Genomic DNA, 57671 nt, shown 5'->3' on the forward strand with positions numbered 1-57671 from the left:
GCAAGGCTGAAAGCGGATTTTCCCGTGCTGCAAAGATTGAGGATACGACGATCGGCTGGCGCTTTATCAATGCACTGATGAAAGCCCAATACGGCGTCGATACCATGCCAGAGACGGCTGAAAATGTGGCGGCGGAATACGGTATCAGTCGCGCTGACCAGGACAAAATGGCCCTCTCAAGCCAGATGAAAGCAATCGCCGCGCAACAAGCAGGCGTTTTCGATAGTGAGATTGCACCGGTGACGATCACGCCAAAAAAAGGCGAACCCATCGTCATTAGCAAGGATGAACATCCGCGTGCTACGTCACTTGAGGCATTGGCAAAACTCAAACCCATCGTCAAGGCTGACGGTACAGTAACAGCGGGGAATGCATCCGGCGTGAACGACGGTGCGTGCGCCTTGCTGTTGGCTAATGAGACCGCAGCGTCACAGTACGGATTAGTGCCTAAAGCGCGTATTGTTGGTATGGCGACCGCAGGCGTGACGCCACGGGTAATGGGTATTGGACCATTTCCTGCCACGTTAAAAGTATTGGAGTTGACCGGTCTGCGCCTGGATCAGTTTGATGTCATCGAACTCAACGAAGCGTTTGCAGCACAAGGGTTGGCCGTGCTCAGACAGTTGGGCTTGCAGGATGACGACCCGCGTGTGAATCCAAACGGTGGCGCTATAGCACTCGGTCATCCATTGGGTGCGTCCGGCGCACGTCTGGTAATGACTGCGGTAAATCAGTTGCAACGTACTGGCGGACGATATGCACTGTGTACGATGTGTATCGGAGTCGGACAAGGGATTGCGATTGTGCTTGAGCGGGTATAATTTTTTCTGGTGTCGTTTTAAACTACTTTTGAAAGTAATTTAAAACAGGCTTTGGAACGCCTAAAAAGGTGCCAGATCGGCGTATGAGACACGTTCAAATCTTGATTGGTATATTAAGGAGGCGGTTTGATTTCTCATGTTTTTGTTGGGGTGAATGACTTTCCCGCTGCGCTGGTTTTTTATTCAGCGGTCACGCGCGAGCTTGGACTGATTTTGAAGTTCAGCGAGCCCGACAAATCATGGGCTGGTTGGGTTGCGCCAGATGCGCCTCGTCCCATTTTTGTCATCGGCAAACCCTATGATGGCAATACCGCGACCGCTGGAAACGGGCAGATGATCGCCCTCCTCGCTCCTACGCGTGCGGCTGTGGATCGCACTTACGCCAAGGCGTTATCCCTTGGTGGACGCTGTGATGGACCGCCCGGTTTGCGGCCGCATTATCACCCTGATTATTACGGCGCTTATTTTTCTGATATCGATGGAAATAAGTTGTGTGTTTGCTGTCACGACCCTATTCCGGCATAGCAATCATTAGAACAATTGCAGACACTGTATAAATAAGCGCAACTAAAATTACAACAATAATTCCGATAAATTATCTATTCATTAGATATTCAATTAAACTATAAAAAATGACATTTTTATTCTTATAATTTTTATTAAATATCTATTCATATGTTATTCAATAACAAAAAAAATCAGATAACGGCGCTGCGCCAACTTCTTGCTAAGGAACCGACTGATGCGAAGACGCTTTCTTCCGCACTTGGTATCAGCCAGCCGACGTTTTCACGGTTGTGGCCGACCGCTGGCAACGACATTCTTGCAATCGGCGCTGCACGGGCGACCATGTACGGGCTGGCACGTACCATTCGTGATGTTGGCCCGTCGCTGCCTATTTTTCGTATCAATGCCGATGGACATCCTGAAGACTTCGCGCAACTCACCGTTTTATCAGGTCATTGGTACGCGTACCAATTTACAGGCAACAAAAGCGTCTTTACCTGCGAAGGATTGCCGTATTTCCTACAGGATAGTCGGCCACAAGGTTTTTTGGGGCGCATGGCACCGCGCGAAAACGCTGATTTGCATCTGCCAGAAGACATTCTGGAATGGACGGATGACGACGCACTGTATTATTTAGCCCGACGCGGCGAAGATAATATGGGCGATCTTGTCGTTGGTAATGAATCCTACCGCCGCTTCCTGGGGGACAATTCGGATACGCAAAGCAATCTGCTTGCAGAGGCTGACCGCGACACGCGCTATCCTGAATTAGCAGAACGTGCATTAAAAGGTGAGGCTGTTGGCTCATCTGCGGGAGGCGAGCAACCCAAATTCACTACCGCTATTGTACGCGGCACGGATGATTCACCGTCGGCGGTGATCGTCAAATTTTCTCCCGACATTCGCACGGCCGGTGGTCGACGTTGGGGCGATCTGCTGATTGCCGAACATCTGGCGATCGCGATGTTGCGCGAAAATGGCATACCGGCTGCCGCTTCCAGCATTTTAGTTGCTGGCAATCGCGTGTTTCTGGAGTCTGTCCGCTTTGATCGTATCGGCACGGCTGGACGAACGCCGATGATATCGTTGTCGGGGTTGATCGGTGAAACGGGAGCCGCTGAAAAAACCTGGTCATTTGTCGCGACGATGCTCGCTAATCGGAAAAAGTTATCTCAGGCTGACTTGGTCGTGATCCAGTTACTGGACGTCTACGGCGCGTTAATTGGTAATACTGATCGTCATCCGGGTAATCTCTCTTTGTCCTGGACGGTGGAGGGATTTTTTGCCTTGAGGCCATGTTACGACATGCTGCCGATGATGTATCGGCCAAATGCACAAGGCGAAGTGATAGAACGCACATTCACTTTATCCGGTTTGGATCGCCTCGACTTACGTCAGTTGCCGGTTGCGGCGAACCTTGCTAATCAATTTTGGAATAAGGTGTGCAAAGATCACCGTATCTCAGATGACTTCAAACGCATCGCTGGTCTGCATATGGCGGCTATGGCGATTGCCGCTCCCGAAACAAGGATGTGACTTTGGTGGAGTGTTGAGATGAGTTGCTAAGAATATTGCGCCAAAGATTGATCGAAATGATCAACCAGGTCAGAAGCCACCGTGTTCATCGCGCACCGCACCACATCTCCGATGACAATAATACTGGGACTGCCGAGTTGCGCGGCTGCCAATGCAGCCGGTAACTCGCCCAACGTGGTAATGAGTTGCGATTGCGCGTCCATGGTAGCCGACTGAATCACCGCTACCGGAGTCGATGCGGCCTTGCCACCAGCCATCAGCGCAGCTTGTATTTCATTGCAGCGGGCCACGCCCATGTATATCACCAGCGTCAGGCCGGTTTGGGCCAGTAACGCCCAATCCGGATTGGATTCGGGCGTTTTGCCGTGACCGGTTATGAAGATCGCGCCTTGGCTCCAGTCACGATGGGTGAGTGGTACGCCAATTGAGGACGGCGCTGCCAAACCGCTACTAATGCCATTGATTACATCGACAGCAATCCCAGCCGCCATGAGATGGTCACGCTCCTCTCCGCCGCGGCCAAACATAAAGGGATCGCCACCTTTTAGCCTGACGACGCATTGCCCGGCTTGTGCCTCGGCAATCATCAAGCGCTCGATAAAAGCTTGCGGCGTGGATTTGCACCCACCACGCTTGCCGACATGCACGATCCTGGCATCAGACTTAGCATGCTCGAGTATGGCGGGATTGACCAGATCATCGACCAAAATCACATCGGCGCTGGCAATTGCTTTGACTGCTTTTAAAGTCAGCAAATCAGGATCGCCGGGACCGGCACCGACCAAAAAGACTTTTGCGAGGTTCATCATGGGGCAGTTATATCGAATGGGTAAACTTAACACTAAGCAAGCATTGTTCCAGCAAAATCGATGTAGTGGTTATTTGTATTGATTTTTGATGATGTATCACACTCATCGACGGACTTTAGCCAACTCACGATCATTGCATTGGTCGATTAGTTGATTAGTTGATCAGTTGATTAGTGGCCTTAAGCAAACGGCTTAGGTGCGACTTTAGCTGAGTAGATAGCTGTAATACGCCCCATTCTAGCTTTATGAATGCACTATTTGAGTGAAAATTTGCGCCGTAGTGGGGAGGCACGTTAGTTCATCAATCCCACGCCCCATGCTTGTATTGCGCGAGGAGGTGCGAATGTCACACTTCCCAAGCATCACATTTCATGCCAATAAAACGCTCGCAATAGGTCTATTGCGTTAAATCAACATGTTGGAATTCATATTCACTGAACACAGACATTTTGAATCCGATCACGTTTTTACGGATGGCTGCATAACGTACTGCATGTGCGATGGAAATCCAGGGCGCTTCTTCATGCACAATAAGTTGCGCTTTCTCATAAAGTATTGCGCGCTCGGCCTGATGTGGTGTGCGCTTGGCGCTTTGTATCAGCGTCTCAAAGGCAGGATTACACCAGCGCGCTTTGTTGCCGCCGCCTTTAATACTGTCACAACCCAACAATGTAGCAAAAAAATTATCCGGGTCGCCATTGTCGCCATTCCAGCCGTACATCATGACCTGTTGCTCACCTTGATTGCTGCGCTTAACATATTCCGCCCAATCGTAAGTAGCAAGCTTGGTTTTGATCCCGATTTTTGCCCAATCCGACTGGATTAATTCTGCCATACGTTTGCCATCGGGATTGTACGGACGGGTAACGGGGAGATACCATAATTCTACCTCGGCACCATTCGGATAACCTGCCTTGGTTAATAGCGCTTTGGCCTTAATCGGGTCATAAACAACGTCGACAACCTTATCGTTGTAGGACCAGAGCGTCGGTGGGATCGGATTTTTTGCCGATTGTCCTGCGCCTTGATAGACAATATTAACTATGGCGGTCTTATCAATCGCCATAGTCAAGGCCTGACGGACCAACTTGTTATCGAATGGCTTTTTTTCCACATTAAAGGCGATGTAGCCAACGTTTAAGCCTTCTTTGCTCAGTACCGTGACGTCTGGATTAGCCTTCATCAAAGGGACATCCGCTGGTTTTGGCAAGGTCATGACCTGACACTCGTTAGCTTTTAGTTTAGCGTACCGGACCGATGCATCCGGTGTGATGGCGTAGATCAGGTTATCGAGTTTGGGACGTCCACCCCAATAGCCGTCAAAAGCCTTGTAACGGATCACGGCGTCCTTTTGATATGACACAAACTGAAACGGGCCGGTACCGAGTGGTTCGCGATTAATGATTTCCTGCATGCCGAGTGCCTTCATTTTTTCGGCGTACTCGGCCGACATAATTGCGGCAAAATCCATCCCTAAATTGGCAATGAACGGTGCTTCTGGATGCTTTAGCGTAAACACAACGGTGTAGTCATCTCGCTTCTCCACCTTATCGATGATTTTATCCATCGCCATATCCAGGTAATAGGCAAAGCTCTGCCCTGCCGGGAGTTGGTGGAACGGATGATTGGGATCGCCCATACGGTTGAAGGAAAACACGACGTCATCGGCATTAAAATCACGCGTCGGGGTAAATCGGGCATTACCCTGAAACTTGACACCTCGACGCAATTGAAAAGTGTAAGTCAGACCGTCAGCAGATGTTTTCCAGGATTCTGCCAATGCAGGTTGAATTTTAGTGGTCCCTATTTCAAAGGCCACCAATCGATCGAACACTGGCACTGATGAAGCCTGAAATGAAATAGCCGTTGTATAAAGCTGCGGATCAAACCCTTCAGGGCTGCCTTCCGAGCAGAAAACGAGTGTCTTAGGTGTCTTAGCGGCAGCAATGGCAAACCCGCCATGGAGAGTTAACATTGTCAGCAAACTGGCGGCTACAACGACATTCGATTTCGTTCGCATGCGGCTCTTTCTATTGTTTTCTTGTGACAATAAATATACCGTGGGACCTATTATTTTGACAGGGTAATTTGATGAGATGCATCATCACCGTCGTTATACAGTTGCCATACAGTTGCAAGATCGGTAAACGATACGTAGACCTGTCCGATAATGTGGCATGCAAACGTAAAAAATTAGTGAGTTGGCATTGCGGAGAAGTGATCATCAAGATCATGACGGCGCTTAAACATAAAACGGACGCCAATAGCGTCCGCTGTGTTCGCAATTTCAGACCCCACGTTTTTAGCGCGTGTCAGTGGGTTCGGTAGCCGCGCCGCCAGCATTCACGCCGCCTGATTTTCCCATAATGTCGTCATAGGGCGTTTGTACCAGCTGGAACGGGTATGCACGTGACGGAAAGCTTTCCGCCTCTTCTGTTTTTTCGGACTGTTGCGCAATGTCGGGGTTGTCCTCCAGCGCAGGCCTGATTTTGGCTCTGTCTGCGAGCACTTCCTCAGGCGTATAAGGCCGTGCCGCCGCATCGAAGCCGCTATACCCATCTTGACGCCACCCTTCAACTTGTTTTTCGATATCTAACGCACCCGCATTGCGCAAGGCTGATTGCGCTATCGGCACCAGCGCATCATCGTCTACCGTAATCGCCACCACCGCGTGGCCGCGCCGAACCGCCTCAGAATAATGGCCAATGTCTTCATGATGGCTACCAAATAGGTGAACAAGAAGATCTCGAAGGTTATCTGCGACACCAGCAACAGCGCGGCGCTTCTTATCGGATGCGGGAACATCTGATTCATGCGATCGATACGACATATGCGCTTCGTGCATGCGAACATGTACGTTGGAAGCCTCGAAACCAGATGATATCAGCGCCCGCTGAGCGTCTTGAGCGATTTCATAATTATCGAAAACACCAACCACTGTTTGTGACATATAGCCTCCTCAATTTTTGGGATACCAGCTTATATCTCTGACCCTAGTCCAAGGTTTGATTTTCAGCTAAGACTGCTGGCAGAAAATGTTTTCGTTCGTAGTCTACTCAATCGCTGGCCCAAGTCAGATGCCTCATTCTCATTCTACGCGCTTTGCTTATATTGAATTTTCGTAAGACGAATGAAAGTTTTACGCAGTTCAAAACTCCCTCTTGAACACATTTTCTGTCCCATTTTTCGCGCATCATTTATGTGGATATTTTCAGATAAAATCTAGTCTAGACAAAGTAGTGTTTTTATAATATCTTATTAAGAAGATAACCTTATTTGGGTTTAGTAGCGTTAATCTTTAGTAGATTCAATCAATGGTTGCTATCTGGAGTATTTCGTCGGGCGGATCATAGGGAGATCAGAACGATGAAAGTAAGTTAGCAGTTTCGGTAGTCTTGGTTTTCATAAAAACTAAAAAGGAAAAGCAATGTTTTCCTCCCAAGAACCAATCTTTCTGTGTTTTTTCTCAGCCATTTTGTTACTCGTGGCTTATCAACTCTACCGATTCCGTTTGGAGTTGTCAGGGTTGCGTCCCCCGGCGCGGCGCGTGATGGGTACGTTGCCTATTCTTGCTGTATTGCTGCCAACCAATAGCGTGTTTGAGTTTGCCAAACTAACGTCGAGTGGATCAGCAGTGCTGTATGCACTTGAACTGATCGGGTTCATCATTTTGGCGTTCGTCATTTTCAACCTGATCTGGTTGATTCGGTGCATCACGAAGTCCAACAAAAAATTGATCATTCTCGCCATTGGTGCGCATCCCGACGACATCGAGTTAGGTTGCGGCGCGGCGTTGCTACGCTACAAGGTCGAAGGGCATGAAACACATGGCATTGTATTTTCGGTCGGCGAAGGTGGCGTCTACGGTGCCGCTGCAAAAAATGGTAATCCACGAAGAAAAGAAGCCGAAAAAGGTGGTCGTGTGCTGCAACTTGATAGTTTGACTGTGCTGGAATTTCCTGACACCAAATTAGGCACCCGCCAGGATGACCTTAAACGCGTGATTGAAGAAGTCACTCGCCAACTTCATCCTGATTTGATATTTACCCATAATCGCCATGATCTGCATGCTGATCATCATGCTGTTTATCTGGCATCGCTGGAGGCAGCGCGTCGTGTGCCGACCATGCTTTGCTACGAAAACCCCAATACGCCACCCGATTTCCGGCCTAATTATTTTATCGACGTTTCCCTGTATCTCGAACAAAAAATTAAAGCGTTGAAGTGTCACGCAAGTCAAACCCTATCCCGTCCATATATGGAAGAGGATATCGTACAAAGCTTAGCGAGAGTGCGCGGAAGTCAGGCACGTCTGCGCGCAGCTGAAGCATTCGAAGCCATCAGATTTACGGCTTGACGATATAAATCAGGTCCTTCAGAGGCAAAGATGAGACAAACAAAAAACGTTTTGGTCACCGGCGTCGGCGGCCTTTCCGGTAAAGCTGCGATGCACGTGCTCAAGAACAAGGGATTTCGCGTGATCGCCGTCGATATGGTTCCAGTCGAGCACTGTGCTGATGCTTTCTTCTTAGTCCCGCCAGTCCGCGACCCTCGCTATATCGATGAGTTGGATGCATTATTGGCTGCTCACGATATAGGCTGGCTTTTTCCGACAGTACAGGAGGAACTCGTTCTCATTGCCGAGCGCGCGGCCCTGTATCGGCGTCGCGGAATAGCGGTTTTTGTAGGAAATCCTGAGGCAGTCGCCATTTGCGACGACAAATGGCGCACGGCGCAAACGTTGGGTGCTGCAGGTGTCGCTGTACCGAAGAGTGCTATCGGCAAATCTGGTTCGGCAGAAGTGATGCGATTGGGCTTCCCGTGCGTATCCAAACCCAGGGTTGGTCGGGGAGGTCGTGATGTTGCGGTACATGATGGACCAATCGCACCCTTGGCTGAATCCGGTGACAACAATCTTGTATGGCAAGAATTTATGCCCGGCACTGAATATGATGTGTTGATGATGCTTCCGCCAGAACAACCGCTGGAAGTGACAACCGTCATCTTCGAAAAAACACTCCTGCGGGAAGGACGTACCGGTAACGCACTGGAAGTAACACGCGTCAATGCACCGGATGTGCGCAATCTCGCCCTCTCCGCTGCTAGAACTCTGAAGTTAGTCGGTCCACTTGATATGGATATTCGGCGCGATATCAATGGCGTTGCGCATGTTCTTGAGATCAACGCGCGAATAGGCGCCCATACCCAAAAAGCACCGGAGATTTTCGATGCCATGGTAGATCTTTATGCATTGGGATATCTGGGCGGATGACCGATTTCCTGCTTACTCCGATATTGCTATTTGGCGCCGTTACATTTTATTTCGGTGTCATTTCGCTCGTTTATTTTCCCCTGGCGTTCGCCTATCTTTTTTGGGAGTGGCGGCTTTTCTCAAGGGCAAAAACTGCCCATTACACGCCGCGGGTAAGCGTTCTTGTACCTGCTTTTAACGAGGAGCGCACAATTTATCCCAGTATCCAGTCAATCCTTGATTCCGACTATCCCGATTTTGAAGTGATCGTCATCAATGACGGATCAACTGACGGGACAGCGCACGAACTTCAGCCTTTTATTGCCCATCGGCAGATTAGTTATGTGGAGAAAAAAAACGGTGGAAAGGCGTCTGCCCTGAACGCTGGCATTGCCCGCGCCACCGGTGAGATTATCTTGTTTACTGACGCCGACTCTTTATTTGAAAAAAATACTATTGGTAACGGAGTTGCGTATTTTACCGATCCTACAATTGGTGCATTGAGTGGCAATGACACGCCGCTTAATCCTAAAGGGTGGCTTCAGAAGATGCTGGTGGTGACTTCACATATAGGCACAGGCCTGGTACGCCGTGCTCTTTCAATGGCAAGAATTTTACCCATAATCCCTGGTAATCTTGGTATGGTGCGCAGTGACATTCTTCGCTCCATCGGAGGATTTCGTGAGATATGGGGCGAGGATCTGGAAATTACTTTTCGCCTGCATCGCTGCGGTGTGCGGGTGGTGTATGGCGCACGTACCAAGGTGATCGCAGAGTGCCCTCACTCTTTGCGTGGTCTGTGGAAACAAAGAGTACGGTGGGTCAGAAGTTATATCACTATCATTTTTTTGCATCGGGACATGATTGCCCGTCCGACATTCGGTGTATTCGGCGGCTACTTGCTACTGAACTTGTTCAACATGATCATTGTTCCGATTGTGCAAATGCTGAGTTTATTGCTGCTTCCCGTCGCTATGCATGCCGGTATCATCAAACTGCAGAACATGGAATGGGTTGCATACATGGGATTTGGGTCGCTATTGATCGCCGCAGTGACGGCGATCCTATTAGATAAATCTCCGCGGGACTTGCTGTATTTGCCCTACACCATGGTTCTGCTTCCGTTGAGTTACTTTTACACCGCGGTGGTGATTTACGCGATCTGGGCCGAATTACGCGCCCATAACGAAGACTGGAACAAACTTGAGCGCAGAAATCCTCTCGCCATTGCTGCGCCCGAAGATCCCTGGCGACGCCGGTTGGTATTGGGTGGGGCCACGGTGGCCAGCTTGGCGGTTGTAAGCTCGGTGATACAGCTTGATGGTGACGATTTTAGTGAGGTCGCTGAATTGTTCGAGCCAGAAAAACCGATTGGGGGCAGTCTGACGGTATCTATCCACTTTTCGGATTGGAACAACTGGCGCAGGGCTTTGGAATCGTTGCTGGTATCGCCTGGTGCAAAGCACGTTGATCGGGTTGCCGTTTCTGCAGGGCGACCTGACTGGACCTATTACAAATGGGATAGAAATACGGAGTGGTGGAGTCCAGAACAAAAAGAATCGCACGTCGATATGTTAGCCGAGACGATCACCTCGCTTGCTGCAAAGGGCTACGCCACAACGGTGACGCTGGACGTGCTTGCGCCGCGTTATCTACAACTCAATCCGCATTGTGCCGCCGTCGATATCAATGGAAAAGCAAGCCGCGACATAGTCTGCTCCACGTGCCTTGCGAACGAAGAGTATGGAGAATTACTTGATGGTGCATTTCGGGCGCTTGCCACTAAGCCAGAAGTTGAATCGATTTGTATCACCGAATTGTTTTACGACGTTCATTGCTATGACGAACGATGCCGCAAGGCATTCACGAGTGCGTCTGGACAGAGTGACTGGCCACGGCAAGGTAATGGATTAATAGACCGACTGCATCCGGCAATCGGAAAATGGCGCTCAGAACAGGTGAGTAAATCTGTTACCCGACTGTCCAGAATTGCGCGCACTTACGGCAAACAGCTGTTAGTTGATGTCCGTGTGAGTCGTGACGATCTCTCTCGCAACAGTACTGAAAACGGTCAGGATTATCGTTTGCTGTTGCCTTTAGTCGATCAGTTGGTGGTGTGGGATTACTTTGCGCTGGATGGCTTGCCGCCTAAAGTCACAGGGACAGTAGCCAAATATCTTAGTCGTCATTTTGGTGCAAAACGTTATTGGCATTCAATCGGATTATGGAATGACAAGGAGGGCGCTATAGATGCAGATCAGCTTACCCGTTCTATACGTGCAGCCCGACGAGGCGGTAGTACTAATATCTGGATTACGCCAGGAAAGTATCTGACCGATGCGCACTGGGACGCATTGGCAAAACTCAAGCTTGGAAAGGATTACACGAATCAAGTCTGACTCGGAAATCGGGTGACGAATGGTGAGTCAGGCGCTAAGTCGCGTGTGTATTACACATTAACAAACGACATACAACACCGGCGCACGCTGAAGATTTCAGCTACAAAAGCTTCTAAAAAATACGATAAAAATACTTTGACAAGGGATATAGCAATGAAGCTCAAACCGAAGGGGAATACGTTGTCTTGGGGTGCACTATTGGCTTGTCTGTCAATGGTCGCATCAGCTGCCGAAACTGACGTCGTGCCGCAGCAAAAAGAAAAAAACTATGCAGAAAAGGCGGATCAGGAGATTCAGGAATTCCATTGGAATCAAGCCATTCAGACGTATCGCGACGAACTCGCCAAAAACAATAAAAACGCGGACGCATGGCGGGGCATTGGCCGGATACTTCGCTTCGAGGGACATCTGGAAGAATCGCGGCAAGCTTACGAGAAAGCCGCAGCCCTTGAACCGGAGGATCCAAATGCTGCGCTGGGAATCGCTAATACCTACCGATTAAATCATGACTTCGACCAGGCAAAAATAAATTATGCCGCCGCGCAACAACACTGGCCGAAAGATGACGAAGTAAAACAGGCTGCCTACGATTTTGCACGCGACACCAATCCACGCATATTTGGTAGTTACGAAAGGGATCTTGCGTTTCGGACCACCACTTATGGCGCCGGAACACCGTTATTTTCGCGCGAGGATATTCAGTTTGAACACGTCAATGATGAGAGTCTTGGCGTCTATGTACGAAAAGATGAAAAGGCTACTTACAGACACTATTTCGCGTTAAATAATTTTCTGGAATTCAGATATCGGCGATCTAATTATTCTTATTCAATCCCTATAACGGACTTTTCAGCTGTCGACTGGTTCGATGAATACCGCATTCGATATAGTTATCCGATCACCCCTGAGCAAGTCGGTTCGCTGACATTCACGTACCGGCCGACCACGTTAAAAACCACGCAGCAGACATATAACTCAACCAAACTTGAGATGGAACTTCACTCTCAATGGACGCCCCGTTTTGCCACATTAGTTGGTGCAGGGGCGCTGCGCGATCTTAATGACAATCCGATTACGACTAGCGATCTGCGCACGACCAGTTTGGTAAAGGCGGGAGTGGAATATATGCTGACGCAAAAAATGCAAGTCGCGGCTACGTATATAACAAACCCGGATCTGGACAACTCGATCCACAGCAAAAGTTTGATTTTCCTGAACTATCAATGGCGCGGCGATTTATCGACAATTTTCCGCTATCGCTATGATGATTATAAAAGTGGCATCAATCAACGGATCGCCTCTCTTCTATTCCGATACACACCAAACTCCCATATTTTTTCTGAGTTTGGCGTACTGACGGCCAGTCGCGGTGGCCGCAGCGGCGTTTATCCAGAGTTGACGTTAGTTTATAAATTTTAAGAAAAATGTTTTTTTGAAAATTGCGGTAGAAAGTGGCACGTTGAAAAATGCAACAAACAACTTGACCGGCTCAGCGGACGCAACCGCGTCCGCCAGATCAGCGAGAAATGCCACTTTCGCCAGCAACCCAATTGAACACCCTGTCGGCGCGCCCTTGTGTCGATTCAATTAAAACAGCATTCGGTTCATCCGTCCGTTGTACCCACTCTTGCGCGGCCTGCTTATCACGCCCAAATTGCATGTGGCGCGCAATCAGTCGTTGTTGCCGCAAATCGGTCTCTATCGCTAAATACCAGGTTTCGTCTAGTAAGCCGGGAACCTTGCTCCAGTGGCCTCGGTCCAGTAAAAGGTAGTTTCCTTCCGTTATCACCAGTTGTATGTCTGCGGATATGGCAATCGCGCTCGCAATCGGCTCCTCTATCTCACGGCGGAATTCTGGGGCATAGATCACCTCATCCTGGGCTTGATGACGCAGCCTGTTGAGTAGTGCGGCATAACCGGCGCTATCAAAGGTGTCTTCGGCACCTTTACGACTCTGCCGGTTTAAACGGACTAATTCCTTGTTTGCCAGATGGAATCCGTCCATCGGCACCACTATCGCTCGTCCATGCAAACCCGCCACGAGCGCTTGTGCGAATGTCGATTTACCAGAGCCTGGCTGACCAACAATCCCAAGAATAAAGCGTTGACCGTTAGCTAAACGTACCCTTAACTTTTCCAGGCAGGTTTCAATGGTGCATGCGTCAGTTGTGCATGATTCGATCGTCATGGCCTTGATCACATTTGTCGTTGAATTGGTCACTACGGATTACCTTAAGTTCGTTTTTTGTAATGCCGAATTGATCGTCGCTAAAAACCGGCATCCAAGACTTGGCAACGCCGACAGAGATCGGGACCGAGAATGTTTTGTCAGTCGTTAATCCTTAGCTTGTTTGCTCCATACCATCAGCTTTGCGACCAATAATTGCACAACATCTCCGCTTTGATTTATTGTCTGGGATCTAACTTGTATCATGCCGCGGTCAGGACGGGATCTCGATGGCGTAAGAGATATTACTTCACTCTCTACATGCAGCACATCGCCGGGTCGGGTTGCCTTGGGCCAGGTAATTTCTCCGCCCGCACCGATAATGCCACCAGCCAGCGGCATTCCGCTTTCTACCAGTAAGCGCATTGTGATCGCCGCAGTGTGCCAACCGCTTGCCGCCAAGCCGCCAAAGAACGTATCTTGGGCGGCAACCTCGTCCAAATGAAACGGCTGAGGATCGAATTGATGTGCAAAGCGTTTGATTTCCTCCGCAGTCATTTGATGCGAGGCGGATATAAATTGTTGACCGAGAAAAATATCTTCCAGATACAAGTGCATCTCTTTGATGATTTCAGCGGGATCGCTACCATCAACACCAGAATGCGTATTCGTCATTGGTATATCTTTCTTTAGCAAAGTATTGTTCTAGCAACCCATCTACATACTTGTCGTCAAGACGGTTAGCCAATCTGGGCTGATAGATAGCAACCAACTTTCAAGAGCGCGATCCAGACCGCTCAGCATTAATCCACCCACGATCATCATCATGACGCCGAGTAAAGTTTTACCATATTGACCGAAGGTGAGTAATTTTCCGCGGAAGCGTCCAAATCCAGCACGTGACGCCATGCCGAGTACTATCAAAGGCAATCCGGCACCGATCCCGAAAATGATCATTAGCAATGCAATCTGCGGCAGACTCTTACCTTGCGAAGCCAGCGTTGTTGCGGCTCCTAAAGTTGGTCCAACACAGGGAGTCCATATCACGCCAAGCAGTAATCCTATAACAAATTGGCCTGGAATACCGTCCAGTTGCACGCGGGACAATACATCACTGGCCAACCCTCCGATACCAGCCAACGCCGCAGACCAACGTTGCTGCAAGCTCGCTGACACCATCAATAGCCCAAACAAAATAAACAAGATTGCGGCAGCCAGGCGAAATGTATCTTGACCTAAGCCAATTGATGCGCCAATGGCGGCTATGAATACGCCTAATAGGGAAAACGAGAGTGCCAGTCCAGCAGCAAGTGCCAACACGCCAAATCGATGTGCGGTGATTGCTGAAGTAAGCAGGATGGGGACGAGTGGCAAAACGCAGGGTGACAGAATGGACAAAACACCCGCCACAAAACTCAGACCGTAACTAGCAAGTCCAAAATCCATTAAAGTGCTTGCGCAAACGTCGCCTGGATTGCTGCTTTGGTGGTCTGCCCGGTCGCGCGCGTCACTTCTTTGCCACCCTTGAAGACAACAAAGGTCGATTGCTGACTGATATGCATGACTTTTTTGAGCGCTATTTCTTTATCGTAATCCGCCACAAGCAGAGTGATACTTTGCATATCCGGCTGCTTTAACAGACTATCAACGATAGGTTTTTGTACCTTGCAAGTCGGACACCAGTCCGCGTGAAAATAAACAATTGCGGGCTTGCCTTCAGCTTGTAATTTTTCGAATGCAGTTTGACTAAAAGCTATTTCACCGGCATTAGCGGCAAACGATGTTATTAGCATCGCACTCCCTAATAAGGCTGTTGAAAGAAATTTGCGCATGGCACTCTCCAATAAGAATTAGATGGATTGATAGAAAACCTAGATTGCCGCATAGAAAATATCGGCTAAGTTTAGTCTTTAGGTTTAACCTTTAACCACTAACAACGCCTAACGCGGGTATTAAACAATCAGTGCGCCGTTCTAAATATCGCTGCATAAACTATCTTATAAATGTGCACTCAAGGTGCGTTCTCAGACACTTTCATCTTGATGTTCAGCGCCCTCATTTGGCAAAAAATGCCCTAATTTAGCCGACTTGGTATCCAGATAACGGGTATTAAACGGATTTCTGTTCAAAATCAACGGTATGCGCTCAACTACCGGCACGCCCATCTTTTTAAGTGCGTCCATCTTGCGCGGATTATTAGTCATCAGACGCAATGTCTTGATTCCCAAATGCTGCAGCATTGGCTCGCACATACCGTAGTGGCGCAAATCATCGGCAAAACCCAATTGCTGATTCGCTTCGACGGTATCGGCACCAGAATCCTGAATGCGGTAAGCACGAATTTTATTAACTAATCCGATTCCACGTCCTTCCTGACGCAAATACAATATGGCGCCGCGCCCTTCTGCCGCAATTTGCTGGAGCGATCCTTCTAATTGGGCGCCACAATCACAACGTTGGCTAAAGAGCGCATCGCCAGTCAGGCATTCCGAGTGGATACGGGCTAAAACCGGCAAACCGTCTGTTACATCGCCTAAGACGAGTGCCAGATGTTCTTTACCAGAAGGATGATCGATAAAAGCGTGGAGCTGAAATGTAGCCCAAGGAGTCGGCAGTTCGCAAGAGGTGACGTATTCCAGTGATTCGTGGATTTGGGCTGCTGCGGCGTTACAAGGTGTAATGTGGGTGCTCATAGATCGATGCGTTACTTCAATATAAAAAGCACGCCATTAGGTGCATGACGTGCCTTGCCAACAGATTAAATAACTCAGGCTGGAATTAATTCAGTCATCGTACACCGAGAATAGGAAAGCGCGCTGACCATTGCCTTTTCGCCTAACGTCATCTCTTCGGTAGCAATGAGGTCAATACTGCTGAAGCCGGTAAATTGCCATACTGAACGCTAATAGGTTTCATAAAAACCATTGGTCATTGCGCCTGCGTAGCTAAAAGCGCTTCCAGATTACCTTGATATAATGACCTTTTCCCCCAAAACAAGCCCAACGATATTATTTTGGGGTATTTAAAACGCGGACTGCTGGACCTCATGCCGTCGATTCGCGCTTTAAAGTCTCATAATAATTGTACATCGGGCCGCCGCTCAAGATGACATTCACTTCAGGCATTACTTTTATCACGCATCTGATGAAGTAAAGAGTTAATACGGCAAATCGAATACCAATATTTCAGCCGCCTCTGCATCGCTTAAAGAGATTAACGATTCATCTGAAATTTTCAGTGCATCACCTGTGAATAACGCGATCCCGTTCACCGTAACCGCACCGCGTATCACGTGTATATACCCAGTACGTCCTGCCGCTAAAGCATGTGAAATTGCATCTTTTGGACCCAAAAGGCCGGCGTAAATGCAAGCGTCCTGATGTATCAATACCGTCCCGTCGCGCCCGTCAGATGACGCTATAAGGCGTAGCTGACCTTGTTTGGACGCTGGAGTGAAATGCTTCTCCTCATACCCAGGTGGAATGCCTTTGACGTCTGGCTCTATCCAAATTTGCAAAAAATGTAGTGCTTCAGAAGGTGAGCTATTAAATTCGCTATGCCTTACGCCTGTTCCTGCGCTCATCCGTTGTACATCGCCATAGTGCAATACAGAGCCCGTCCCCATACTGTCTTTGTGCTCCAATGCACCATCGAGCACATAGGAAATAATTTCCATATCACGATGACCATGCGTCCCGAAGCCCTGCCCTGGCGCAACTCTGTCTTCGTTGATCACCAATAGCGGGCCGAAACCGGTGTGCTGCGCATCTTGATAGTGACCAAATGAAAATGTATGTCTGGATTGCAGCCATCCGTGGTCGGCTACACCGCGATCACCGCTTTTACGCACTTGTAACATGATGCTCTCCGTTTCTGAATTGACGATTATTTCGATAATGTCGATAGCTTCGCAATGATGGTCACCACTTACCTAAGTAACGCCTATTGATGCATCGATAGGTCTAATTATGATCGACAACAAATCAAAAGAAAAACGGAAAGTTTTCATATCTATTATCGAAAAAATCGAACATATAAATAAAAACGCCTATTTTGTGCTTGCATTTTTCGATTTGGATGCGATAAACGTCACTTAAGTGCTTTTTAGATATTAAAATACATCAAAAAAGCCATCATATCTGGCCCTAAACCGGTGCGCCTGTTAGACTTCCCTCCCCCTTTCTGTCGACTAACGCCACCGTGACTACTTCCTCTTTCTCCAATCTCCCCTTGTCACCAGCGCTTTTGCGTAACCTCGACAGTCTCGGTTATCACGAAATGACGACCATTCAGGCACAAAGCCTGCCTGTGATTCTGGAGCGACGCGATTTGATAGCGCAGGCTAAAACGGGTAGCGGCAAAACCGCCGCGTTTGGTATCGGGATTCTGCATAAACTCAATCCAACCTATTTCGCCATTCAGGCACTGGTTCTATGTCCAACCCGTGAACTCGCCGATCAGGTAGCAAAAGAATTGCGAAGATTGGCACGCCTGGAAGATAACGTCAAAATATTGACCCTCTGCGGCGGCTCGCCGATGGGACCACAAATTGGGTCGTTGGAACACGGCGCGCACATCATTGTCGGCACACCTGGACGGATACGCGACCATATCGGGCGCGGCACCATCAATTTGTCGACAGTGCAAACCCTGGTTCTGGATGAAGCTGATCGCATGGTTGATATGGGCTTTTACGAAGAAATTTCAGGAATCGTCAGTGCTTGTCCGAAGCGCCGTCAGACGCTGCTGTTCTCGGCCACGTATCCCGATGATATACGCAAAGCGAGTGCTGAATTTCTACGCCAACCGGTTGAGGTAAAAGTCGAGGCCCAACATGATTCGGGCCAGATTGAACAGCGCTTTTATGAGGTCTCTTACGATGGCCGTAACGCAGCGGTCGCACAGTTGCTGAATCATTACAAACCAGTGTCAACAATTGCCTTTTGCAACACCAAAATTCATTGCCGCGAATTAGCCGCGGAATTGCGCGATCAGGGTTTTAGTGCGCTGGCGTTATACGGTGAGCTTGAACAGCGCGAACGCGATGAGATTTTGGTGCAGTTTGCTAATCAAAGTTGTTCGGTATTGGTTGCTACCGATGTCGCCGCACGTGGCTTGGATATTCAGACTTTGGGAGCGGTAATCAACGTTGATGTGTCGAAGGATACTGAAGTGCATATTCATCGCATCGGCCGCACTGGTCGCGGTCATGACAAAGGCCTTGCGCTGAGTCTGTGTGCGCCAAATGAAAAAAAATGGGTCAAGCTAATTGAAGACTATCAAAAAGGACCGGTCACCTGGTTTGATCTGGCTACGCTAGAGCCTGCCGAAGGCGGACCACTACAAGCGCCAATGGTGACGCTATGCATCATGGGCGGCAAAAAAGACAAGCTACGTCCGGGTGATCTCTTGGGCGCACTGACCGGCGATGTTGGCCTGACCAAAGATCAAGTAGGAAAAATCAGCGTATTTGAATTCATGACGTATGTCGCACTCGAGCGTCGCATGGCAAAACACGCTTTTTCTAGCTTGAGTAATGGCAATATTAAAGGTCGCAGTTTTAAGATGCGCTTTATTTCCGAGTTGTAAAAGGAAATAGGACAAAAACAAAAAACGCCACACATTCGCTCGCTACAGATAGTTCAATGTAAGTGTGGATGGTGGCGCACGATGGTGGAATGCCACCGTTTCGCAGTTTATGAAGCGGCAATACTCGCCAGAGCTTAGTTCTTACACTCAAGACTCAAGACTCATCAATACTGAATACTCAACACTCAAGCGCGTCCTGATAATTGTCGGGCCAGAAAATCTGGCACCTTTGCAGCGGTTAACTTATTCACCGATACCAGCAAATCCGGATCTATCGATGACACACGATAGGTTTGCGACAAGCTTTTAGCAACATGAAGTAGTAAATTTGCGGATACTTCAGCATCGGCTTCTGCTCTATGCGCTGTGCCGTGAAATGGAATCCGCAGCGCAGACGCAAGCGATCCAAGTTTGTAGCTCGTCATCCCCGGAAACACGCGGCGCGACAATTTTAACGAGCAAATCAATGCGTTATAACGTGGCTGCAAATCCAGCGCAGCGCTCTCCGCCAAGAGAAACTTTGCGTCAAAACTAGCATTGTGTGCCGCCAACGCATCGCAACCAATAAACTTTAAGAGTTCCGGGATCACCTTAGAGACCGGCGGTGCGCTATTGACCATTGTTTGAGAGATACCTGTCAGTTGCGAAATAAACGACGGAATCACTACACCGCAATTAACCAGCGACACGAAGCGCTCGACTATTTTGCCCTCCACTATTCGTAACGCTGCGACTTCGGTGATACGGTCGCCCATTGCAGGACTCAACCCGGTGGTCTCGAAATCGAGCATGACGATCGGTTTTTGAAATACGGACATGAATCCTCAGAAAGCAAATTTTTTGATGAGCGAATATTACAGCATGGGGTCGCGCGCAAGCGAAAGTTTGCGTCGAGAACCCTGACGAATCAATACGAGCAGTTTTATAACAGAACAAAAAAGCGGCAAAACCCATACTTTTCAACATGAAAGCGAAAGCAAGATTACAATCCATCAACATCTATGCCAGGGACTGGCTGGGTCATGACCACCTCCATCATTAGGCAAACATCTCAAGTTGGAAAACAAAATGACAACATTAAATATAAATGGCAAGCAACATACTGTTGACTTACCAGAAGACACGCCGATCTTATGGACACTGCGCGACAATGTCGGTTTAACGGGGACAAAATTTGGTTGCGGAATGGCGCTATGTGGTGCGTGCACCGTCCATCTTGATGGTGCACCGATACGCTCATGCGTGACACCAATCAGTGCAGCGGTAGGAAAAAAAATTACCACTATCGAAATGATCGCCAACGATGGTTTGGGCAAAGCGATTCAACAAGCCTGGGTTGCACTCGGCGTACCGCAATGCGGTTATTGTCAGGCCGGACAAATAATGTCAGCTAGCGCTTTGCTGAAAACCATACCGAAACCGACAGACGAAGAAATCGACAACGCAATGAGTGGCAATATTTGCCGCTGCGGTACCTACACCCGTATCAAAGCTGCCATCAAGCAAGTCGCCGCCAATAATGGAGTCGCAAAATGAGCGCAACCTTTGATAATGAAGAAACGCATTTTGAGTCAACATCAGCCATTGAAATTAGCGCTGCGCAGACTGGTGCACACACCATCTCGCGTCGATCGTGGCTGAAAGGCGCCGGTGCGTTCACTGGTCTTGCGCTGACCGTGGGTGTTCACGGCCTTGTCAGCGCTGCTGATGTACCGGTCCCAGAAAAAAAATATGGTGGCGCGGCAATGTCGGGCGCCACAGTCGACAATCCACTCGTTTTTGTTTCAATCGGAACCAATGGCATCGTAACGATCGTTGCCCATCGCTCGGAAATGGGCCAAGGCATCCGTAGTAGTCTGCCGCTCGTCGTTGCTGAAGAGCTTGAGGCTGACTGGAGTCGCGTCCGTGTGGTCCAGGCAAATGCTGACGAAAGTCGTTTCGGTAATCAAAACACCGATGGTTCCCGTAGCATGCGCCACTTTTTCACGCCAATGCGTCAGGTGGGCGCCACTGCGCGTCTGATGCTGGAAACCGCAGCAGCGAATCGTTGGGAAGTGCCAGTCTCAGAAGTCAGCGCCAAAAATCATGAGATTCATCATGCGAAATCCGGTCGCAAACTCAGTTATGGTTCATTGGCTGCCGATGCAGCTAAGTTGCCTTTACCAGCACCCGCGCTCATTCGCCTGAAAGATTCGGCGCAGTTTCGGTACATCGGCAAAGACAAATTCTCTAGCGTCGACTTTCAAAATATCGTTACGGGGAATACCCAATACGGTATCGATACCCGGATAGATGGAATGGTGTATGCGGTTATCGCGCGTCCTCCAGTATTTGGTGGCAAAGTCGCCAGCTTTGACTCGGCTGATGCGATGAAGGTACCGGGCGTCATCCGAATCGTCGAATTGCAAGGCAGTCCGCCACCGGCCTTATTTAATCCCCTAGGCGGCATTGCCGTCATCGCCAGTAATACGTGGGCAGCGATCAAGGGCCGCGAGGCATTGAAGATCAAATGGGATGACGGCCCAAATGCTGCTTATGACTCAACCACCTTCAAGGTAACGCTGCAAGAAGCCGCACGCAAACCAGCCAAAGTCATGCGTAATGACGGCGACACCATGGCTGTGCTGGAAAAGTCTGGAAAACAGATAGTAGCCGAATATTATATTCCGCATCTGGCCCATGCAAGCATGGAACCGCCAGCGGCAACTGCACGCATTGTTGACGGCAAATGTGAAATCTGGGCCTGTGTTCAAAATCCGCAGGCAACGCTTAAGACGGTTGCCGGAACCCTTGGTTTGAAACCCGAGGATGTAAAAATCAATGTTACGTTGCTCGGTGGTGGATTCGGTCGTAAATCGAAGCCAGACTTCGCAGCAGAGGCCGCGCTGCTGTCGAAAGCAATGGATGGCAAGCCCGTAAAACTGACGTGGACCCGCGAAGATGATCTGCGTCATGACTATTTGCATACTGTATCGCTGGAACATCTTGAAACTACGCTTGACGATAAAGGCATGCCACTAGCCTGGTTGCATCGTAGCGCTGCGCCGACTATTTCATCTACTTTCGTCCTGGGCGCGATGGGTGAATCGGCTGGCGAACTGGGAATGAGTGCAATCAATATTCCTTTCGTGATTCCAAACATTCGGGTAGAAGCACCGCCAGTACCGGCGCATACCCGTATTGGCTGGTTCCGCTCCGTCTACAACATTCCTCACGCCTTTGCAGTGCAATCGTTCGTTGCTGAACTGGCTGCTGCGGCTAAGCGTGATCATCGCGAATATTTGCTGGAACTGATTGGACCAGCACGCAAAATCGCTCCGAAAGACATGTCCGACACCACCAACTATGGGGAATCGCCGACGCTTTATCCGCTCGACGCCGGTCGCATGCGTAATGTGGTGGAACTCGCTACGCGTGAAGCTGGTTGGGGACGTAAAGTTGCCAAGGGACACGGATTGGGTCTGGCGGTCGCGTATAGCTTTATGAGCTATGTTGCGGCTGTGATCGAGGTTGCTGTCAGCGATGATGGCACGATCAGTATTCCTCGGGTTGACGTGGCTATCGATTGCGGGCCAGCTATCACACCTGATCGTATCCGCTCGCAAGTTGAAGGCGCCTGCATCATGGGCCTGAGTCTGGCGATGAGCGGTGAGATTACCTTCAAAAACGGTGCGGTAGTGCAAGGTAACTTTCATGAGTATGAAGTCATGCGTTCACTCGCTGCGCCGAAGGATATCCACGTGCATATCGTCCAACACGCCTATGACATGGCGTTAGGTGGCGTGGGAGAGCCCGGAACGCCGCCGATTGCACCTGCGTTATGCAATGCGATCTTTGCCGCAACTGGCAAGCGGATCCGCGATTTGCCGATTCGGGAGCAATTGAAAAAGGCTTAAAAACTGTCTTTGTCGTTTTAGCAGGCTTGCTTGCTGCCTTGATCTTGAATGAAAAAATCCCGATAGTGATATCGGGATTTTTTTGTATGATGGCTATGCTATATCTGCAGTGTGGTTTATAGCTAATCGTAATGCTTCACATTACTGGGCAATCAACGCTAAGCATACCACTTAGCCCAACCCCGGGTTATTTCTCTTTTTTTGGACGTCCGGCTTTCACCAACGGCAAGCTGGCAATCGCGGCTTTCAACTTAGCATTGTCCAGGTTTTTGATCAGCGCAACGCCGATTCTCAACAGTTCGCTTTTCTTTACTGCCAAGCCAGCCTTGAGGCAGGCCTTCTTGACGTCGCTCAGAACTTGATATTCATCTTCCGGCATGGTGAAGCTATCGCGGACCAGTTTGGCTTTCTTTGCTTTTACTTTTGGTTCAGTGACTGGTTTAACCGGGCTCATTGGCGTTGCAACAGTCTTCGGTACTTGCAGAACTGGTGCGCTTATGGCGGTCTTTTTAGCTGGCGCTGCAACTGTTTTTGCTGGTGCTACTTTTTTTGGTGCTACTTTTTTTGGTGTCACGGTTTTTTTTGCTGTGATGGGTGCTTTTGGGGCCTTTAGCGTTTTCGCAGGGGCTTTCGCTACCAATTTCACGGGTGCAGTTTTTTTTACGACGGCTTTAACTACCGGTTTTTTTGTCACTGCAATAGCTGGCTTGGTGGGTGCTCGGGTAACCATAAATACTCCAAAAATTAAATAGTATAAATAATATATGCAATTTAATTGAAATTAGCAAGCCTATGTTTCCAAAAGACATCATTATTATTGCTATCTGACTGTAACAGCAGAGAAATTGAGGCTAAATCGCACCGAAAGTTGAAATCAAACAGCGAGGCAACTCCGAGAAGCTTTACAGTCTCGGAGATTGGTCTGGTTTATCAATTGAAATAGGGGTAGTAAAGAAGATAATGATCGCAGTCATTAATAACCAATATTCAGACATTAAATCGATGAATATCGGTATTTACCGCAGGGTAATTAGGCGGCCTTCCCGACTGTTAAGGAATGGCAGCTCAAATCCGCTTGATAGCAAATTCAACGCCAATTTCACGCCACCATTCCCGTTCTTTTTCCATCCAATAAGTTGCAGTCGGATGGTCTGCGACCCATTCGCGCTTAATGTCGAGTTCAATTTTGCTTTTCATCTTAACGCGTAGTTCGTCGAGGTCAACCTCAATCCGTGAGTGCAGAAACATGACCGCCAGTCGCAATGCAAGAACTGCTTTGGAGAAATCAGCGTCAAGCAAACTCTCACTAATTTTCCGTAAGTTGCCCTTCTGTCCCAGAATCAAATGACTCATCGTCTTTTGTTCCCTTGTGGTAAACCCTGACAAATCAGCGTTGGCAATCAGATAGGAAGCATGTTTGTGATAACCACTTTGCGATACAACCAGGCCGACTTCGTGCAACAAACCACTCCAATGCAGATACTTTTCAAGCACGTCATTGCTGGGCTTAAGTAAGCTAAACAACGTGCTGGCAGTCTCCGCAACGCGATTGGCGCGCAATTGATCTACGTGGAAGCGCTGCGCAAAATCACGCACGGATTGCTCGCGCCGATCCAGACGCGTGCCGCGTAATTGCAGATCCCACATGACACCCATGCGTAACCCGGCTTCAATCGGGGTCAATACTTCAATTCCCAGTTCTTGCATCAAACCGCTCAATACAGCCACGCCGCCAACAATGACAGTCGCCCTGTCCGGCTTCATACCAACCATATCAATCCGGCTGACATGCCCCATTTCAATAAACCGCTCTTTCAGCGCTTCCAGACTTTTGTAAGATAAGCGTCGATCACCGAGGTTATTTTTTTCGATCGTTTCTGCGATTGCGCGAATCGTGCCCGATGAACCGTAAGCGTTTGTCCAGTTTTGTGGACGATAAGGCGGTGCGGCATCTTCAAAATGACTGCGCGCAGAGAGAATTGCTGCGGCATAAGCCGCACTGGTGATGCTTCCGCTGGGGAAAAACGCCAAACTTTGATTCACTGTCCCGATGCCAAACGATTCGACCCGTTCAATTTGCTGGCCACGACCCAAAATCAATTCGGTAGAACCACCGCCAATATCCAATACCAGCCGTTTTTCATTCGGCAAACGCAGCATGCTGGCGACGCCCATATAAATCAGACGACCTTCTTCCTCACCAGAAATAATTTCGATGGGATAACCAATGGCTGCCTCTAACGCGGGTAAAAATGCAGCAGCATTTTTTGCTATGCGTAACGTGTTGGTCGCAACCACACGCACCGCCTCGAGTTGATAGTCTTCTAAAATAGTACGGAAGCGCCCGAGAGAATCAAGTGCAGTCTGCATTGCTACTTCGGTCAAATTGCCTTTGCTATCGAGACCTCCAGCCAGACGAATGGGATCTCGCGCACTCTTAATGACGCGAATGGCATCACCATTGTATTTGCCAATATGTAACCGAAAACTATTCGAACCCAGATCGACCGCTGCAAACATGACATCCTCACAATCTATACAACACTGCACTACATTTAACGATTACAAACTTGAAACTTGACTGGTTTTCAGGGATATAAGATGAAAGAGAAAGCCCTGATCAAAGGCTTTCGACTGCTAGAACAATAAATCCGGATTGTTACCAGTGCATGACATACATACAAACTACTGGAATGGCTATTGTGTGGAAACCAACCGTTGAGCCTTAATTGCAGGGCCGACCAATCGCTTCCACGCTTTGATTTGGACATATTACGTCAGGTGCTTTCGCCATGACTTTAACATCATCCAACACATTTACTCGATGGGTGAATCGTGACGGTGCGGTTCAATGGTCAAACAGCTAGTGGGACAGTGTTAAAAAATTCAGTCGCCACACTAAGATCACGAGTGCGCTTGAACGGTGGCAAACTTTGCCAGATCCGCTTGCCGTAACCTTTTGAAATAAGGCGGGGATCGCAAATCATCAATACACCGCGATCAGTTTCATCACGAATCAAGCGGCCTGCACCCTGCTTCAAATTGATAATCGCTGCTGGCAGTTGATGATGCATAAAACCGTTCATTCCCTTTTTTTCCAAAGCCTCGATACGCGCGGCCAGCACCGGATCGTCCGGTGGAGAAAATGGCAATTTGTCGATAATGACCAGCGATAATGCTTCGCCACGCACGTCAACACCCTCCCAAAAGCTTTGGCTACCGATCAATACGGCGTTACCGGCAGCCCGAAAACGATCGAGCAACTCTGTCCGCCCTGCTTCGCCCTGCACTAACAATGGAAACGGCAGATTCCGCTCTTCGAATTCTGCCCGCAACCTTTCAGCCGCCCGATTGACCGCACGGATGGTCGTGCAAAGCAGGAATGTCCTACCGCCAGCTGCCTCAATGACGGGTAAAGCAGCGTCGATCACAGCGTCTGTATATTCCGGCGAGTTTGGCTGTGGCAAATTTTGCGGCACGTATAACAGGCCTTGCTCACCATACTCAAAGGGACTCGGCCAGGATTGCGCCGGTTCACCAGCAAGACCCATTTGTGACGCGTAATGCTGAAAATCGTTTTTTACCGCCAGCGTAGCTGAGGTAAAAATCCAGGTGCGTGGAACACCTTCACGCTGTTTATTAAAAATCGGCGCAATGGAAAGCGGGGTCTGATGCAATTGTAATGACGTAGAAAATGCCTCCACCCACAACACGCGGCCTTCAGCGTCGCCGTGTACCGCATCTTTAATACTGCTGGTCTTGACTTTGGATTTAACCGACTCCGGCTTATTCCAGGCATCAATCCGCATCCCAAGTTCAATCGCCCGAGTGCGGCATTGCTCGATAGTTTCAGCACGTTCCGCCTGTTTTTCCAGCGTCGCGATCATTCCGTCAAACTCTTGGCGCAAAGTCTCCAGAGCAGAAAAAAACACGCTAGAAGGCGCAATCTGGTTGACCGCCAGGCGCACCACATCTTGCGGGAACGCCAGCCGCAAATCACGGGCGGCTTTCTCGACCGGCATCACTACTTTGGCCCAGTCAGCGCCATCGCGGGCATGCGACAGGCCTTCTGCCAACACGTCGCGGCATAGTTCGAGAATATGCGAGGTGGAAACTGTATCGCCAAAAAATAATGTGGCGACTTCAGGTAATTGATGGGCTTCATCGAAAATGATCGTATTGGCGGAGGGCAGTAGCTCAGCTACGCCGGTATCCTTTAAGGCCACGTCAGCAAAGAACAGATGATGATTGACCACCACGATATCTGCTTGCTGCGCCTCTTTACGCGCCTTCATGACAAAACAATCCTGATAGTACTGACACTCTGCGCCAAGACACGTGTCGCGCGTCGACGTAACCAGATTCCAGATGAGCGCAGTTTCGGGGACTTTTGACAATTCGGCCTTGTCACCGGAACTGGTGGTCTTCATAAAGCGTGAAATCTCGCGTAAATGACCGGTGTCCTCGCGAGAAGTCATGCGTCCATTCTGAAGCGTTCGCTCCAAATGAAAATGGCATACATAATTGGCGCGCCCCTTTAGTAGCGCTATCGACACCGGGGCGCTGAGAGCTTTGCGTACTGTGGGAATATCACGTAAAAATAATTGATCCTGCAAGTTCTTCGTGCCAGTCGAGACGATAACTTTACCACCCCATAATAGGGCTGGAACCAGATAGGCGAACGTCTTTCCCGTGCCGGTACCTGCCTCTGCAATAAGTGTTGTCTGCTGCGCGATAGCTTCCGCAATCGCTTTCGCCATTTCGGTCTGGGCCATTCGCGGGCGAAATCCACCGACAATCTGTCCTAACGGGCCACCAGGACCAAATAGTTGATCGATATCGGCGTCGTGTGTGCCAGCAATTTTGGCGCTTTCGGCAATGGTAATGGATGTATCTTCGGTCAAAGTAACTGTCAGTAATAGGCTTGAAGGATAGGTTTTAAGGCCTTAGGAGCTTGGCACCTGAGATAAAACGAAAAGGTATCGCTAAGATAAAGGAGCCTAGCGGTCATCCTCACCTGAGGGAACTGCGACTACGCTATCTCATTCACTTAGGTTTATCTATGCTGGAATATCCGGAATTAATTGCATTTTTAAGAGCGTAATGTGATCTTTTAGTTGCAGTTTGCGTTTCTTCAGGCGTCGCAATTGTAACTCTTCGCGCCTTACCTCGTTAGCCATCACCTCAATCACAGCATCGAGATCACGATGTTCGACTTCAAGCTCGATGATTCGGCGGTGAATATCTTCACGATCTAACATAGTCACGTTCCCGCATTAAAATTCTATAAATGTTAGGAAAATATCTTATCTTTGATACAAGATATTCCTGCGTATAATAATTTTTTAGATAATCCCAGAAAGCTAGCGACTTGTCGCCCTTACTTTTAATTGCATGTATCTGCAAACAAGGACGCATCTTTGGGTCAACAGCTTTTTAAATTACATTTCTAAAACACACATCAACAGCGCAGTTTAATCTACCCGAACGAATGAGCCAATATAAAGTCGATGCAGGGACCGGTCAGCACATAGGTGACCGCACTGAACAACAGGACCGGGTCGCCCTTTTAAGTGCGGGCAAGGCGCCTGGATACATGATGGCAATATTAGCGGATGGAATGGGCGGGCGCACAGGCGGCGATCTTGCCGCTGAACAACTCATTATCACTGCGAAACAGCTCTTCAATGAGTTTTCGCCATTGACCGATACGGTGGAGCAACTACTTCTTAATATCGCTCTCGAAACCCGCGCCATCATCAAACTTTCGGCCGCTACTAGTGATACGGATCCCCACAGTACCATGGTTGCCCTGGTGTTATCACCGGATGGATTGGCAACTTGGGGTCATGTAGGGGATTCACGACTGTATCGCTTTGAGGGGGCAAAATGTATCGAACATACGATTGACCATTCGTACGTAGAAAAAATGACCAGCGAGGGCAAGATATCGCCCGCCGAGGCGCCATCCCATCCGATGTCAAACGTATTAATAAACGCGATCGGCTCAACTACCGAAATTCCATTCGTATCAATAGGCCGTCATACCGGATTAAAAACCGGGGATGCGTTTTTATTGTGCTCAGATGGATTTTGGCCATACTTTACAGAGACGGAAATGGGTCTGGCAATTGACAGAGCCACAGTGCGCGAGGCGGCCGAAATGTTTATTGCCAGAGTGCGTGTGCGTACGGTCAACATAGCTGCCGATAATTGTACTTTGGCGATCATCAAACTGGTTACACCATCAAAATATAGAAAAAACGCAGACCTGCTCGTATAAGACAGTCTGCGTGTTTAACGTACGTTCGGGGTATCTGGAACATTAAAAGATGCAATGGGGCTTCCAGATATATTGGAAGTACCACACAATTTTGAAAGCCACCGGTTCACGCTCTCTCTTTTACGCCCTCTATTGCGTCAAAAAAATCAACCTGGGATAACTTTGATTTGGTTGACTTCCAGTTTAGAGGGACCAAAACGGTTCTTGTCGAATTCTCCAGTGATTTCAACAACGGTATTTTCGTTAATTGTCTGATTCGCAGGAAAGTATTTTGGCGAAATTTTTGTCTTGATTTCACCAGTGGCATCAGCAAAGACATAGTTTTTACTTCCACCGTGGCTAATTAATTTGCCGGTTAAAGTGACGTACTGATCGTCTTTTCCATCGTCCAGTAATTGTTTCACAGTCATCTTTGAAATACTGGACGGGCCAGTATATTGGGTATTAGCGCCAGCTGCACTGGCAGTCGGTCCCGTATAGCTTTGCGAAATCGCAGCTGCGCAGGAAACTGTTAACACGGTGATGGCGATTACTTTGGCGATGCGATTCATGAGATATCCCTTTTGACAACGGTGTGTGTAATAGTTGATTCAGCGCGTTCGGAGACTGCGCTGGACTGTTGCTATTAAACTCCCTCAACATTAACGTTATCTTAAGAAACAAAAATCTTACGTTCGCCACTTAAACTCGGTAATGCTTCTGCACAGGTGATCGCTTCACGCTGGAAAATCCAGGAAAACACCGAGGCCACGTGTATGCAAACCGCGCCCAAACGATAGTTTTGCACCATGTAACTCAGCGATGCGACGTACGATAGAAAGCCCCAGTCCATTGCCAGCCTCGCCACTACCAAGCACACGAAAAAAACGTTCGCCCAATCGACTGTGTTGCTCTTCATTAACACCCGGACCATCGTCGCAAATAGCAATACGCACCACACCGGACGCGGTCCTGATTTTAATCTGTATCGTGCTTTTCGCTGGACAATAACGCAATGCATTATCAAGAAGATTGCGCAAAGCGATATACATTAATTCCGGATTTATATTTAACGACTCAACCTGGTTTTGTAATTCGACGCTTATATCGCGGCGGCCAGCATTAACGGCATGGGCATCAATCAACCCCTGAAGAAACGGGGTTAGCGCAACCGACTGTCGCTTCAAGCCATCTTGATTGATGGGGTCCAGCCGCGCCAGTGCCAATAGGTTCTCGACCAAAGCCGTCGTGCGATCAACATCGTTACGCAGTTTTTGAAAGGGGATAGCCAACTCAGCATGTTGACGTTGTAACAACTGAACGTGCATGCCTATTGCCGCAAGCGGTGTGCGGAGCTCATGCGCTGCATCGGCAGTAAATCGACGCTCTGCTTGCAGCGCCGAATCCAAACGCAACAGCATGCCATTTAACGCGTTGACGACAGGTTTTAATTCAGTGGGCTGTTCCTCTAACAACACTGGTGTCAAATCATCGCGTGATTTTTGGGTCAGTGCATGGGCTGTGAGGTTAATCGGTTTCATTACCCGATTAACGCAATACCAACTCACTGCACCCACCATAGCAAGCAATAACAAAGCCGGAATCGTGAGGCTTTCCGCCAGCTCATCAAGTATATCCAGACGTTTTTTAAACTTCTGCCCGACTTGCACTTCAAAATGCGCATCACTGCTGCGAACCACAAAAATACGCCAGCTTTGGCCATCAATATCGATATTCTTAAAACCTTTGCGCTGGTCGAAATGTGGAATAAAAGGACTATCCGGTGCTTTGGTTGTGCGTTGGATCACCTTGTTATCCACCACGATCTGATACTGAATATCAACCTTACGGGTTTCGCTCGTGCCGCTATCGGTTTCGGCCAATAAGCCTCGCGCATTCAAGTCAGTGGTCGCGGCCATGATCAAATAACTGGACTCTTTCAAGGCGTCATCAAACACGTCGTTAGTTTCGTGCCATGCAATAAACACCATAATGGTGATACTGGCGATCCACATTAAGGTACTAGTACCCAGAATCGTCCATAACAAACGCAGGCGCAGAGAATAGGAGCACTGCTTGGCAGAGTTGGTATCAACGTTGTCGGCTAAAGACTTAGGCATTCTCTTCTTTTAAACGATAGCCAAGATTACGTACGGTAACGATAAAAGACGCCCCTAGTTTTTTGCGAAGATGGTGAATATGCACTTCAATTGCGTTGCTTTCCACTTCCTCGCCCCAACCATATAAGCCTTCCTCAATCTGAGCACGCGTAACAATTTGCCTGCGATGCAGCATCAATGCATGTAGCACGGCAAATTCACGGGCGGTCAGTTCTACCAGTTCGTCATTACATGTCACTCGTTTGCTGGCGATATCTAAGCCGATATTGTCATGTTTGATAATATTATCAGCGCGATGGGCATAACGCCGCATAGCGGCCCGAATCCGAGCTGACATTTCTTCCATATCTACTGGCTTGATCAAGTAATCATCAGCGCCCAGATCAAGTCCTTTGATGCGGTCTGCTAACGTATCTCTTGCAGTAAAAATGAGTACCGGCACGAGGTCTTTGTTAGCGCGCAATTGCATAAGAAGCTGATCACCGGACGCGCCAGGTAAGCCGCGATCTAACAATACGCAATCATAACTGTGGGTTTGGAGGGCAATCGCGGCGGAATCCCCACGTTGCACCCAGTCGACGGCATAGCCGTCAAGCTGAAGCCACGATTGAACGGTCGCACCCAGCGAGGGGTCGTCTTCTGCAAGGAGGATACGCATGAGATTGATCTTAACTCGGTTAAATTAAGGCAGTCTTAACACCGCAATAGTTACTCGGCATTTGGTAGTTTGGGTGCCTTAAACATTTTTAAGACCGTCATGCTTAGGAAAGTTGAACGTCGACCAGCTTATCGATGCACGCAAAAGACGCTACCCGACGTGGCGCTACGTTCTGATGCGGCAGATTACGTAGTTAACAACAACACAGTCCAATACACAACCATTTCTGAAAAATGACGAGAAATGGTTTTCCCCCTTGCGTTGGAAATTTTACCTGCGCTCAACCACTTTACATTGAACCAGTTCCGAAGTTTTTAAGCTCAAAGTGCCACTTTAGGGCTGGGCTGGCGCTGGTGCACTGGAAGGTGAAGTGACTGCCGGCGGACTCACTGCTGGAACTGCAGATGCCTTTTTCTCCGCAAGATCGCGCGCTTTTTCTGCTTTTTTGTCAGCTACTTCACGCTGACGTGCAGCCGCATCCTGGCCTTTTTTGATAAATGCAGCTCTGTTAGCAGCGCGTTCTGATGCTTTAGCAGTTTCATTTTGCTGTATTTTATTTAATTTATTGGCATTGTCTGAGATGCGTTTCTCAGCCTCGCCTGCATGGAGCTTGGTATTCGCCGTAACAGCGGCATCTTTCTCCCCGCTTTCTTTTACCTTATTTGCAATTGAACTCTCTTTTTCCTTTTGGTCTTGCTGCAACTTAGGCGCAGAAATATCATTTTTGGTTTGCTGTTCTGCCAGCGCTTTATCGCGATCATCCGCTGTAGCACGTCGCTTATAGGCGTTTGCCTCAACCTCCAGAGGGCGAATTTGCTTTAACGCCAAGCGGCGTTGCTCTTTCGCGGCATTTAAACAAGGATTAGTAAAAAACTTTTTGTAACAAACGCGCTGCTCGTTCAGAGTGCGTAACTCGACCTCGGCACGTGCCTTTGTCACATCGGTCAACACATTGTCTGCACCGGCCACCGAACTGACAGAACCGAGCGGATGACGCGTTGCAAATTCTGCGGCAGGAATAGAAGAATCGAATACTTTATTAATATCCCTAGACTGAATCGGATTATCTGTAGGGTTGGCAGATTGCTTAGCGTCTTTATTGACGTTGGACGCATCACTTTGAGATGCGTCTTGGTTGACGCCTGCTGTATTTTGCTCAGAGCCAGGTTTTGCGTCGACATTTGCTGTGGATTTGCTGTTGGATGTAATGCCGTTATATTGATCCGATTTCGTATCGTCCTGCGCATGCGCCCTGCCAGCCATCCCACCACCCAGAAATAGCAAGGTAGTCAGGAGCGCAAACGTTGATATCACGGGCAGAGAGAGGCCGTTGGTTTTGATCGCTGAAGACTGCATTTTAATAACAAAAGAAGCGAATCTCACGTGTTTCCATCCATTCTTTACATTGCATTGTTCGGTTAATCAACATCGCATAACGTCGGGGCCGTGTAGCGTCGGAACAAGTGGGCCGGTCCTTCGCGGCCTATTTGCCGCGTTACATCAACATTAAGCACAATCCCGTTTCGGCGTCCGGCATATTAGTGATTATGCAATAGCGTCTGCCGTACCCCGTTGCTCGGAATCCATATATTCCTTAGACTGCATCTCACTGATACGTGATGCCGTACGATGGAATTCGTTTGCCAGCATGCCTTGGGTATACAACTCTTCTGGCGCAACCGCTGCCGACATAATTAATTTTATTTTGTGATCATAAAACACATCGATCAACCAGGTAAATCGGCGTGCTTCCGACGACATTGCTGCCGACATTTGCGGAATACCGGACAATATCACTGTATGGAACCGACTGGCAATTTCGAGATAGTCATTCTGCGAACGTGGCCCCCCACACAACGTCGCGAAATCGAACCAGATAACCCCACCAGCGCGCCGTAACGACTTAATTTTACGCGCTTCAATATCCACGACCGGGTCCTGATCTGCCATTTCGGCAATCCCAGCAAAAGCGTGACGCAAGGCGCGGTCACTGTCGCCATTAAGTGGCGTGTAGTAACTATCCACTAAATCCATCGCAAGTCGACGGTAGTCTATTCCCGCATCGATATTAATAACATCGAGCTTATCCCGCAATAGCTTAATGGTCGGCAACATGCGATCACGGTGTAAGCCATCCGGATACAGTGTACCCGGCTCGTAATTGGACGTCATCACGAATGAAACGCCGTTATCAAACAAAGCTCTGAGCAAGTTGTACAAAATCATCGCATCAGCAATATCGGATACATGAAATTCGTCGAAACAGATCAAACGATATTTTTTTGCGATCCGCTTAGCCACTTCATCAAGAGGATCCTCTACGCCTTTCAATTCATCCAACTGGCGATGTACTGCGCGCATAAACTCATGAAAATGCAGACGTACTTTACGAACCACGGGCACAACGGAATAAAAACTATCCATGAGAAACGATTTGCCGCGCCCGACACCACCCCACATGTATACACCACGCGGCACGTCAGGACGATTAATTAGTCGCTTCAAAGAATTCGAGCGTTGCGCTTTGAAGGCCACCCATTCATCATAAGCTTGCTGAAGCCGCTCGACCGCCAGCAACTGTGCAGGATCAGAGGTAAATCCACGCTGCCTCAACGTCTGCTCATAAAACTCTAGGACGTTCATGATTGTCAACCTCACATGCTCAACTCCCCCGTCCATACTTAGCTATCAGAACGACCGGGTAAAACAAAAATGGGCGAGCCATTGCTCACCCACACTTAGATGTTGCGACTCTTGCAACTATAGTCGGTCCATTTCAACCGATATCTGGCTTGGATAGGCCCCATTTTTATTGTCAACACTGGTCGGAAAACTGGTCCCCTGACCTAAGCCTATGCCACCACCACCCGCAGCACTACCTCCCATACTTGGTAAGCCAGCCCCCGGTGGCGCTTTAAAGATGATGACCCCACTCCGATAACCTCTTTTACTACAGTCAACATGTAAATCACCGTCTGCAGCCGATATCACTACTTCGGCTGGGGTCGTCAGGTTCCAGGTTCCACCATCCGTTTTGACTACGCAACGAGCGGCGGTCAAAGGCTGCCCATCCGATTTGGTTTGGATCTGGATTCGACCATTATCTGACCCAGTTGTCGCGCAGCCAGCAAGTAAAACTATCGATAACAGGGTCAGATGACGCATCGTCATTTCCTTTAGAAGTTGAGCGAGCGCTTATCAACTGCCAGAGCAGCTTCTTTGGTCGCCTCAGACAACGACGGATGTGCGTGGCAAATACGTGCAATATCTTCGGCAGAAGCACGGAATTCCATTGCTACGACTGCTTCAGAAATGAGTTCCGAAGCCATCGGTCCAATGATATGGACACCAAGAATTTCATCGCTTTTTGCATCAGCTAAAAACTTCACCATACCGGCAGTATCGCCCAGCGCGCGCGCCCTGCCATTCGCCAGGAACGGGAATGTGCCCGCTTTATAAGCAACGCCTTCCGCTTTCAATTGCTGCTCGGTTTTTCCAACCCATGCGATTTCTGGTGACGTGTAAATAACCCATGGAATCGTATTGAAGTTGACATGACCGTGTTGGCCCGCGATCCGTTCCGCGACAGCAACACCTTCTTCCTCGGCCTTGTGTGCGAGCATTGGGCCGCGTACCACGTCACCGACCGCCCAAACGTTTGCCAGGTTAGTTTTGCAATCACCGTCAACATTGATGAAGCCGCGCTCATCCAGTTGCAAGCCAACGCCTTCAGCGTTAAGTCCAATGGTATTAGGTGTGCGGCCGATTGAAATGATCAATTTGTCGAACACGGCTTTTTGGGCTTCGCCTTTGGCATCGGTATACTCAACCGTGACCTCTTTTTTGCCCGCAGTGATAGAGCCAATCTTGACACCCAGACTGATATTCAACCCTTGTTTGGCGAACAGTTTGGCTGCTTCTTTAGCGATTTGATCATCTACTGCGCCAAGAAAAGCTGGTAACGCTTCCAGGACGGTGACTTCTGCACCCAGACGACGCCAGACGCTTCCCATTTCAAGACCGATGACGCCAGCGCCAATAACACCGAGTTTCTTCGGTACAGCGCCAATTGTCAGCGCGCCAGTGTTGGACAAAATCAATTTCTCGTCAAAATCAGCGCCCGGCAATGCACGCGCATTGGATCCCGTTGCCAGAATGATGTGCTTACCGCTAATCGACTCTTCGGTCTTGCCAGCAACCTTAATTTCGTAACCGTTAGCGTCGCCTTTAACAAAAGAGCCACGTCCGTGGAAAAAGGTCACTTTATTTTTTTTCAACAAATACAAAATGCCATCATTGTTCTGTTTAATGACCGTATCTTTACGCGCCAACATCTGTGGCAAATTCAAGGTTAGTTCCTTGATATCGATACCATGATCTGCGAAGCTGTGGCCAGCATGTTCGAAATGTTCAGAAGATTGCAGCAACGCTTTTGATGGGATACAACCAACGTTGGTACAGGTTCCGCCTGGTGCCGGACCGCCACTGGCGTTTTTCCACTCATCAATACAAGCGGTATTGAATCCAAGTTGAGCAGCACGAATTGCTGCGATATAACCACCAGGACCGCCACCGATAACGATAACGTCAAATTGCTTACTCATAGTTTTTCCTTCGTTCTTTTACGGCGCTCTTGGCAACAAGGCATCACGCACTACTTCAGGTAAATTCGGTATTTTTCGACTTCTTACGACAAAGCCAAGGCTAACTTAGCGGCAACGCATTGCATAACTGCCGCTCACTTCTTTGGTGCTTACTTTGATGCTTACTTCTTTAATAATCACGTCTTTTAATCACGTCTTTGATGCAGATTTTTTACATCGCAATAAATCGTCATTCCGTTGTTTACCCCACTTGTACGCTAATTTATTTAATTCAACCAACATGACGTAAAGCAGTCCACTTCATGCCTTCCGGTCAATTCCAATGAGGTATTGACCGAAAGGCAGTAAAGCGCAATTACTTTTAGAAATTACAAGTCCAGCAACATGCGTGCAGGATCTTCCAGCGCATCCTTGATAGCGACTAATGCCAATACTGCTTCACGACCGTCGATGATACGGTGATCGTAAGACATTGCCAGATAGTTCATCGGACGAATAACGATTTGGCCATTTTCAACGACAGCACGGTCCTTAGTGGCATGAACGCCCAAGATCGCAGACTGTGGAGGATTGATAATCGGCGTCGACAGCATCGATCCGAATGTTCCACCGTTTGAGATTGAGAAAGTACCGCCGGTCAGATCTTCCATTGTCAGCTTGCCGTCACGTGCTTTAGCACCGAACTCGCCAATTTTCTTTTCGATCTGCGCGATCGACATTTGATCAGCATCACGCAACACAGGGACGACCAAACCACGTGGCGAACCAACGGCGATACCAATATCAAAATAGCCATGGTACAAAATATCGTTACCGTCAACGGAAGCATTAACGACAGGGTATTTCTTCAACGCTGCGACAGCTGCTTTGACAAAGAAGGACATGAACCCAAGCTTAACGCCGTGCTCTTTTTCAAATTTATCTTTGTACTTGGTCCGTAAATCGATAACAGGTTGCATGTTGACTTCATTGAATGTAGTCAAGATTGCGTTAGTCGCTTGCGATTGCAGTAAACGTTCAGCGATACGCGCGCGCAAGCGGCTCATCGGCACGCGCTCTTCCGGACGCTCTTCTTTGCTAGCTTTGTTTGGCGCAGCAACTTGTTGCAAGGCTGGTTTAGCAGCCGGAGCTGCAACCGCTGGTGCTGGCGTGGCTGGCTTCGCTGCCAACGTTGTCAGCACATCACCTTTAGTTACGCGACCATCTTTGCCGCTACCTGCGACCTGCGTTGCTGAAAGGTTATTTTCCGAAAGTAACTTGGCTGCTGCCGGCATAGCAATACCCGCTGCGGAGGTGCTTGCAAGTTCTGGGGCGGCAACAGGTGTCGTTGCATGGCCAGGTTGCGGCACCGGTATCGGCGTTACTTCCATCGGGCTTACTTTAGCTGCTGCATCAGTATCGATAATCGCGATGATCTGACCTGCAACAACAGTAGCGCCATCCGGCTCCACAATTTGTACGACTACGCCATCATTTGGCGCTGGCAATTCCAGCACCACTTTATCTGTTTCAATATCGATTAGGTTCTCATCGCGTGCGACTGGATCGCCTACTTTTTTATGCCATTGCAACAGGGTTGCTTCAGCGACAGATTCTGAAAGTTGGGGGACTTTAACTTCTATAAGTGCCATGGAATTCTCCGTATGGGTTTTGCATCCGGCACGCCTTGTTTGTGGCGTGCCTTTGCTTCAGTTATTTGGTAAGAACAAAGCCCTTAAGCTTTGAAAATGCAGTATCAAGCAATGTTTTTAGTTGCGCGTAATGCTTGTCGTAGTAACCCACGGCAGGCGATGCACTGGCTGGACGACCTGCATAAGCAAGCTTTTGACCATCACCCAGATTTTCAAAAATATTATGTTGAATCTGCAACCACGCACCTTGGTTTTGCGGCTCGTCTTGCGCCCAAACCAATTCATTAAAGTTTGGAAATTGCTTCAATTCAGCTGCAAATGCCTTGTGCGGGAACGGATACAGTTGTTCCAGACGAATAATAGCGACGTCGGCTTGACCGCGTTCTTTACGCGCATTAACCAGATCGTAATAAATCTTGCCAGAACAAGCGATGATACGCTTCACCTTTTTAGCATCGATCTTGTCATCAACTTCACCGATGACGGTCTGGAATGAACCCTTTGCCAAATCAGACAAAGGCGAACCGGCATCCTTATTACGCAGCAATGATTTCGGCGTCATGATAATGAGCGGCTTGCGGAACAGACGAATCATCTGACGGCGCAGCAAATGGAAAATCTGCGCTGAAGTAGTCGGCTGAACAACCTGCATGTTGTTATCTGCACATAATTGCAAGAAGCGCTCGAGACGTGCCGACGAGTGTTCCGGTCCCTGGCCTTCATAGCCATGTGGCAGCATCATTACTAACCCTGACGCACGCCCCCATTTCACTTCGCCGGAGCTGATGAATTGGTCAATAACAACTTGTGCACCGTTGGCAAAATCGCCGAATTGCGCTTCCCAAATCGTTAAAGTATTCGGTTCTGCTGTCGAATAACCGTACTCAAATCCCAGAACCGCTTCTTCAGATAATACAGAGTCAATAACATTGAAAGGCGCTTGCTGATCAGAGACATTTTGCAGCGGAATATAACTACCGGCATCCCAACGCTCACGATTTTGATCATGCAATACTGCGTGACGATGTACGAAAGTACCGCGACCGGCATCTTGCCCGGTTAAGCGAATCGTATAACCGGAAGACACCAGAGACGCATAGGCCAGATGCTCGCCCATACCCCAGTCAAGGTTGAGTTCGCCGCGGCCCATAGTCGCACGATCATTGAGCACTTTTTCGACCAGCGCGTGGACTTTAAAATCATCCGGCACCTTTGTAATGCGCGCAGCTAAACGTTTCAGTTCAGTCATTGGCACAGCAGTATCGGCAGCGTCGGTCCATTTGCGATTTAAGAACGGCAACCAATCAACGGCATACTTGCTCTTAAAATTGGTAATGACAGGGTCGATTGTGTGCTTACCTGCATCCATCGCATCGCGATAGGCCTTGACCATAGCATCGCCCTCACCGGCTTCAATTGTGCCTTGTGCGGTCAATTTGTCGGCATACACTTTACGCGTACCCGGATGCTGTGCAATCTTTTTGTACATCAGCGGTTGTGTCAATGCTGGTGTATCTTGTTCGTTATGGCCAAGTTTGCGGAAGCAGATGATGTCCACAACAATGTCTTTTTTAAACTCAACGCGATAGTCAAGGGCGATCTGAGTTGCGAAAACAACTGCTTCTGGATCATCCGCATTGACGTGAAGAACAGGTGCTTCAATCATCTTGACCACGTCTGAGCAATACAGCGTCGAACGTGAGTCGCGTGGATCGGAAGTAGTAAAGCCAATCTGATTGTTAATGACGATGTGAACAGTACCACCGGTGCCGTAACCGCGAGTTTGCGCCAGGTTTAACGTTTCCATTACAACGCCTTGCCCTGCAAATGCGGCATCGCCATGCACCAGGATTGGCAAAACTTGCGCGCCGTCTTTGTCGCCACGACGTTCCATACGTGCCTTGACCGATCCCTCGACCACTGGGTTGACGATCTCAAGATGCGATGGATTAAACGCCAGCGACAGATGGACAGGGCCGCCTGGGCTAGTGATGTCCGATGAAAAACCTTGATGGTACTTTACGTCACCGGCAGGCAAATCATCGCCGTGCTTACCTTCAAACTCGGCAAACAATTCTTGCGGCATTTTGCCCAAAGTATTGACCAGAACGTTAAGGCGGCCACGATGGGCCATACCGATAACGATTTCCTGGATACCTTTTTCGCCGCCGCGTTGAATCGTTTCATCGAGTGAAACGATAAAACTTTCGCCGCCCTCTAGTGAGAAACGCTTTTGTCCGACATAACGTGTGTGTAGATAGCGCTCCAAACCTTCAGCAGCTGTCAAACGTTCAAGAATGTGTTTTTTCTTTTCAACCGTCAGCGTCGGTGCAGAGCGAGTCGACTCGAGACGTTCTTGTATCCAGCGCTTTTCAGTTGGGTCACTAACGTACATATACTCAGCGCCAATCGAACGGCAATAAGTATCGCGCAATGAATTCAACAGATCGCGAAGCGTAGAGGTCTCTGTGCCGAAATAGGTATTGCTGATGTTGAACACAATGTCCATGTCCGCATCAGTAAATCCATAGAACGTCGGATCCAGCTCAGGAATAGCCAAACGTTCTTGGCGCTGCAGCGGATCTAGATTGGCCCAGCGCGAACCGAGGTAACGATATGCAGCGATTAGCTGAGTTGCGGCTACGCGTTTACGTCCCATTTCAGCATCAGCTGAAGCGGAAATTGTCCGAATTGGACCTTGCTTTGCGCGTTCGGCAAATGATGCTACGACCGTTGCATGCGCTACATCGGGCTTATCTGTGCCATCGACGGCAGGCACATGTTGCATGGCGTCAAAGTACGCACGCCAGTTATCTGAAACAGATCCGGGATTATCAAGGTACGACTCGTACAGTTCTTCAATGTACGGTGCGTTACCTCCGAAGAGATACGAATTGGAGCCATATTGCTGCATCATATTGCTCACCTTTCTTCGCGTTTCGCGAGATTAGCGGGTTAACAAAACCTTCCGCGACACGGCCTGACCGGTTAGCGGATTGCACATCAAGTTGTGGGGAAGGGATCAAATTACAACTTCTTATTACTGTATTCTTTTCAACTAACGCAATTAGTTCTAAACGTGTGCTCACACTTTGCAATTTTGTCATCTTTGCCACTTCAATTAAGGACGCAATACAAAACCTGAAGCTATCCGTTGCAAACGCGATCAAAACTATTGATGCAGTAGAATAGCATAACTCCTATTCAACAATACAAAAAAAGCGAATCATTCGATTCGCTTTTTTGATATTTACATTACTTACTTGCAGTACGACTTTCGATTGACACGACATCGCGAGTCGGAGAACCGATAAATAATTGGCGCGGACGACCAATTTTTTGCTCAGGGTCCGAGATCATTTCGTTCCATTGCGCGATCCAACCTACAGTACGCGCCATTGCGAAGATTCCGGTAAATAGAGAAACTGGAATGCCCAATGCTGATTGAACGATACCTGAATAGAAGTCAACATTCGGATAAAGTTTGCGAGAGACAAAATATTCGTCTTCTAGCGCGACTTTTTCTAGCGCCATGGCTAGCTTGAATAAAGGATCGTTTTCCAATCCCAACTCTGCCAACACTTCGTAGCAAGTTTCACGCATCAACTTGGCACGTGGATCGTAGTTTTTGTAGACACGATGACCAAAGCCCATCAGCTTAACAGTCGAGTTTTTGTCCTTAACTTGTCTTACGAATTCAGGAATATTATCGACGGTACCGATTTCTTTCAGCATATTGAGTGCAGCTTCGTTCGCGCCGCCGTGTGCTGGGCCCCACAAACAAGCAATACCAGCAGCGATACAGGCAAACGGATTTGCGCCGCTTGAACCAGCCAGACGCACTGTTGATGTCGAAGCATTTTGCTCGTGATCAGCGTGCAAGATCAAAATACGATCGAGGGCACGAACCAGAACGTCGCTGACTTTGTACTCTGCGCATGGCGTTGAGAACATCATGTGCATGAAGTTTGCGCTGTACGACAAATCGTTACGTGGATATACAAACGGTTGTCCGACGTTATATTTGTAGGCCATTGCGACTAGCGTTGGCAACTTGGCGATCAAACGAATAGCCGAAACTTCACGGTGACGCGGGTCAGTAATGTCTAGCGAATCATGATAAAACGAAGACAACGCGCCCACTGTGCCAACCAATACAGCCATAGGATGCGCATCGCGACGGAAACCACGGAAGAAAAATTGCATTTGTTCGTGGACCATGGTGTGTGTCGTCACGGTTGCGTCAAAGGTTTCTTTTTCTTCTGCTGTTGGCAATTCACCATTCAGAAGCAAATAACACGTTTCCAGAAAATCGCAATTTACAGCTAATTGCTCAATCGGGTAACCGCGATAAAGTAGTTCGCCCTTGTCGCCATCGATATAGGTAATCGATGAATTACATGCAGCGGTCGACATAAAACCGGGGTCATAAGTAAACTTGCCGGTCGCACCATATAACTTACGGATATCGATAACTTCAGGACCCACGGTCCCTTTGTAGATTGGAAAATCGATCGATGGGCTACCATCAGAAAATGATAGTGTGGCTTTCGTTTCAGCGTTGGTCATGGCTCTTCCCTCTTTAGCAGGTAATGCTTGAATCAAAAATAAAATACGTTTATACGCACTGCTTCGCCGCATGCTGGCTTATGCATCACACTGACAATATGGTCAATGGCGGGTTTATCTTTGCTCAGATTACGCGTAATCGCGCTACCAAAGCATGAACCTGAGGCAAATCCACTTCGCCCTCGGCCTCGTTGCGTCCCATCAGCAAATTCATCAGATCACCGTCGGATAAGTCCATCAATCGCGTGAAGGCATCGACATCAACGTCCGTCATGGTTGACTCATTTGCATCCAAAAATCTGGTGAGAATTAAATCATTTTCCAAAAGACCGCGCCGCGCGCGCCAGCGCAATCTTGCGCGCTTTGCTGGGTCGTCCTGGTGGGTGATGGTCATGATTTACTTGATTCCAATTAGTGCAATGGCAATGTTAAACCACTGTCGATGTAAACTTTATCCCGCAGCAGTTACTGCGAACCAGACAAGTGACAATATGAAGTTGTTTTTGAAACCTTGTGTCAGGCACACATAGTGTGTTCTGTGACTGAGCAGCCCAAATGGTCTTCTCGTAAAAAATACAAAAAAACTTTGCGTGAATAACCTGCAGCATCCTCACTTTGTGTCTGATCGGCTTTGCTTAGACTGCAATTCAAAACAATGTTGTTTCTTAATTGTCGACTCACCTTCCAGTTACGATGATCCGTCATAGACGAATCATCGACTGATAGTGCTTATACTATTTATACCGCGCGACGAACCATCAGTTCTTTAATCTTGCCGATTGCTGCATTAGGGTTCAATCCCTTAGGGCAAACATCAACGCAATTCATGATTGAACGACACCGGAATAAACGATACGGATCTTCCAGGTTATCCAAGCGCTCACCAGTAGCCTCATCGCGACTATCAGCGATAAAACGGTAAGCTTGTAACAAACCAGCCGGACCGACAAACTTGTCTGGATTCCACCAAAATGACGGACAAGACGTAGAACAGCAAGCACAAAGAATACACTCGTACAAGCCATCTAGCTCTTCACGCTGCTCTGGGGTCTGCAAACGTTCTTTTTCCGGCGGAATACTGTTGTTGATCAGGTATGGCTTAACTGAATCGTATTGTTTGAAGAACTGCGTCATATCAACGATCAGATCGCGAATCACCGGCAAGCCTGGTAACGGCCTTAGGATGATCGGCTCAGACAATTCATTCAAATTAGTTGTACACGCCAAACCATTTTTGCCGTTGATATTCATGGCATCAGAACCACAAACGCCTTCACGACATGAGCGACGGAGTGACAACGAATCATCAACATCTGCCTTGATACGTTGCAATGCATCAAGTAACATCTTATCCGTCGGCAATAGTTCAACCGTCAGGTCTTGCATGTAAGGCTTTGTATCCTTGTCCGGATCGTAGCGATAGATTTTAAATTTAACTGTACGTGACATGGCTAGACCTTATTAGAAAGTACGTGGTTTTGGCTTGAACGTATCAACCGTCAGGGGCTTGGTAATCACCGGTTTGTAATCGAGACGATTACCTTCGGAGTACCACAACGAGTGCTTCATCCAGTTCTCATCGTCGCGCTTTTCGTAATCTCGATGCGCGTGAGCGCCGCGTGACTCCTTACGGGCAGCGGCGGCCGTAATAGTTGCCTTGGCTACTTCGATCATGTTATCGAGTTCAAGTGCTTCAACCCGCGCAGTGTTGAAAACCATCGACTTATCTTTGAACGAGACATTCTTGCGACGCTCATCAAGGATCATAATTTCTTTGTAACCTTGCTGGAGCAATTCATCCGTCCGAAACACGCCACAATAGTGCTGCATCGTCTTACGGATATCATTGGCAACATCTTGTACGCGCTCAGTACCTGTGCTTGTTTCCAGTTTTGCGACACGCGCCATAGAAGCGTCGGTTGCATCAGCAGGAAGAGGTTTATTGCTGCGCTCTTTTAGCTTGCTGTCAACAATATGGTTACCGGCTGCGCGACCAAATACAACCAGATCCAGCAGTGAGTTAGTACCCAGTCGATTAGCACCGTGCACCGATACGCAGGCACATTCGCCAATCGCATACAAGCCATTTACAATCGCGTTAGGAATGCCATCTTTCGGCACTACTACCTGACCATAAACGTTAGTCGGAATACCACCCATTTGATAATGGATCGTTGGTACGACCGGGATAGGCTCTTTAAGCGCATCGACGTTGGCAAACTTGTGACCGATTTCAAGGATGGATGGAAGGCGCTTTTTGATGGTCTCAGCGCCAATGTGGCGAAGATCCAGCATCAGGTGATCTTTATTAGGACCGCAACCGCGACCTTCTTTAATTTCCTGGTCCATTGACCGCGACACGAAGTCACGTGGTGCCAGATCCTTCAATGTTGGAGCATAACGCTCCATGAAACGCTCACCTTCGGAATTGATGAGAATACCACCTTCACCCCGAACGCCTTCAGTAATCAACACACCAGCACCGGCAACACCGGTTGGGTGAAACTGCCAAAACTCCATATCTTCCAACGGAATGCCAGCACGCGCCACCATACCCATACCATCACCGGTATTGATAAATGCATTAGTTGACGCCGCCCAGATACGGCCAGCACCACCAGTTGCCATGACAGTTGTCTTGGCTTCCAGCATCATGATCTCGCCAGTCTCCATCTCAAGAGCAAGTACTCCGAGTACGTCGCCGTCAGCGTCTTTCACCAAATCAATCGCCATCCACTCAACGAAGAAGTGGGTCTTGGCGCGAACATTACGCTGATATAACGTATGCAACAATGCATGACCGGTACGGTCAGCTGCAGCACAGGCACGGGCGACCGGTTTTTCACCGAAGTGAGCCGAATGACCACCGAACGGACGCTGATAAATCGTACCGTCAGCGTTACGGTCGAATGGCATACCCAAATGCTCTAGTTCGTACACGGCTTTCGCCGCTTCGCGACACATAAACTCAATAGCGTCCTGATCACCTAAGTAATCAGAACCCTTGACTGTGTCAAACATGTGCCAGTACCAATTGTCCTCTGACATGTTTCCCAGAGAGGCACCGATACCGCCCTGCGCTGCAACTGTATGCGAGCGCGTAGGGAAAACTTTAGACAAAACGGCGACATTTAAACCAGCTTCCGCCAACTGTAGCGAAGCACGCATACCGGAACCACCGGCACCAACGATTACCGCATCAAAGCGGCGTGTAGGAATTGTGGGTTTAATAGCTGCCACGATTACACTCTCCACAAAATCTGCGCCGCCCATCCGGCACAACCGACTAGCCACAAAATTGTGGCAACTTGCAATACCAGTCGCAGAGCAACCGGCTTAACGTAATCCATCCAGATATCACGCACGCCAATCCATGCGTGAAAAAACAGTGCTGCCAGCGCGACGAAAGTCGCCAGCTTAAACCACTGGTGCGAGAATAATCCCGCCCAACCTTGATAACTAAAATCGCTTGCGGTCAAAAAGGAGATCAACAGAATAACGGTATAAATCGCCATTACAACTGCGGTAGCGCGTTGCGCAAGCCAGTCACGCAAACCGTAATGTGCACCAACGACTAAGCGCTTAGCCCCAATATTATTATTCGCCATTTTTAGAATGCTCCGAACAGTTTTAACGCGACCACTAGCGCCAGCGGCAAGCTAATTGCAAATACGCCGACTGCGGATTTGCGGGCGCTATCCTTGTCGAGGCCGACATGGTTATCCATGACCAGATGACGAATACCAGCGCAGAAGTGATGCAGATATGCCCATGACAGCGCCAGGATAATCAATTTGACGAACCAGTTGGATGTAATGCCCTTGAAGTATTCAAATGAACCTTCAGACACCAGACTTGTGTCAAGCAGGAACAGAATGAAAGGCAATAACAAAAACATCAACAAGCCGCTAATACGGTGCAAAATCGAAATAAAACCTGCCAAAGGCAAGCGATATCCAATAATTTGACTTATGTGAATGTTACGAAATTGTGGCCGCTGATTTTTTTCGGCTTCGGCATCAGACATAACGGGGGTTCTCCTCAGTTTTAAAACAATTGCGTGATTTTCGCTTATTTTGGTGCAGCACACCATTAGTTCTTAAGTATTCAGCAAAATTACCTCAGAAAAATCCAATTATCATCTAATTGGCAGAGTTAATTTAGTCATAAAGCCTTTAAATATCATTCCAATCTAGCATCTTACGACAACCTGCTATTCGGTGAAATTGCGCCCCTATTTATTGTATTGCTCGCTTTTTCCACACCGATTTAGTCGGTATTACACTGCGCCGACTTCCCTAAAACACACTTAACTCAATTCATTCTGATAGTGATGGCGATCAGTAACATACAGCCCACGCCTAACTTCCACCGGTTTGTCGCCATACGTGAACGACACGCGCTCGACACTTAATAACGGTGACATCGGCGGCACAGACAGTAATTGTGCCACTTCCGTATCCGCGCTCGCAGCACGTATTTGCTCAGTGGCGCGAATCATTCGTGTAGCAAATTCAGTCTCAAACAAGCCATACATGGGCCCACGATATTCAACTAGCCGCTCCAGGGTTAAGCTCTTGAATATCGCGCCAGGCAACCATAACTCCTCAAGTATTGTCGGCGCACCCTCAAATGACATAACGCGCTTGACGAATACTACCGAATCTCCGGATTTCATGTTTAGGAGGCGTGCAATTTCCGCCGGAGCGCGTAAACGCTTAAGCTCAATAACTCTTTTATCGGCCGGCTTAGGCTGTCCATCGTCAGGCATTAAACGCAAAAATCTAAATTGCGCCTTGTCTTCGTGGTGCGTCGCAACAAAAGTACCTTTTCCCTGACGTCTCACCACTAAGTTTTCTGCGGCTAATTCGTCGATCGCTTTACGGACAGTTCCTTGACTTACCTTGAATCTGTTCCCTAGCTCTACCTCGCTGGGAATAAGTTCGCCCGGCTTCCACTCTCCCGACTGTAAGCGCAGCATAATAAGTGCTTTAATTTGCTGATAGAGCGGACTAAAGGTTGGGGATGCTGCAGGGACGACAGCACTGCCGACGTTGACTGGATCAGTGCTAATCATATTGGATGGGATGGAACTCATAACTTACGATTTCAACACATAAACACCCATATAGTCCAGCACAAAATCTCTTGGTAAGATGTCTTATATAAGATATAAGATAGTCATTGACAGACCAACTTCACGCGCCTACACTCGCGGGAAACCGTTATTAGATTGAGGTTATTTGTTTATTGGCTGCTTTTGGTCACAGGAAACATCTGACCAATAAAATATCTGATAAACGTTGCTGCTTCTGATTTTTTTTGCTTATCACTGCTTTCGTCGTCCGTCAGCATTGATATTGGCTATAAGCTGTTCGCTAAAACAAACTGACGCACGCTGTTTTCGACGGTATCATAGTAGATCAGGTATACAGATTACGCTTTTCATCACCACTCTGGAGATTCAACATGGCTAAAACCCCAATGCGTGTTGCCGTAACCGGCGCAGCTGGTCAAATCGGTTATTCCCTTTTATTTCGCATCGCCAACGGCGACTTGCTCGGCAAAGACCAACCGGTCATTTTGCAATTGCTAGAAATTCCTGACGAAAAAGCCCAAAAAGCACTAAAGGGCGTCATTATGGAAATCGACGATTGCGCATTCCCGTTACTGGCTGGCGTTACTGCACATAGTGATCCGCTAACCGCGTTTAAGGATATCGACGTCGCCCTACTAGTCGGCGCACGTCCTCGCGGCCCTGGCATGGAGCGTAAGGATCTGCTCGAAGCCAATGCGCAAATTTTTACCGTTCAAGGTAAAGCTCTGGATGCAGTCGCCTCACGCAATGTGAAAGTATTGGTCGTTGGCAATCCAGCTAACACTAACGCTTACATCGCGATGAAATCGGCACCTAACCTGCCAGCGAAAAACTTCACTGCAATGCTGCGTCTAGATCATAACCGTGCATTGTCGCAAGTCGCGGCTAAGTCCGGCAAGCCAGTCGCCTCTATTGAAAAAATGTTCGTTTGGGGTAATCACTCACCAACGATGTACGCTGACTATCGCTACGCGACAGTTGACGGCCAGTCGGTAAAAGATTTGATCAATGATCATGAGTGGAATAAAGACGTTTTCTTGCCAACAGTTGGTAAGCGCGGCGCCGCCATTATTGAAGCACGTGGTTTATCGTCGGCAGCATCGGCAGCCAACGCAGCAATTGATCATGTGCGTGACTGGGTCCTTGGCACCAACGGCAAATGGACTACCATGGGTGTCCCATCGGACGGTTCATATGGCATTCCGGAAGGCACTATTTTCGGCTTCCCAGTGACGACCGAAAACGGCGAATACACCATCGTTCAAGGCTTGGAAATCGACGCATTCTCTCAAGAGCGTATCAACGTCACGTTGAACGAACTGTTGGAAGAGCGTGAAGGCGTTAAACATTTGGTTGGCTAATCTGGTGCATTAAAACGTGCGATCTTTAACCGGTCGCATGCTGCAAAACTGATGCGGGCAACATTTTTCAGATTTGCCTTCGTCAGTTGTTTCAAGCGCATTGATACACATAGTTTGATACACAGAAATTGTTTACTGTAATAAGAATAAAAGAACCAAGAACCAAGAACCAAGAATTAACTTGAGAAATAAGAACCATCTGTAGTAATTATCATAAATAGTTAGTTATATTTAGTTGTTAGTAGCCGTATGATGTTTTAAATAAATAGCAATTTGATCGCTGTTAAAAATTATCGCATCGTTATTGCAACTCGCTGGCAATACCCCTAATTGAGTTCATTTAAGTCAAGCTAAGTCGTATGAATCCTACCGAGGTTTTATTCCTAGGCAAACATCCACCGGTCTTATTGCCGGCGTGTGACCATTACGCCGGTTCAGAAAAGCTCATGCGCAAATCGGTCTCGCTTCAACACGACCTAGGCCCGGTATTTGATATTACGTTCGATTGCGAAGATGGTGCGGCTGCCGGTAATGAGGCTGCTCATGCACGATTGGTATCAGAGGTTATTGCGAGTGCCGACAATCGGTTTAACCGTATCGGTGCGCGCGTCCATGACATCAGCAGTAGTTTTTTCGAGCAAGATGTAGAGATTATTTGCCGGAAAGCGGCGACTCTTGCCTACCTGATGGTCCCCAAGGTGGAAAGCCTTGCCGATGTCAGCACCGCTATCGATCTGATCAATCACCATAGTCAACGCGCTGGCCGCGAGACTTTACCAGTCCATGTTCTGATTGAAACTCACGGCGCGCTTGCCGATGTCGCAGCGATCGCTGCCCTTCCCCAGGTTGAGTCGCTGTCGTTTGGAATTATGGATTTTGTTTCATCCCATTACGGCGCAATTCCCGGCGCTGCTATGCGTTCACCGGGTCAGTTCACCCACGCTTTGGTGACGCGCGCCAAGCTTGAGATATCTGCCGCCTGTCATGCACACGGCAAAACCCCTTCGCATAACGTCACGACAGAGATACACGACAGCGCAGTCGTCGCAGACGATGCCCATCGCGCCAGAATGGCATTCGGTTACACGCGGATGTGGAGTATCCATCCGCAGCAAATACGCTTCATTTTGGGCGCATTTTCTCCAACCGAGTCAGAAGTGAGCGACGCGACTCACATTTTACTTGCCGCCCAAAAGGCGGATTGGGGTCCAATCCAGCATCTCGGCACATTGCATGATCGTGCCAGCTATCGGTATTATTGGACCGTTTTACAGCGAGCGAAAAACAATGGCGTAGTACTGCCGCCGCTTGCTAATAGTTTATTTACGAATTAAACATTGCACTTTTTTTAGCTTACTAATATTGTAGCGCGCCCATTGATGTAATTAATAACTGCCCAACCAACAGTTCAGACAATATGAAAAAAACTCTCTCTATTCTTAGCTTGCTGTGCGCTAGCTTGATGATAACGGCACCATTAACATCCATCGCACAAACCACTACAGGTCAACCAGCAGCAACGAAAAAAGTAGTGAAGAAAAAAGTTGCCAAGAAAAATACCGGCAAGAAAGCCATCCCTGCAGCAGAAGTGGACGACGGTGAAGATGAAGGCACTCCCGATATCAAAGTCGCCGTGGCGGTCGAATACAACTGCGAACTGGGAAATAAATTAACCATTTATCGCAACGCCGCAGACCCCAAACACATTGCATTACGTTGGGGAAAAACCCTGCATCGTCTAACCAATGTAGCGACGACGACTGGTGCAGACCGATTTGAAAATCACAAATATGGCTTGGTATGGATCGGCATTCCGGCAAAAGGCATGCTGCTCGATTCTAAAAAAGGACAGCAATTGGCCAACGAATGTAAATCGCCGGAGCAAAATGTGGCTCCTGCGGCAGCACCGGCGGCTAACCTAATAGCTGAGCCAGTGCACGGTTAATAGAATTAAAATGCAGTAATACACCCGCATACCGGGCTACGACGATCATCATGGCTAACTCATGAAGAGCAGCCATGGTTGTGTCGCGCTCTTGTCCTATTACATTGTCCTATCATTTTGTAAGTGGTACAGCAGCATTCAAAGTATCTTTTTGGTATTTTTGAAAGTGAAAAAATATGTGTGTAAGAAGTTGACGTTTTTGACGCGCAGTACAATAAATTTTGCGTTAAAAATCGATGTCAATTACCTATTCAAACCGTCCCAAAAAGCAACTTAAGCTAAGTACCAAGTACCGTTTTACTCAGATTGTAAATCAAGGAGAAACCATGTCACGCAACACGTTGAACACCCTCAAGGAATTTAAAATTTCCGATACCAAGAAAGGCAAATTTTATTCCTTGCCTGCACTTGAAAAGAAACTTGGCATCAACATTTCACGCCTTCCGGTCTCCATCCGTATCGTGCTGGAATCAGTGCTGCGTAATTGCGACGGCAAGAAAGTAACGGAAGAACATGTCCGCCAATTAGCTGCGTGGAACGCAACTGGCGCGCGTACAGAAGAAATTCCGTTCGTCGTCTCTCGTGTTGTACTGCAAGATTTCACCGGCGTCCCGCTGCTGGCTGACTTGGCTGCTATGCGTAACGTTGCCGCACAACTCGGTAAAGACCCGAAGAATATTGAGCCGTTGGTGCCGGTTGATCTGGTCGTTGACCATTCCGTACAGATCGATCATTTCCGCGAAAAGAAAGCACTCGACCTCAATATGAAACTGGAATTCCAGCGCAATAATGAGCGCTACCAGTTCATGAAATGGGGCATGCAAGCCTTTGATACGTTCGGCGTCGTTCCTCCAGGTTTTGGTATCGTCCACCAGGTTAACCTGGAATATCTAGCACGCGGTGTGCATAAAAAGGGTGACGTATTTTATCCAGATACATTAGTCGGTACTGATTCCCACACCACCATGATTAACGGTATCGGCGTAGTCGGCTGGGGCGTTGGCGGTATTGAAGCAGAAGCCGGTATGCTCGGTCAGCCAGTATATTTCCTGACACCAGATGTCGTCGGCGTCAATCTGGTCGGCCAATTGCGCGAAGGTTGTACTGCGACTGACTTGGTCCTGACCATCACAGAACTACTGCGTAAAGCAAAAGTTGTTGGCAAATTTGTTGAGTTCTTCGGCGAAGGCACAGCGTCCCTCAGCCTGACTGATCGCGCAACTATCGCCAACATGGCACCAGAATATGGCGCAACGATGGGTTTCTTCCCAGTCGACGAAGCAACGCTTGACTACTTCAAGGGCACTGGCCGCAGCAAGGCAGAAATCTCAGCTTTCGAAGGCTATTTCCGCGCGCAAAAATTGTTCGGCATTCCAAAAGAAGGCGACATCGATTACACCACTGTCATCGAACTTGATTTGAGAACAGTTGCACCATCATTGGCGGGTCCGAAACGTCCACAAGATCGTATCGAAATTGGCAATGTAAAAAATAACTTCGCTGAACTATTCAGTAAGTCTGCTGCAGAAAGTGGATTCAACAAAAAAGCAGAAGATCTTGACGCTAAATACGTCAACACCGACGGCGTCGGCCTGATGAACGGCGATGTATTGATCGCCGCGATTACTTCATGTACTAACACATCTAACCCAAGCGTCATGCTGGCGGCTGGTCTGCTGGCTAAAAAAGCAGTTGAAGCGGGTCTCAAAGTCTCACCGCACATCAAGACCTCGCTAGCACCTGGTTCACGTGTTGTGACTGAATACCTGACCGCTGCCGGTCTGCTTCCGTACCTGGAAAAGCTGGGCTTTGGTGTCACCGCATACGGTTGCACCACTTGTATAGGTAACGCAGGTGATTTGACGCCGGCGATGAACGAAGCGATTGTCAAAAACGACGTCGTTGCGTCAGCAATTTTGTCCGGCAACCGTAACTTCGAAGCACGGATTCACCCGAACATTCGCTCCAACTTTCTGGCATCGCCACCGTTGGTCGTGGCATACGCCATTGCCGGTAACATGACACGCGATCTGATGACTGAGCCAGTTGGCCGTGGCAAAGGCAAAGATGGTAAAGCCAAAGACATCTATCTTGGCGATATCTGGCCGACTTCGCAAGAAGTTGCCAAGCTCATGAAATTTGCGATGAATGCCAAGACTTTCAAGGCAAACTACGCAGACGTCAAAGGCGCACCTGGCAAGTTGTGGGAAGGCATCAAGGGCGTAGCCCAAGGGGAAGTCTATAACTGGCCAACTTCGACGTACATTGCCGAGCCTCCATTCTTCCAAGATTTCACTATGGAACCAAAGCCAGCTGCTACTGGCATCACTGGCGCGCGGGCATTGGGCGTATTCGGCGACTCCATCACAACCGACCACATCTCACCAGCCGGTGCGATCAAAGAATCCAGCCCAGCTGGTAAATGGTTAGCTGAAAACGGTGTCTTGAAAGCCGACTTCAACTCCTACGGTTCACGTCGTGGAAACCATGAAATCATGATGCGCGGCACTTTTGCCAACGTGCGTATCAAAAATTTGATGATTCCGGCAATGCCAGACGGTTCACGTGTTGAAGGCGGCATTACACTGCATCAACCAGCCGCTGTAGAGATGTCAATTTACGATGCTGCGATGCAATACGTCCATGATGGCGTTCCGACCATGGTCTTCGCTGGCGAAGAATACGGTACAGGTTCGTCGCGTGACTGGGCAGCTAAAGGTACACAACTACTAGGCGTAAAAGCAGTTTTCGCGCGTTCGTTTGAGCGTATTCACCGTTCGAATCTGGTCGGCATGGGCGTGTTGCCATTGCAGTTCCTAGGTACCGACAGCGTTGATACACTTGGCATTACAGGCGATGAGACTTTCGACCTTAAGGGTATCGATGGAGAAATCAAGCCACAACAAGATGCAACACTTGTGATACATCGTGCAAATGGCGACATCCAGGAAGTCACGGTTCTGTTACGCATCGATACACCAATCGAAGTTGACTACTACAAGCATGGCGGTATTCTGCCATTCGTGTTGCGTCAGTTATTGGCTGCCTAAAATAATCTGAATTAGATTATCTGAAATTGGCCGGGTTACTTGTTACTCTAAAGAACCCTGCTTCGGTATAGTAGGCTGGATTTAAAGCGTACTGACAGCAAAAAACGCCGGACTATTTACTTGGTCCGGCGTTTTTTTTCGTCCCTGCATGCATACTCCACTACAATAGAAGTATTCAATTCGGCAGTCTGCTGCCTCATTCAACACGCTAAGTATCAAACACCTCTATGCGCCGTCCGTCTAAATCACCTCGTAAGTTCTCCGCTGACAGCCACCGACTGACTGAACTCGCACAAGCCCTTGTACTTGCCTCTAGTCGTATGGAACAACGTGCTTGGGAACACGATATCGATACTCATCTGAATAAACTCTTGAAGGGCCATCATCAAGAACCAATCGACAGCGCACTAGAACAATTATTCCCGGACCAGGCCGACGCTTATGATGCTTTGATGGATGCAGTGGAAGCCTGTAGCGAATCGTCCGTGATTGAGCAAAATGGGATTCAATACGATACCCTTTTAGTCGCAATGCCAATATTGGCATGGACCCGATTTTCCATTGCATCCGGAAACGTGCCACCCGACATGGTCACCACACTGACTAGCCATTTGCACGCGCACATACTGGCCCCTGGCGTCCTCGTCGCACTCATGCCTACCTTGTACGCCATAGATCAGTTGCCGCGCTCCCACGCTGACACCTACACATTGATGCAGCGTATGACGCAGGCGGCGCTCACAGGAACAATCGTTACCAATCCACCTAATGCACCTGAAACTGCGCCATTTTTAGCCGACACCCGCTATTTACTAGCCACGCTGGTAGTCCCGACCGGGCATGCGTTCTTTTGCTGGCAACCGGGCGCTGCCAGCGTTACCACCATCGGCACAGCCAGCACCGCGATGAAAAAGGCCGTCGCACTCGAACATTGGCAGGCGCAGGTAACGCCGAATATCAGTCGCCTTTTACCTGGATGCGGTATCGATTTATTGTTGCCCGAAGCGTATTTTGTCGCTTGCCGTGAAGGCGATAAACAGATCCGTCCGGTCTCTTTACGGGCTGCAAGTTATTACCTTGCCACTACGCTAGAAATCGAAAGCAAGGATCTGCATGTGACAATCGGACGATTTAGCGAAGAACCTGAAAGCAACCGAGTTGATGAATATAGGATCGGTTTTTCTATCGGGCAAACTAGCGAAATCATCTACGGCGTCGTCTGGCCACTGTACGGCCAGGAAGAGGCCATTGAAGAACCAACCGATCAGGCTGAATCCGACGCAGAAAGCCAAACGCCGTTGGAGCAAATTTTGTCGTTATTGCGCGAGTGCGGCATCAATGACATACAACGCCACGATGAGTTATTTGCGATGGAATTCTGTGACGATTGCGGATCACCATTTTATGCTGACCCAGAAGGCGAATTAGTACACCCTGAAATGCCAGAGGACGCACCGCCCAGCGGATCGACACATTTTCACTAAGATAAACGCGTGCAGTCGACACAAGATCGATTGCAAAAAAAATGCCGCGACGATAAAACGTACGCGGCATTTTTTACATCTGCCGACAATTTTTTTAAGCAAACGCCTTCAAAATCGGTTGTAAACTTGCGGCGCCAAGTCGTGCACTCCGCGCACCGTTCCAACCATTTGTAACGTCGGGCAAATTCGCATTATCCTTAAATGGCAACTCCAGCGTCAACGACAAACATTTAAATGTATGGCCAACATATTTTGAAGCAAGCGCCAACATCTCGGCATTGTACTTACCCGCACCATAGCCATATTTGCTCTGAAAATCCGGGCTAGCACTTTCAAAGTTCGCGATGAATTTAATTTGCTCCATCGCCTGTTCTGCCGTAAATCCTTCCAGCATCTCAGAACCCGCAACAAAGATGTACGGCAATGCCTCATCACCATGAACATCTAAAAACAAATCACAACCAATTTCGTGAATCTTATTTTTGACTAAAAACACTTCCGGACTATTCTCAATAGAAGGTGTCATCCATTCACGATTCAAGTTAGCGCCAGCGGCATTAGTCCGCAAATTACCACGTACCGAACCATCCGGATTCATATTCGGGACGATGTAAAATACCGCCTCCTGCAAAACCCGTGTAGCGATGGGATTAGCGCCATCCAGCAACGCATCAACCAGCCCTTCAACAAACCATTCAGCCATCGTTTCACCTGGATGCTGACGCGCAATCACCCATACTTTTTTCGCCGCAGATGGATTCCCGATCACTAGCATATTCAAATCGCGACCGTCTACCGTAGAACCTAAATCTTCAACCGTTACCAAGGATGAGCGCCCTGCCCGCCCCAACAATCCCAAATGACGTTCCCATGTATAAGGCTCAAAATAAGCGTAATACACGCTATCGTGCTCAGGCGTATGCGATATGTTAAGAACCTGTCCATCAAAAGTGGTCGGCACACGAAACCAGGCCTCACGATCGTAACTGGCAACCGCCTGATAATCCTTCCAGCCGTTAGTATAAGTAGCCTGTCCAGCATTCATCAGGCTAATATCACAAGCCTCACCACGCGCCCCTTGCAATCGAAAATAAAACCACTGACAAAAATCCGCATGCGAGTCACTGCGAATATTCAACTCAATATGTTGAGGCTGTTCCGCCCGCAAAACTACGATGGCGCCACCATCAAAATGCTGGCTGATTTTTATTGGCATAAGATAATTAGGTTAACTTGACGACGGCAACTTCATTCGATGATTGAAGACAACGCTACGTCGCAATTTAGTTGAGACTTTAATAATCCACGTGGATTAAATTGCCCCTGCCCTGATATAATAACAGGCTAGTCGGGGCGTAGCGCAGCCTGGTAGCGTACTTGGATGGGGTCCAAGGGGTCGAGTGTTCGAATCACTCCGTCCCGACCAATAGAATCAAAGACTTAGGCCAATCTTGCGATTGGCCTTTTCGTCTTTTAGGGCTCTAGAATAAAAATTAGGGTACAAAATGGCGACCGTGTATCGATGCCTTGAAATTCTTCTGTCAGCAAAATCTGGGTACAACTTTGTTTCAGATATTTTTACTGGGCAGCGAAGCTATGATCAACGCCTGTAATGCACAAAAGTATCCCCAAGAATCAATAAAACCACGTCTAATTTAATTTTCGTGCCCAATTCTTGCCAGCTTGTGCTTCCCAAACCACCAATTCACGGCGACTGCTAAGGAACCACAAGTCTGTCCCTGGTCAGGGAGCGTGGTAACGCACAGCTTGTGGTTGCACACGACCGCTTTGCACCCATTGCGTCAATTCACGTTTGAGGATTTTCCCGCTTGGGGTCATTGGAAACTCTTCCACCACCATGAAGTATTCCGGCATTTCATACTTGGATAAACCTTGTTCTGCGAGGTGCAGCAG

General features: G+C 48.5%; 49 protein-coding genes and 1 tRNA gene (2 of these 50 cut by a window edge). 18 read left to right on the forward strand and 32 right to left on the reverse strand.

The window, feature by feature from the left end:
* The 3 genes from pcaF to yjjJ form a co-directional block, all read left to right on the forward strand.
* Positions 1 to 821, forward strand: the 3' portion of a protein-coding gene (gene pcaF, locus RGU75_RS19325) for a 3-oxoadipyl-CoA thiolase (RefSeq protein ID WP_322238721.1). The gene continues 382 nt to the left of window position 1, outside the view; only the last 821 of its 1203 coding nucleotides appear in the window; the start codon falls outside the window, past its left edge; its stop codon occupies positions 819 to 821.
* 126 nt (positions 822 to 947) lie between these two features.
* A complete protein-coding gene (locus RGU75_RS19330; RefSeq protein ID WP_322238723.1) occupies positions 948 to 1346 on the forward strand; it encodes a VOC family protein in 399 nt (132 codons plus the stop codon).
* Positions 1347 to 1496: 150 nt separating this feature from the next.
* Positions 1497 to 2864, forward strand: coding sequence for a type II toxin-antitoxin system HipA family toxin YjjJ (gene yjjJ / locus RGU75_RS19335; protein ID WP_322238725.1), 1368 nt, complete (start codon positions 1497 to 1499; stop codon positions 2862 to 2864).
* A gap of 26 nt (positions 2865 to 2890) precedes the next feature.
* Here the strand turns inward: yjjJ and cobA are convergent, their stop codons facing one another.
* The 3 genes from cobA to RGU75_RS19350 all read right to left on the reverse strand — a co-directional run bounded on the left by cobA (position 2891) and on the right by RGU75_RS19350 (position 6623).
* Entirely contained in the window at positions 2891 to 3673 is a 783-nt protein-coding gene (gene cobA / locus RGU75_RS19340; protein WP_322238727.1) for a uroporphyrinogen-III C-methyltransferase, read from the reverse strand.
* 397 nt (positions 3674 to 4070) lie between these two features.
* A complete protein-coding gene (locus RGU75_RS19345; RefSeq protein ID WP_322238729.1) occupies positions 4071 to 5693 on the reverse strand; it encodes an ABC transporter substrate-binding protein in 1623 nt (540 codons plus the stop codon).
* 282 nt (positions 5694 to 5975) lie between these two features.
* Positions 5976 to 6623 carry a hypothetical protein gene (locus RGU75_RS19350; protein ID WP_322238730.1) on the reverse strand — a complete coding sequence of 216 codons (648 nt, stop codon included), beginning with the start codon at positions 6621 to 6623 and terminating at the stop codon, positions 5976 to 5978.
* Between the two features lie 477 nt (positions 6624 to 7100).
* On the opposite strand from RGU75_RS19350, the gene RGU75_RS19355 reads away from it, so the two are divergent.
* The 4 genes from RGU75_RS19355 (at position 7101) to RGU75_RS19370 (ending at position 12742) form a co-directional block, all read left to right on the forward strand.
* Complete coding sequence (locus RGU75_RS19355; RefSeq protein WP_322238732.1) at positions 7101 to 8030, forward strand: PIG-L deacetylase family protein; 930 nt, start codon at positions 7101 to 7103, stop codon at positions 8028 to 8030.
* 30 nt (positions 8031 to 8060) lie between these two features.
* On the forward strand, positions 8061 to 8945 hold the full coding sequence (locus RGU75_RS19360; RefSeq protein ID WP_322238734.1) for an ATP-grasp domain-containing protein: 885 nt from the start codon (positions 8061 to 8063) through the stop codon (positions 8943 to 8945).
* The gene (locus tag RGU75_RS19365; RefSeq protein WP_322238736.1) at positions 8942 to 11323 is read left to right on the forward strand and encodes a glycosyltransferase family 2 protein; all 2382 of its coding nucleotides are present in this window, start codon (positions 8942 to 8944) and stop codon (positions 11321 to 11323) included. Before RGU75_RS19360 ends, RGU75_RS19365 begins: the two co-directional genes overlap by 4 nt.
* A gap of 153 nt (positions 11324 to 11476) precedes the next feature.
* Positions 11477 to 12742: a tetratricopeptide repeat protein gene (locus RGU75_RS19370; RefSeq protein ID WP_322238738.1), complete on the forward strand. Its 1266-nt coding sequence runs from the start codon at positions 11477 to 11479 to the stop codon at positions 12740 to 12742.
* A 97-nt stretch (positions 12743 to 12839) separates the two neighbouring features.
* On the opposite strand, the gene RGU75_RS19375 is transcribed toward RGU75_RS19370, so the two are convergent.
* The 6 genes from RGU75_RS19375 to RGU75_RS19400 all read right to left on the reverse strand — a co-directional run bounded on the left by RGU75_RS19375 (position 12840) and on the right by RGU75_RS19400 (position 17349).
* Complete coding sequence (locus RGU75_RS19375) at positions 12840 to 13511, reverse strand: nucleoside/nucleotide kinase family protein (RefSeq protein WP_322238740.1); 672 nt, start codon at positions 13509 to 13511, stop codon at positions 12840 to 12842.
* Between the two features lie 147 nt (positions 13512 to 13658).
* On the reverse strand, positions 13659 to 14108 hold the full coding sequence (locus RGU75_RS19380; protein WP_322240673.1) for a MaoC family dehydratase: 450 nt from the start codon (positions 14106 to 14108) through the stop codon (positions 13659 to 13661).
* Between the two features lie 99 nt (positions 14109 to 14207).
* Positions 14208 to 14936, reverse strand: coding sequence for a cytochrome c biogenesis CcdA family protein (locus RGU75_RS19385; RefSeq protein WP_322238742.1), 729 nt, complete (start codon positions 14934 to 14936; stop codon positions 14208 to 14210).
* On the reverse strand, positions 14936 to 15322 hold the full coding sequence (locus RGU75_RS19390; protein WP_322238744.1) for a thioredoxin family protein: 387 nt from the start codon (positions 15320 to 15322) through the stop codon (positions 14936 to 14938). Before RGU75_RS19390 ends, RGU75_RS19385 begins: the two co-directional genes overlap by 1 nt.
* A gap of 192 nt (positions 15323 to 15514) precedes the next feature.
* A complete protein-coding gene (gene ribA / locus RGU75_RS19395) occupies positions 15515 to 16183 on the reverse strand; it encodes a GTP cyclohydrolase II (protein WP_322238746.1) in 669 nt (222 codons plus the stop codon).
* A gap of 464 nt (positions 16184 to 16647) precedes the next feature.
* Positions 16648 to 17349: a pirin family protein gene (locus RGU75_RS19400; protein WP_322238747.1), complete on the reverse strand. Its 702-nt coding sequence runs from the start codon at positions 17347 to 17349 to the stop codon at positions 16648 to 16650.
* Between the two features lie 341 nt (positions 17350 to 17690).
* Between RGU75_RS19400 and dbpA the strand changes: the two genes are divergently transcribed.
* Positions 17691 to 19079: an ATP-dependent RNA helicase DbpA gene (dbpA, locus tag RGU75_RS19405; RefSeq protein WP_322238749.1), complete on the forward strand. Its 1389-nt coding sequence runs from the start codon at positions 17691 to 17693 to the stop codon at positions 19077 to 19079.
* Positions 19080 to 19264: 185 nt separating this feature from the next.
* On the opposite strand, the gene RGU75_RS19410 is transcribed toward dbpA, so the two are convergent.
* Positions 19265 to 19897 (reverse strand): 3'-5' exonuclease, encoded by a 633-nt coding sequence (locus RGU75_RS19410; RefSeq protein WP_322238751.1) that lies wholly within the window; start codon positions 19895 to 19897, stop codon positions 19265 to 19267.
* Positions 19898 to 20147: 250 nt separating this feature from the next.
* On the opposite strand from RGU75_RS19410, the gene RGU75_RS19415 reads away from it, so the two are divergent.
* Positions 20148 to 20615, forward strand: a complete 468-nt coding sequence (locus tag RGU75_RS19415) for a (2Fe-2S)-binding protein (RefSeq protein ID WP_322238753.1) — start codon at positions 20148 to 20150, stop codon at positions 20613 to 20615.
* A complete protein-coding gene (locus RGU75_RS19420) occupies positions 20612 to 22975 on the forward strand; it encodes a xanthine dehydrogenase family protein molybdopterin-binding subunit (protein ID WP_322238755.1) in 2364 nt (787 codons plus the stop codon). Before RGU75_RS19415 ends, RGU75_RS19420 begins: the two co-directional genes overlap by 4 nt.
* 187 nt (positions 22976 to 23162) lie before the next feature.
* On the opposite strand, the gene RGU75_RS19425 is transcribed toward RGU75_RS19420, so the two are convergent.
* A complete protein-coding gene (locus tag RGU75_RS19425; RefSeq protein WP_322238757.1) occupies positions 23163 to 23429 on the reverse strand; it encodes a hypothetical protein in 267 nt (88 codons plus the stop codon).
* A 43-nt stretch (positions 23430 to 23472) separates the two neighbouring features.
* Between RGU75_RS19425 and RGU75_RS19430 the strand changes: the two genes are divergently transcribed.
* A complete protein-coding gene (locus tag RGU75_RS19430) occupies positions 23473 to 23727 on the forward strand; it encodes a hypothetical protein (protein ID WP_322238759.1) in 255 nt (84 codons plus the stop codon).
* Between the two features lie 313 nt (positions 23728 to 24040).
* Here RGU75_RS19430 and RGU75_RS19435 read toward each other — a convergent pair whose 3' ends face one another.
* The 3 genes from RGU75_RS19435 to RGU75_RS19445 form a co-directional block, all read right to left on the reverse strand.
* The gene (locus RGU75_RS19435; RefSeq protein ID WP_322238761.1) at positions 24041 to 25495 is read right to left on the reverse strand and encodes a Ppx/GppA phosphatase family protein; all 1455 of its coding nucleotides are present in this window, start codon (positions 25493 to 25495) and stop codon (positions 24041 to 24043) included.
* A 335-nt stretch (positions 25496 to 25830) separates the two neighbouring features.
* Positions 25831 to 27879: an ATP-dependent DNA helicase gene (locus RGU75_RS19440; RefSeq protein ID WP_322238763.1), complete on the reverse strand. Its 2049-nt coding sequence runs from the start codon at positions 27877 to 27879 to the stop codon at positions 25831 to 25833.
* Positions 27880 to 28035: 156 nt separating this feature from the next.
* Positions 28036 to 28236, reverse strand: coding sequence for a YdcH family protein (locus tag RGU75_RS19445; RefSeq protein ID WP_322238765.1), 201 nt, complete (start codon positions 28234 to 28236; stop codon positions 28036 to 28038).
* Between the two features lie 230 nt (positions 28237 to 28466).
* Between RGU75_RS19445 and RGU75_RS19450 the strand changes: the two genes are divergently transcribed.
* Complete coding sequence (locus RGU75_RS19450) at positions 28467 to 29258, forward strand: PP2C family protein-serine/threonine phosphatase (protein ID WP_322238767.1); 792 nt, start codon at positions 28467 to 28469, stop codon at positions 29256 to 29258.
* 146 nt (positions 29259 to 29404) lie between these two features.
* On the opposite strand, the gene RGU75_RS19455 is transcribed toward RGU75_RS19450, so the two are convergent.
* The 16 genes from RGU75_RS19455 to RGU75_RS19530 all read right to left on the reverse strand — a co-directional run bounded on the left by RGU75_RS19455 (position 29405) and on the right by RGU75_RS19530 (position 47917).
* A complete protein-coding gene (locus tag RGU75_RS19455; protein ID WP_322238769.1) occupies positions 29405 to 29809 on the reverse strand; it encodes a NirD/YgiW/YdeI family stress tolerance protein in 405 nt (134 codons plus the stop codon).
* Positions 29810 to 29974: 165 nt separating this feature from the next.
* A complete protein-coding gene (locus RGU75_RS19460) occupies positions 29975 to 31357 on the reverse strand; it encodes an ATP-binding protein (protein WP_322238770.1) in 1383 nt (460 codons plus the stop codon).
* Positions 31350 to 32015 carry a response regulator transcription factor gene (locus RGU75_RS19465; protein WP_322238772.1) on the reverse strand — a complete coding sequence of 222 codons (666 nt, stop codon included), beginning with the start codon at positions 32013 to 32015 and terminating at the stop codon, positions 31350 to 31352. The genes RGU75_RS19460 and RGU75_RS19465 overlap by 8 nt, the downstream gene beginning before the upstream one ends.
* A gap of 333 nt (positions 32016 to 32348) precedes the next feature.
* Positions 32349 to 33398, reverse strand: a complete 1050-nt coding sequence (locus RGU75_RS19470; protein WP_322238774.1) for a hypothetical protein — start codon at positions 33396 to 33398, stop codon at positions 32349 to 32351.
* Positions 33399 to 33560: 162 nt separating this feature from the next.
* Positions 33561 to 34658, reverse strand: coding sequence for a cell division protein ZapE (gene zapE, locus RGU75_RS19475; protein ID WP_322238776.1), 1098 nt, complete (start codon positions 34656 to 34658; stop codon positions 33561 to 33563).
* Positions 34659 to 34775: 117 nt separating this feature from the next.
* Positions 34776 to 35180, reverse strand: coding sequence for a hypothetical protein (locus tag RGU75_RS19480; RefSeq protein WP_322238778.1), 405 nt, complete (start codon positions 35178 to 35180; stop codon positions 34776 to 34778).
* An 11-nt stretch (positions 35181 to 35191) separates the two neighbouring features.
* Entirely contained in the window at positions 35192 to 36619 is a 1428-nt protein-coding gene (lpdA, locus tag RGU75_RS19485; protein WP_322238780.1) for a dihydrolipoyl dehydrogenase, read from the reverse strand.
* 368 nt (positions 36620 to 36987) lie between these two features.
* A complete protein-coding gene (gene odhB / locus RGU75_RS19490; protein ID WP_322238782.1) occupies positions 36988 to 38250 on the reverse strand; it encodes a 2-oxoglutarate dehydrogenase complex dihydrolipoyllysine-residue succinyltransferase in 1263 nt (420 codons plus the stop codon).
* A gap of 61 nt (positions 38251 to 38311) precedes the next feature.
* Positions 38312 to 41167, reverse strand: a complete 2856-nt coding sequence (locus RGU75_RS19495; RefSeq protein WP_322238784.1) for a 2-oxoglutarate dehydrogenase E1 component — start codon at positions 41165 to 41167, stop codon at positions 38312 to 38314.
* A gap of 338 nt (positions 41168 to 41505) precedes the next feature.
* Positions 41506 to 42819 (reverse strand): citrate synthase, encoded by a 1314-nt coding sequence (gltA, locus tag RGU75_RS19500; RefSeq protein ID WP_322238786.1) that lies wholly within the window; start codon positions 42817 to 42819, stop codon positions 41506 to 41508.
* Between the two features lie 124 nt (positions 42820 to 42943).
* Positions 42944 to 43213: a succinate dehydrogenase assembly factor 2 gene (locus RGU75_RS19505; RefSeq protein WP_322238788.1), complete on the reverse strand. Its 270-nt coding sequence runs from the start codon at positions 43211 to 43213 to the stop codon at positions 42944 to 42946.
* Between the two features lie 344 nt (positions 43214 to 43557).
* Positions 43558 to 44268 carry a succinate dehydrogenase iron-sulfur subunit gene (locus RGU75_RS19510; RefSeq protein WP_322238790.1) on the reverse strand — a complete coding sequence of 237 codons (711 nt, stop codon included), beginning with the start codon at positions 44266 to 44268 and terminating at the stop codon, positions 43558 to 43560.
* A gap of 12 nt (positions 44269 to 44280) precedes the next feature.
* A complete protein-coding gene (sdhA, locus tag RGU75_RS19515; RefSeq protein WP_322238792.1) occupies positions 44281 to 46059 on the reverse strand; it encodes a succinate dehydrogenase flavoprotein subunit in 1779 nt (592 codons plus the stop codon).
* Between the two features lie 2 nt (positions 46060 to 46061).
* Positions 46062 to 46427, reverse strand: coding sequence for a succinate dehydrogenase, hydrophobic membrane anchor protein (sdhD, locus tag RGU75_RS19520; protein ID WP_322238794.1), 366 nt, complete (start codon positions 46425 to 46427; stop codon positions 46062 to 46064).
* A 2-nt stretch (positions 46428 to 46429) separates the two neighbouring features.
* Positions 46430 to 46846, reverse strand: coding sequence for a succinate dehydrogenase, cytochrome b556 subunit (gene sdhC / locus RGU75_RS19525; RefSeq protein WP_322238795.1), 417 nt, complete (start codon positions 46844 to 46846; stop codon positions 46430 to 46432).
* 282 nt (positions 46847 to 47128) lie between these two features.
* Positions 47129 to 47917, reverse strand: a complete 789-nt coding sequence (locus RGU75_RS19530; RefSeq protein ID WP_322238797.1) for a GntR family transcriptional regulator — start codon at positions 47915 to 47917, stop codon at positions 47129 to 47131.
* Between the two features lie 371 nt (positions 47918 to 48288).
* On the opposite strand from RGU75_RS19530, the gene RGU75_RS19535 reads away from it, so the two are divergent.
* The 5 genes from RGU75_RS19535 (at position 48289) to RGU75_RS19555 (ending at position 55757) form a co-directional block, all read left to right on the forward strand.
* Positions 48289 to 49278, forward strand: a complete 990-nt coding sequence (locus RGU75_RS19535) for a malate dehydrogenase (protein WP_205320665.1) — start codon at positions 48289 to 48291, stop codon at positions 49276 to 49278.
* A gap of 359 nt (positions 49279 to 49637) precedes the next feature.
* Positions 49638 to 50612, forward strand: coding sequence for an HpcH/HpaI aldolase/citrate lyase family protein (locus RGU75_RS19540; protein WP_322238799.1), 975 nt, complete (start codon positions 49638 to 49640; stop codon positions 50610 to 50612).
* A gap of 83 nt (positions 50613 to 50695) precedes the next feature.
* Positions 50696 to 51223, forward strand: a complete 528-nt coding sequence (locus RGU75_RS19545) for a hypothetical protein (RefSeq protein ID WP_322238801.1) — start codon at positions 50696 to 50698, stop codon at positions 51221 to 51223.
* Positions 51224 to 51549: 326 nt separating this feature from the next.
* On the forward strand, positions 51550 to 54273 hold the full coding sequence (acnA, locus tag RGU75_RS19550) for an aconitate hydratase AcnA (RefSeq protein ID WP_322238803.1): 2724 nt from the start codon (positions 51550 to 51552) through the stop codon (positions 54271 to 54273).
* A gap of 227 nt (positions 54274 to 54500) precedes the next feature.
* Positions 54501 to 55757: a DUF2863 family protein gene (locus RGU75_RS19555; RefSeq protein ID WP_322238805.1), complete on the forward strand. Its 1257-nt coding sequence runs from the start codon at positions 54501 to 54503 to the stop codon at positions 55755 to 55757.
* 94 nt (positions 55758 to 55851) lie between these two features.
* Here RGU75_RS19555 and RGU75_RS19560 read toward each other — a convergent pair whose 3' ends face one another.
* Positions 55852 to 56973 (reverse strand): M14-type cytosolic carboxypeptidase, encoded by a 1122-nt coding sequence (locus RGU75_RS19560; RefSeq protein ID WP_322238807.1) that lies wholly within the window; start codon positions 56971 to 56973, stop codon positions 55852 to 55854.
* A 133-nt stretch (positions 56974 to 57106) separates the two neighbouring features.
* On the opposite strand from RGU75_RS19560, the gene RGU75_RS19565 reads away from it, so the two are divergent.
* Positions 57107 to 57183 (forward strand) — tRNA-Pro (locus RGU75_RS19565).
* Between the two features lie 317 nt (positions 57184 to 57500).
* Here RGU75_RS19565 and RGU75_RS19570 read toward each other — a convergent pair.
* Positions 57501 to 57671, reverse strand: partial view of a class I adenylate-forming enzyme family protein gene (locus RGU75_RS19570; protein WP_322238809.1) — the 3' portion only. Its footprint extends 1500 nt past the window's final position; the window shows 171 of its 1671 coding nt (coding positions 1501-1671); its start codon lies beyond the right edge, outside the window — the gene reads right to left on this strand; it ends in the stop codon at positions 57501 to 57503.

Source organism: Glaciimonas sp. CA11.2, assembly GCF_034314045.1.
Classification (GTDB): Bacteria; Pseudomonadota; Gammaproteobacteria; order Burkholderiales; family Burkholderiaceae_D; genus Glaciimonas.

Coding starts and splice junctions, on each gene's coding strand:
- RGU75_RS19415 (WP_322238753.1), top strand. CDS start 20,148: ATGACAACATTAAATATAAATGGCAAGCAACATACTGTTGACTTACCA.
- RGU75_RS19510 (WP_322238790.1), bottom strand. CDS start 44,268: ATGTCACGTACAGTTAAATTTAAAATCTATCGCTACGATCCGGACAAG.
- RGU75_RS19360 (WP_322238734.1), top strand. CDS start 8,061: ATGAGACAAACAAAAAACGTTTTGGTCACCGGCGTCGGCGGCCTTTCC.
- RGU75_RS19465 (WP_322238772.1), bottom strand. CDS start 32,015: ATGCGTATCCTCCTTGCAGAAGACGACCCCTCGCTGGGTGCGACCGTT.
- RGU75_RS19455 (WP_322238769.1), bottom strand. CDS start 29,809: ATGAATCGCATCGCCAAAGTAATCGCCATCACCGTGTTAACAGTTTCC.
- RGU75_RS19350 (WP_322238730.1), bottom strand. CDS start 6,623: ATGTCACAAACAGTGGTTGGTGTTTTCGATAATTATGAAATCGCTCAA.
- RGU75_RS19450 (WP_322238767.1), top strand. CDS start 28,467: ATGAGCCAATATAAAGTCGATGCAGGGACCGGTCAGCACATAGGTGAC.
- cobA (WP_322238727.1), bottom strand. CDS start 3,673: ATGATGAACCTCGCAAAAGTCTTTTTGGTCGGTGCCGGTCCCGGCGAT.
- sdhC (WP_322238795.1), bottom strand. CDS start 46,846: ATGTCTGATGCCGAAGCCGAAAAAAATCAGCGGCCACAATTTCGTAAC.
- zapE (WP_322238776.1), bottom strand. CDS start 34,658: ATGAACGTCCTAGAGTTTTATGAGCAGACGTTGAGGCAGCGTGGATTT.
- RGU75_RS19400 (WP_322238747.1), bottom strand. CDS start 17,349: ATGTTACAAGTGCGTAAAAGCGGTGATCGCGGTGTAGCCGACCACGGA.
- RGU75_RS19365 (WP_322238736.1), top strand. CDS start 8,942: ATGACCGATTTCCTGCTTACTCCGATATTGCTATTTGGCGCCGTTACA.
- RGU75_RS19420 (WP_322238755.1), top strand. CDS start 20,612: ATGAGCGCAACCTTTGATAATGAAGAAACGCATTTTGAGTCAACATCA.
- RGU75_RS19355 (WP_322238732.1), top strand. CDS start 7,101: ATGTTTTCCTCCCAAGAACCAATCTTTCTGTGTTTTTTCTCAGCCATT.
- RGU75_RS19390 (WP_322238744.1), bottom strand. CDS start 15,322: ATGCGCAAATTTCTTTCAACAGCCTTATTAGGGAGTGCGATGCTAATA.
- RGU75_RS19530 (WP_322238797.1), bottom strand. CDS start 47,917: ATGAGTTCCATCCCATCCAATATGATTAGCACTGATCCAGTCAACGTC.
- RGU75_RS19555 (WP_322238805.1), top strand. CDS start 54,501: ATGCGCCGTCCGTCTAAATCACCTCGTAAGTTCTCCGCTGACAGCCAC.
- odhB (WP_322238782.1), bottom strand. CDS start 38,250: ATGGCACTTATAGAAGTTAAAGTCCCCCAACTTTCAGAATCTGTCGCT.
- ribA (WP_322238746.1), bottom strand. CDS start 16,183: ATGAGCACCCACATTACACCTTGTAACGCCGCAGCAGCCCAAATCCAC.
- lpdA (WP_322238780.1), bottom strand. CDS start 36,619: ATGAGTAAGCAATTTGACGTTATCGTTATCGGTGGCGGTCCTGGTGGT.
- RGU75_RS19445 (WP_322238765.1), bottom strand. CDS start 28,236: ATGTTAGATCGTGAAGATATTCACCGCCGAATCATCGAGCTTGAAGTC.
- RGU75_RS19435 (WP_322238761.1), bottom strand. CDS start 25,495: ATGTTTGCAGCGGTCGATCTGGGTTCGAATAGTTTTCGGTTACATATT.
- RGU75_RS19410 (WP_322238751.1), bottom strand. CDS start 19,897: ATGTCCGTATTTCAAAAACCGATCGTCATGCTCGATTTCGAGACCACC.
- RGU75_RS19345 (WP_322238729.1), bottom strand. CDS start 5,693: ATGCGAACGAAATCGAATGTCGTTGTAGCCGCCAGTTTGCTGACAATG.
- RGU75_RS19430 (WP_322238759.1), top strand. CDS start 23,473: ATGGCGGTCTTTTTAGCTGGCGCTGCAACTGTTTTTGCTGGTGCTACT.
- gltA (WP_322238786.1), bottom strand. CDS start 42,819: ATGACCAACGCTGAAACGAAAGCCACACTATCATTTTCTGATGGTAGC.
- RGU75_RS19545 (WP_322238801.1), top strand. CDS start 50,696: ATGAAAAAAACTCTCTCTATTCTTAGCTTGCTGTGCGCTAGCTTGATG.
- RGU75_RS19505 (WP_322238788.1), bottom strand. CDS start 43,213: ATGACCATCACCCACCAGGACGACCCAGCAAAGCGCGCAAGATTGCGC.
- RGU75_RS19535 (WP_205320665.1), top strand. CDS start 48,289: ATGGCTAAAACCCCAATGCGTGTTGCCGTAACCGGCGCAGCTGGTCAA.
- sdhD (WP_322238794.1), bottom strand. CDS start 46,427: ATGGCGAATAATAATATTGGGGCTAAGCGCTTAGTCGTTGGTGCACAT.
- RGU75_RS19460 (WP_322238770.1), bottom strand. CDS start 31,357: ATGCCTAAGTCTTTAGCCGACAACGTTGATACCAACTCTGCCAAGCAG.
- RGU75_RS19380 (WP_322240673.1), bottom strand. CDS start 14,108: ATGCACTTGTATCTGGAAGATATTTTTCTCGGTCAACAATTTATATCC.
- RGU75_RS19480 (WP_322238778.1), bottom strand. CDS start 35,180: ATGCGTCATCTGACCCTGTTATCGATAGTTTTACTTGCTGGCTGCGCG.
- RGU75_RS19495 (WP_322238784.1), bottom strand. CDS start 41,167: ATGATGCAGCAATATGGCTCCAATTCGTATCTCTTCGGAGGTAACGCA.
- RGU75_RS19425 (WP_322238757.1), bottom strand. CDS start 23,429: ATGAGCCCGGTTAAACCAGTCACTGAACCAAAAGTAAAAGCAAAGAAA.
- RGU75_RS19560 (WP_322238807.1), bottom strand. CDS start 56,973: ATGCCAATAAAAATCAGCCAGCATTTTGATGGTGGCGCCATCGTAGTT.
- yjjJ (WP_322238725.1), top strand. CDS start 1,497: ATGTTATTCAATAACAAAAAAAATCAGATAACGGCGCTGCGCCAACTT.
- RGU75_RS19385 (WP_322238742.1), bottom strand. CDS start 14,936: ATGGATTTTGGACTTGCTAGTTACGGTCTGAGTTTTGTGGCGGGTGTT.
- RGU75_RS19540 (WP_322238799.1), top strand. CDS start 49,638: ATGAATCCTACCGAGGTTTTATTCCTAGGCAAACATCCACCGGTCTTA.
- acnA (WP_322238803.1), top strand. CDS start 51,550: ATGTCACGCAACACGTTGAACACCCTCAAGGAATTTAAAATTTCCGAT.
- RGU75_RS19370 (WP_322238738.1), top strand. CDS start 11,477: ATGAAGCTCAAACCGAAGGGGAATACGTTGTCTTGGGGTGCACTATTG.
- RGU75_RS19375 (WP_322238740.1), bottom strand. CDS start 13,511: ATGACGATCGAATCATGCACAACTGACGCATGCACCATTGAAACCTGC.